The following is a 56,021-nucleotide window of genomic DNA, read 5'->3' as shown; positions in this document are numbered from 1 at the left end:
AATTACAACATATCAAATTAACTTAAAGAGCAAATTAAATATCTAATAGCCATTAGTATCTTAGCAACCTAATGGCTATTACAATCTAATTACTTCACTTCAACTTTAACATCATAATCATATATTCTAACAACTACTGGTTTGCCTTCAGCTTTAACAAATTTCAAACGTAACTTTGTTGCTGTTTTAGCTGGTAATGTAACATCCGTTTGAGGTGAATCTAGGTAAGCCACAAAGTCATCAGCATCTAGCATATAAAGATTGCTTTGCTGGTGAAGATTAGTTAGTCGAATCACTGTATCAGATGTATTTTTTACTGCTAAAGTTACGGCAAAAGTGCTGCTATCAACTTCCTCAACAGAAAGTACTTTAATTGCACTATATTTTGCTAGATTTTCTTTATCGTAAATAATCAAGGCGCCATCTACACTCGTGCCTGACTTTCGTCCCTCATCAATTCCTTCACTCGCGCCGGCTAAAGCGTCTTTTCCTGCGGCAGTCACGCTAGAGGTAAAGCTTTTTACGGTATCTCGTATCGAGCTTTTTTCCTCATCCGCAGCTAGCACATTAGATGCGGCCAATATAAGAGCACAAGCAAGTACTGTTTTTTTCATAATAAAGAATTCCATGAGAGTTGTTTCCTTCACACCATAACCAATGCATAAAAAAATACTAGGCATTTATATCAACTTTTCAAATCGCTGTTTTTCCTTTAATAGTAGTAGTAAGTTATGAAGCTTAGGTGTAGTCCAATTGCACATACTTATATCTGACAACAAAGCATCTACAAGACTCTCGATGCTATCCTAGGGCGCTATTGTTTTAGACAACAGGAACACCCTATTTTACCCTTAAATACACTTCAGATTTAAATAATTTTCTTTTGATTTTGCGCGCTAATTAGCAGTCTCTCTTCTATTAAGACAGCTCTTCCTATGTTGTTTTCTGTCCTATAGGGCGTAGGGTTGAGCGGCCTCGTCATTCTGCTTAGGCTTCAACGTTGTAGCAACGTTTAGCCTGATGATTGAGGCATCAAAGCTAAGTTCAGCCTATACTAGATTGCACCACCTTGCCCAATTGATTGGATATTGCATTTAGCGTTTTAACGCACCTTTATTTAAACGCATCTAACGCAACAGATAACGCTTTAGCATCAGAAAATAGTTTTTCTTGCACAACTACGCCCTGCTGCAGTTCTAACCAGTAGATAACGGTTGCATCTGATCGCGTATATTGCGAAACAATAGCACCATCGAGGTCCAGCATAACGCGGTAGTTATATTTGCGCATGGCAGGCAAAGCAAAGATTTTGCTAATCATTTTTGGCATACGTGAAACATCGGCTACAAAAATAGCATTTTTTTGCTCAAGGTAATGCTTAGGTTTATCGGCCAAGGCTTGCTGAACCAGTTTCGCTTGATCCATATTACGCGCTATTAAAAGCAGTTGAGTTTTAGCATTTAATCTATAACCATGATCAAATTGGTCTTTTAACAACCAAGGCGTTAAACGCTCCCCGACTTCAACAGCCTGAGCCAAGATTGGCAGAAATAATGCGCATAAAATAACTATTTTTCTCATTGGATATTCCTTAAAAATTAAGGGCTAAGTTAGCCCTTAATTTATACTTTATGCAAAGTTTGCATGATTATCCCACAGTCCTGCTGGTAACTCTAAAACTCGCATCTGAGGCTTAGCTTGAGTGCAATCATAAGTGCGGCAGCGCCCCACTCCTGAGGTTGCAACAAAGCCTTTTTCAGTAGCTGCAATGCCCGCGCAGTCTAGCATTTTGGCATTCAAACGGGTTTCACCTGAGTCTAAATCCCAAATAAAGAAGCGATTACCTCGTGGTGCTGACATGGCCACCAAGCGTAAATCACTATGAATAGCAACACTTGCAGCATACTGGTTCATGACACTGCGTTGTTCTTCTGTTATAGGGAAAGGCACAAAAGGCTGACTTGGTCGTTTGATCGCCACCAAAGGCACCTTGTCACGCTTATCGCCCTCGTATTGTTGCACAGCAATGATAGTACCGTCTTTGGCAATAGCTAGGTGACGAATACTGTTCATCTGGTCTGCTAAAAACTCTTTGCTAATGAGTTCGCCGGAGCGCTTCATCAGCACAAGACTAGGTTCCATGTTATTTAAATTTAACATCTCACGGCTGTCTGCTTCAGTGCGAATACCGCCATTGGCAATGACAATGCTTTCACCGTCAGGCATCCATAATAATTGATGAACACCAATACCATGGGTAGAGAGTTCCTTAACTCTCACAAACTGACGTTCTTGCCATTGCCAAACCCCCAAAACACCTCGACCAGGATCGCTAGTGTCATTTTCCGTGGTATAGGCTAGCTGCCCTTCTTTATGAATAATGGCGTGTCCTTGAAAGTGTCGCTGCTTGGGAGTACGCAGCGTTTGTAACACTTGCCCTGTCTGCAAATCAACCAAATAGCTTTCAGTTGATGGACGGCGTCCCACATATAGCGCAACGCTATCATGTGGATGAGAAATAACATCGTGACAACGTTCTGCCACTTGCGTTTCAAAGCGCTTAGAACCATCTAAATGATAAGCAACGACATAGTGATTGCCTTGCCTGTCATCTCTGGCTGACAACAATAGTGGCTGTTTTTTACCCTTATGCCATACCCAAGCACTCGTACTTACTGCACCTAACGCCGCTAACCCTGCAGTTAGCGTGAGGAAACTACGTCGCTTCATTAATCAATCGCCATCATTTGCATTAAAACCTAACTGCACACCTAGCACTTGAGCCACTTCACGCTCATGTAAACGGTGCAGTGCATCAAAACTTTTATAGAGCTTTTCAAGATCAGCTGCCTGTGATTTATCGACAACCAGCTCAGTCAGTGGTTTATCGAATCCAGCAAGATTTGCCAATGCATCCGCATAAGCCTTATCAATGGTCTCAGCTACTTTAGGATCTTGCTCGGCTACTAGTTTTCGAATACCTGTGTCATTAACGCCCTGCCAAACTTTCTGAGCGCTTTCAATTGTAGATTGCATATTCTTTAAGGATAAGCCACTGCGCCAGCCTTCAGCTTGAAAAGGTACGGGCGTAGGTTGCTTTAGTTGCCGCCCCATAGGCGCACCTAGTTTTTTCTTCAATGTATCAATAGCTGTAACCTGAGCTTGTAACATGATGGTTATAGCTTCTAATGGCTCAGCAAACTGCTCATTGGGATAGTGGCTTAAATCCGTTAGGATGCCACCTTGAGTGCTCCAGGTATCGTAAACTTTTTTCGACAATATTTCTTGATGCGTACCAATTGTAGTTAATAAACGGCAGTATTTAGTTTTTTCTGCAGCATTATTAAAGTCGATATCCTTGTCATACAGTAAGTACTCGTAAGCCGATAACCCTTGTACAACCACACTGGCTTTTTCTAAGTCCGCCTGTGTTAGTTCTGGTTTACGATTCATTAATTGCTTAACTTGACGCGCAACGAGGTTTTTCTTATCTGGCCAGAATTGCACTTGCCAGGCACGATTATTTTCAGCAATAGCGCCAATCATTAAAGGCTGAATAGCCTCCCAAGACTGTTGTGCACCTTCATATACCTGACGTGCCATTGCGAGGTCTTGCTTACCATCACAGAACGCTTGCGCACTGGCGGCCAAATTACGGTTGTTATGCCACCATTGCATATAGCTGGCTTGGTATACCTTTTCCCCTAAAGCTTGCGTTACTTGTTGTTGAGGATCCACTTTCTCTGCTTCTGAACAGGCTACAAGTGCTAGACAAGCAACCGCTAATAGCGATGGTTTTAACATACCACGGCTCCCTATAATGAATTTAAAAACGCAAGCAATGCTTCACGCTGTTCTTGATTAAAACCTAATACACGTTGCTTGGCTGTTTCAGCTTCACCGCCATGCCACAGCACCGCCTCAAGTAAATTACGCGCACGGCCATCATGCAAAAATTCGGTATGACCATGCACTATTTCAGTTAGCCCTATGCCCCATAACGGTGGTGTACGCCATTCGCTGCCAGTAGCTAAAAATTCTGGACGATTATCCGCCAAGCCTTCGCCCATGTCATGTAGCAACAAATCGGTATACGGATAGATTTTTTGCCCCGCCAACTCTGGCTCAGCTGCATCTTGGCGTGTTGTAAAACTAGGCGTATGACAATTAACGCACCCTGTTCGGCGAAAAAGTATAGCACCTTGAACGACCTTCTCATCCGTAAGATTTCTACGTGCTGGCACAGCTAAAGTTCGAGTAAAAAATAAAAGTTTCTGCTCGATATTGGCAATAATTTCTGGCTCCCCACCATTAGGCGCACTCGCACATTCAGTTTGCTTAGGCATACAGTTTGATTTTGGACGCAGCTCACTGGTTAGACCAAGATCTTGAATAAATGCATCTGCATTTTGTTCTCGCAAACTTGCTTTGCCCGCTTTCCAACCAAAACGCCCTAGCTGAACGGTTTGCGTTTCCTGATCCCAAACCCTATTGGCACGCCCAGTTATACCATCACCACGCTGATCATCAGGATTTTCTTGCGCGAGAATATCCGCCTCGGCAATAGCTTCTAACAATCCCAAACCAATCATTGGCCGCGCAAGACGCAACGAAAACTGAGTATCCGGATGCAGCGCGCCATAATTCAAAGCTTGTAGCTGAATATTAGGCTTACGTAGCTCAACAACAGTACCATCGTCAAAGCTCACGTTCTCATAACTATAATCAACACGAACCTTCCCTTCAGGAAGCACGCCTGGAATAGCCATATCTTGAAATTGAGTGCCGTAATTTGGCTCAGGTACAACACCTAAGTACTGCACTAACTCTTGATGTGCTGGCGTAGTTGCAGGAATTGATAAACGCAATAATGCCGATACGGCTGTTTTATTACCAATATCTGGCGCTTTTCCTCGGCCATTATTGACATGGCAACTACGACATGAGGTGGCATTATATAAAGGCCCTAAGCCATCGCGCGCAGTAGTGCTTGAAGGCGCAATAACCCAAGGGCTTTTAAAGAAATTATTACCAACGCTAAACTCTACTCGACGCTCAATGCTCATGTTTTTGGCCGGCTGAGTAAAAGCATGGCGCCCATCGACAAATGCGGTAGTTTTACCACCCGAATGATAATTGTCTGAATCTGCCTGCATGTGAGATGCAGCTTGGCTAGCTCCCGTGAGACTAACAAGAACTAAAAGCAGTTTTGATGATTGCTTAAACATGCATGCCTCAAAACGCAAAACAGCGTGCAAGCTCTAGGCTTGCACGCCGATATGAAACGAGCTGAGCTTAGAATTCGTGATCAGCTGTATCTGGATTTAACTCATTAATATTTAATGCAGCCGCCACTGACTCAATGCTACTGGTTTGATCAACTAGCGCTTTGATAGCTGTACGTACAATTTCATGACCCTTGGTATTTTCTGGATCAATCAACATATCGAACATCACATTATCTTTTTCAGCGCTGTCTACGATAGCCTGTAGAGCAGCTTGGGTTACCTCAAATTTCTCTTTCATAGCTTTGTCAGCTGCTGGATCCATGCTGTTAACTAGCTCAGATAAGCTTGGACCACTGACCAAGGTGCCATCAATACGCTTGTATTGTCCTAAATAGACATTTTTAATGCCTAAGCCATTGTAGAAATGTGAGTTATGTGTGTTATCACTAAAGCAGTCATGCTCATCTTCTGGAGAGAAGGCCTCAAGTGCTACTTTCATGCGCTCACCAGCGAGCTCTCCTAAGCTTAGGCTACCCATGCCAAAGAGCATTTTACGGATACCTGCCTCGCCTGATTCTTTGGTTAATTCAGCACGATAGTTATCAATAACTCCGGCTTTCCATTGCGCTGTCATTTCTTCTAAGTCAGTCACCAATAAATCAGTTACTGCTTTTAAGTACTGAACTCGACGATCACAGTTACCATTAGTACAGGCATCACCTTGCAGGTAATCCGTATAGCTACGTTCACCAGCACCTGGTCCCGTGCCATTTAAATCTTGTCCCCATAACAGGAACTCAATAGCGTGATAGCCTGTAGTGACGTTAGCTTCAATACCTGCTAACTCGTTTAGATCGGCTAAAAGCTCTGGTGTTAAGTTGCTAACATCAATGCTGTCTTCGCCTACTTGAATGGTTTTATTAGCAATAATGTTTGCTGTAGCGGCAGGGTTACCTGTTTCGCCTTCGTAATCATCTGCTACGTAGTCAATTAAGCCCTCATCTAACGGCCAAGCGTTTACCTGTCCTTCCCAATCATCAACAATGGTATTACCAAAGCGGAATACTTCTGTTTGCATGTAAGGAACACGTGCATCAACCCAAGCCTGCTTAGCGGCTGCTTGTGTTTCAGCTGTTGGGTTAGCCATAAACGCATCTATTGCTTTTTGCAGTTTTTTGGCACTGATAGTGGCATCTTCAAAAGTCGCATGGGCAATATCAGCATAATGATTGACCACAGCTTTAGCCTGTGCCTCAGTATAAGCTGAGATAACTTCTGGTGAGCTCTCTGCTTTAACTACAGCCGGTGCTGCCGGTGCACTTTGAGTTGGCGTATTTGAAGCAGAAACTGCTGTGTTATCTTTGTCATCTGAACATGCAGTCAAAGCGACTGCCATTGCCAAAATACTGGCACTTGCTAATTTAAAACCTGGCATCATTGAATCCTTTAGATGTAAATCAAACGGTGCAAATAGAGCTCTGCCAATAATGCGAAAGATTTTCATTTATTGCAAAGAAAATTTAGTAAATATTCTCATTACCAATAAAAAACGCCCTTTTTAGGGCGTTTTTACTCCAGTCACTATGCTTAAACTGCTTTAAACTCATTATCAGCTGCATCAAAGCGCTGCTGCATACTTTGACTAGGTTGCTTATCTAGCAAGCTGGCTATAACAATAGCGATAACAGCAAAGATAAAGCCCGGAATAATATTATAAATTGCAATTAATGTTTCCAACCATGGCATAGGAAAAAGTACATTAAGACGCGGTAAGCCTTCCTGCCAAAGCACTACCGTAATAGCCCCTACAACCATACCTGCTAAAGCACCATTACGCGTCATGCGCTTCCAAGTTACAGAGAGTAAAACAACGGGGCCAAAAGCAGCGCCAAAGCCAGCCCATGCATAAGAAACTAAAGACAGTACCTTGTTTTTAGGATCAGACGCCATATACAAGGCCAGCAAGGCAATCAGCAACACCATAATACGACCTACCCAGACCAGCTCTTTTTGCGAGGCTTTTTTACGTAAAAAAGCCTTATAAAAATCCTCTGTTATGGCGCTAGAGCAAACTAATAGCTGGCAACTTAAGGTACTCATCACGGCAGCTAATACAGCAGCCAAAATAATACCTGCAACCCAAGGATTAAAAAGTATTTTAGCCAGTTCAATAAATACGCGCTCATGGTCTTCGTTTACAGGCGCTGCCAATTCAGGATGCTCAACGAAATACGGATAACCTAAAAAGCCAACAGCAACTGCGCCACCTAAGCATAAAATCATCCAGGCCATTCCAATACGGCGTGCGGCTGGAATCGTTTTAACTGAGTCTGCCGCCATAAAACGCACCAGAATATGTGGCTGACCTAAATAGCCAAGCCCCCACCCTAGAAGCGACACAATGCCAAGAAAAGTCATTCCTTCAAACATATCTAAATGTGTAGGGGAATGTACTTTGATGGTTGCAAGTGTTGTACTGGCATCACCTAAGGCTAAAATAATGAAAATCGGTGTAATTAATAGTGCAAAAATCATTAGGGTAGCCTGTACTGTATCCGTCCAGCTAACTGCTAAAAAACCACCAATAAATACATAGAAAATGGTTGCCAATGTGCCAAGCCAAAGCGCTGTGGCATATTCAAAACCAAAGGTGCTTTCAAATAATAAAGCAGCTGCTTTAGCACCAGAGGCACAATAGAGCGCAAAGAAAAATAAAATAACCGTAGCTGAAACTATGCGTAGAATTTTCTGTTTATCTTCAAAACGATGCGTAAAATAGTCAGGTAACGTCAGTGCATTATTGCAATGTTCAGTATGAACGCGCAGACGTCCTGCCACAAACAGCCAGTTAAGCCAGGCACCTATGATTAAACCAATCGCAATCCACGCCTTAGAAAGACCTGCAAGATAAATAGCCCCAGGCAACCCCATTAGTAGCCAGCCACTCATATCTGAAGCACCCGCTGACAATGCCGTAACCACACTGCCTAAACTGCGGCCGCCTAAAATGTAATCAGAAAAGTTTTTGGTTGACCGCCAAGCCCAGAAGCCAATAAAAATCATCGCGGCTATATACACCAAGAATGTCACTAACATAGGTGTAGACATATTCATACCTGTCCTCATTTTTGTCATGCACTGACAAAAGCGTTTAACTCACGCCTTCATAGACTGCAAAAGCCGTACAGATTAACGCGAAATGAGGTTTTTTTATAGTGCTGATTCACCTCAAGCAATCTCAAAAACAAGCAAACGCGGTGCTTAATAAGGCTATTATTTATCACCATCATTAATTACAAACCATGATTGATCTATTATTAGAATATATAAGTAATTTTATTAGGCTCTATAAAGTTATACTTTTAGTGATTATCCCAAAGTAGAATAACCTACTAATAACCTTAAATAAAGTAAGCGTAATTGAGTGTAAAAAATACCTGCAAAGCCTTTAAACAAAAGGGTTAATACTTAAGTACGAAACTCTACAGTCATTTATAGATTGACTATCAATATTATTATATTTAAGTTTCCTTCGTGGCTGGTAAGACAACTTTAAAAACAAGTGTTAATGCCACTCAAAATTATTCTAAAAACAACAACGGAGTAAACCAAGTGGAGTTTTCTGCTAAAGAACTATTATCGCAAAAAAATATTGTGATGAATCCTCGCACTGCTGATGAAACAGAGTCTCGCTGGACTGCTATTAAGCAAATGCGCAAAGAAGTGCAAAGCCAAAAATTGGCTGATGCCGATATTAGCCTAACCAATACCGCAGGAGGTGATCATGTCTAATCAAGATTTATTATCGCTACCTGTTAGTGAACTAGCTGAGCTAATTAAAAGCCGCAAAGTAAGCTCCTTGGAGTTAACGAAATTAGTGTTAGCACAAGCGCAGCGCTTAAACCCTAGCATTAATGCTTATGTTTCCTTTCGAGAAGAAAAAGCTTTAGCTGAAGCTAAAGCCATGGATGCAGAAATAGCTGCGGGTAACTACCGCGGGCCGCTACATGGTATTCCTATGGGTATCAAAGACAATATTTACGTTGGCAGTGAAGTAACCACAATGGCCTCTAAGTTTCATAAGGACTTTGTATCTCAAGACGATGCCAGTGTTATTGCTAAACTTAAAGAAGCCGGTGCAGTACTCATTGGTAAACTAAACATGCACGAATATGCATGGGGTATTACCAATAACAGCCCACATTTTGGTGCGGTTAAAAACCCTTGGAATCTGGAAAAAATCCCTGGGGGATCAAGCGGCGGCTCAGGTGCTGCAGTAGCCGCTGGTATGTCTCCTATTACATTAGGCACAGATACCGCTGGCTCTATCCGTATTCCCTCTTCTGCTTGCGGCTTAGTGGGTTTAAAACCAACCCATGGTTTAGTGGCTAAATATGGTTGTTTTCCTTTAGCATGGAGCCTTGATCATATTGGTCCTATGGCACGTACGGTAAAAGATGCCGCTATTATGCTACAAGCCATTGCTGGCCATGATCCACGTGATCCTACCTCCAAAAAAGTGGCTAGCGTTGATTATGTTGCTAATTTAAGCGCGGATATCAAGGGTAAAGTCATTGGTATTGAAGAAGACTACTTCTTTAAAGATGTCGACGCGCCTATTGAAAAACTTGTACGCGCACAGATTGCTGAATTAGAAGCCAATGGCGCTATTATCAAAAAAGTTTCTATTCCAGCGCTAAAAAACGCAGAATACATTGAACTTATCACCAGCTTAAGTGAAGCATCAACCATTCACCATGAGCAAATGAAGAAAGACCCTAACGGCTTTGGTGATGATATTCGTATGCTGTTTGAATTAGGTGAACTACCAACCGCCGTTGATTACCTACAAGCGCAGCAATTACGTCGTGAACTCAAGCAGCAATTTAGTGCTATTTTTGACGAAGTAGATGTGCTTATTGCGCCAACCTTACCTGTCTTACCCAACGACATTGGCAGCCCAACAGCCCAGTTAAATGGTAAAGAGGTTGATCTACTCAATCACATTATTCGCTTTACAGGTCCGAACAACCTAACAGGCTTACCTTCTTTAACTATTCCTGTAGGCTTAGTAAAGGGTCTGCCTGTTGGCATGCAAATTGTTGGCCCTGCTTTCAACGAAAGCAAAGTTTTCAATATTGCAGCCGCTGTAGAAAAACAAACTCAGTTTGACTACACAGCACCTGTTGCTATGAACGCCTAAACGAAAAAGCCCTTCTTGACAAGAGAAGGGCTTTTATAAGAATCAAGCTTAGCCTGCATAAATCATAAATAACTAGTTTAAGGGAGAAGGTCACCTAGAACAGGGGAAGAGTATGATGCAATGGTATCCTGATTATTTCGATAGCTTAGTGTAGTAATGAATTTACACGGTGTTAGAGTTATTTTCTTAAGATGACGTTGGGATCGATGAAAAACCTGTGCTTCACTATATCTATAACAATATTTTTAATTAATCAGAAACTTTTTTAAACATCCCTCATCAGAAAATAAAGTCTCTTCAGCAAAACATAATTGAATCCCCGAAAAATTATTTTCAATAGTCGCGTTCCAATGCCCTCTAGAATACGCTTCCCAAAACCGAAAACGATCAAAACCAATTCGTAATTCATCTAATGTACCATCATAAAACTCCCAGCTATTTTCATTGATAAGAATTTCTCCATCTCGCAGGCAAAAAAATCCCGCTCTATAAAGAAGCGGGATAAAGAGAAGGAACTAAGTTATTAGGCGATTTTTCAATACTCCATTAGAAATTATAGTTAAATACTAACTGCCCTAAGCTATTACGGAATTTATCGCTACCTTGTTGCACGCCAATATGAGCAGAAATACTTGAATGCTCTGTAATGTTGCCTTTAGCACCTAGTTTTAACTCACCCACGTTGCGCCCAATCTTGCTGTCTTTACGGGTGTTATTAACATACACGCCGTTGTCGACACCATTATGTAGCCAGTTCAACTCAACAAAAGGCAAGACGCCTACTTGGTTTTCTTTATAGCCATAGAAACGCGCACCTACACGAGTAGTAAAACCATTGCTTTTATTGTTTTTAAAGCGTGTTTCGTTTTTGTCAGTAAAGTCATCCATTTTTAGGTAGTTATAGGTGGCTTGTGCGTGAGGCTCTAATATCCAGGTATTATACTCGGTACGTCCTACTTCAAAGCCATAGCCCCCTTCGATAGACAGCGCTAGACCGTTACCTTTGTATTTTTTAGAGCTATTGGCTTGAGCAGCACCACTGAGTTCATTACTAAAGTGAGCGTAATGCCCCCAGATATCAACAAAAGCACCTTTGTTATCATCTTGTGGCATCCAACTATAATAACCGCCTAACTGTATGCCTTTAACGCTACCTTTTACTTCTGAACCAGTAAGCTTAGAGCGGTTTTTAACATCGCTATCGCCATAACCAAAGAACACGCCTGCTACTTTACCTTCTTGTTCATCGCGGTATAAATCAGCACCTACCTGAACTAATGAGGTGTCTACTTTTAGTTTTTGTGTGCCTTTAAGCTGTTCAGTATTCATGTGGTTATATTGAACGCGGGCCCATACAGTTTCATCAGGCGCACGAGCATTGTCACGGCGATCTAAGATATTTTGGTTAAACATGTTAGCCGCTGCATATTGGTTACCTAGATAACCACCAATATTAGGGTTAGGTAGATACACTTTGGTATCTGTGTCTTTTAAGAAATTACGCAAATAGAAGCCATCCGCATCGCCATGAGCGTTTTCACCAAAGAGTAAGTACTCATACTCACCAAAAGTAACAGGACCCGCTAAGGTAAAGGCGGTTTTATCTTGAGTACCTAAGGTTTTGATGATTTGGATGCCATCATCAACGGTTTTGCCGCCTGTGCTGGCTTGGGCTATAGAAATGGCCACTTTAGTGCTATCAGTACCTTTAATAATGTTGTCAGCTACCAACATATCACTACGACTATTAGCACCGCCTTCATTTAGGGTAGTAGCTACTTTTAATACGCCGCCACTGGTAGTGAAGTTACCATTGCCATTGTTGCCTGCTGTCGTTTTATCGCCTGTAATAACAAAAACATTGCCTGATAAACCTGAACCGCGAATATCTAACACACCACTGTGATTAAAGTCTTTAACGCCCAATAATTGGCCATGTTGAATACCTTCTTCGCCACTACTTAGCGCACCTGTAGGTGTATATTCACCTGTTGTATCGTTGTTTGCTACGCCATTAACAGCCATTAACTCAATGCTGCCAGTGTTGTTAATGGTTCCGTCATTGAAGTTAGAGATAGCGACATGTTTGCCACCATTATCTTGCTTGCGAACTGAAAATAATCCTGCATTATCTATATTTAAAGCAGTTTCATTATTCGCTGTAATATAACCTTGCATTGTACCTATGTTGGTTAAAGTAACATCACTTGCTACTGTTGAACCTGATATATTTATTGCATGGTCATTTAGAGAGCCAATAAATCCAGCATTATTAATGCTATATTTACTATTACCACCCTGTTCAATCTCAAGCTTCTCAGTATTGGCTTTTTATATATACAGGAGCCTAGCGGCTTAGATAATACCACCATGAAAATTTTTCTGGATCGACTGTAAATGAAGCTGTATTACCCACTAAAACGACAATCAGTTGAATCGCTTGAAAAGCTATTAGTGAGTCATTTTTATTACAACAGGAGCAGGCAAAACTCAAACTAAAAGGCCTGAGTCCGATACTGTATCGAGCTCAGGCCCTAATCCCCAATAAATAAGGTGAGTCAAAAAGCAGGTTTTATTCTAGCTATAGTAAATCAACTATTTTTTGCAGCATGGGCTTGTTGATCAGCATGATAAGAGGAACGCACTAATGGGCCTGCAGCCACATTTTTAAAACCCATTTTATAGCCTTCTTCTTCAAACATTTTAAATACATCTGGATGTACAAAACGTTGTACTGGCAAATGGCTACGTGAAGGCTGCAAATACTGACCAAGCGTTAGCATATCAATATCATGGGCTCGCATGTCGCGCATAACGTCCAATACTTCCTCGTCTGTTTCACCCAAACCAAGCATCAAACCAGATTTAGTAGGAACATGAGGCACACGACGCTTAAATTCCTGTAATAGTTTTAAGGACCAATGATAGTCAGAACCTGGACGTGATGATTTATACAGCCTAGGCACTGTCTCTAAATTATGATTAAACACATCTGGAGGTGTTTGCTCTGTAATATCCAGCGCAATATCCATACGTCCACGGTAATCAGGCACTAGCGTTTCTAGCTTAACTTCAGGCGATAACGCACGAATTTCACGTAAACAATCGGCAAAATGTTGAGCACCACCATCACGTAAATCATCACGGTCAACAGAAGTAATTACAATATACTTCAGCTTCATATCAGCAATGGCTTTAGCTAAGTTTTTTGGTTCGTTTTCATCTAGGGCTTTTGGACGGCCATGGCCCACATCACAGAACGGGCAACGTCGCGTACAAATATCGCCCATAATCATAAAGGTAGCGGTGCCACTTGAGAAGCACTCACCGAGATTGGGACATGATGCTTCCTCACAAACGCTGTGTAAGCTATGTGAGCGGAGCATTTTCTTAATGCGATCAACTTCTGGCGATACTGGAATACGAACGCGGATCCAATCAGGTTTTGGTGGAAGTTCGTCAGTCGGGATCACCTTAACAGGGATACGCGCTACTTTATCAGCACCACGTAACTTCACACCGGCTTCTACTTTTTGTGGCGTGGCTTTGCTTTGTTCGTTGTTCATGACCATTCAATCTCACCCGATAGGGTTTTATATTGGCTGTAATGCAACTGTTGTAACAGGCATTCTTGCAACCTTGCAACCACCTCGTCAAATACTACGGGGTGATCGGTTTCATCTTTTAATTGGGTCATGCGAAGTCCTGCATAACCACAAGGGTTGATACGTTGAAACGGCTGTAAATCCATATCTAAATTTAAGGCCAAGCCATGGAACGAGCGTCCATTACGAATGCGTAAGCCTAAAGATGCTATTTTAGCATCATTCACATAAACACCAGGAGCATCTTTTTTGGCTACGGCTGTTACAGCATAACTAGCAAGGAGTTGAATAATAGATTGCTCAATACAGGTGACTAACTCTCGTACACCTATGCCTAGACGTCGCACATCTATCATCAGATAAACCACTAGCTGCCCTGGTCCGTGATAGGTTACTTGACCACCACGATCCACTTGCACTATAGGAATCTCACCTGCGGCTAACACATGCTCTGCTTTTCCCGCTTGTCCTTGGGTAAACACAGGCTCATGCTGTAGAAACCATAGTTCATCTAAGGTTTCTGCTTGCCTAGAATCAGTAAAAGCCTGCATAGCATGCCATGCAGGTTCATAAGGAAGAATGCCTAAATGACGAACACCTATTGGTAAATCGCTCATTACAATACCATGCGCACTACGCCAGTATCTCTAAGGTCTTCATTAAGCTTTTGTAGTTGCTCTGGCCCTGTAGCTGTTATATGTACTTGTACAGAGACAAAGCGACCATTACTGCTGTCTCGCACACTAATACGTTGTTCATCCACTTCGGGAGCGTGGCGCTTTACCACTTCCATGATCTTAGTAATGAACTGATCGTGACTATCTCCAATAATTTTTACTGGATAGTTTGTGCAAGGAAACTCAATTTTAGGTGCCTGAGGTTCTTGATCGGCCATCTTTACCTCCGTAGCCTAATGCTACTTAATTAACTAAATAAGCCAACAAAGAAAAGTTTAATGCTATCCCATAGACGACCAAAGAAACCGGCTTCTTCAACTGCCTCAAGTGCAATCAAATCTGTCGTTTTGATTACTTGATCACCTAAGCGTACTTCTACTTTACCAACTATATCACCAGCAGATATGGGGGCGATAAGCTGCTCATTCAAGAGCATTTGGGCTTCTAAGTTTTTACTTTGACCACGTGGTAAGGTTAGCGCGAGATTATTGGCCAAACCTACTTTGATGTGTTCTGTTTGCCCTTTCCATACACGGGCTTTATCTAACTCAGCCCCTGCTTGGTAAAAGGTTTTGCTCTCATAAAAACGAAAGCCATAGGTTAACAATTTCTGTGTTTCTGCAGCACGCGCTGCTTCACTGCTAGTACCAAATACGGAGGCGATTAAGCGCATATCTTCACGCACAGCTGAAGCAACTAAGCAATAACCTGCTTCTGCGGTATGACCGGTTTTTAAGCCATCTACCGTTTTGTCACGCCATAATAATAAATTGCGGTTGGGCTGTTTGATATTGTTCCAAGTAAATTCTTTTTGCTTGTAAATATCATAGTGCGCGGCATCTTCAAAAATAATAGCACGCGCTAGTTTTGCCATGTCATTCGCACTGGAGTAATGCGTTGGTGAAGGTAATCCTGTTGCATTCTCAAAATGCGTATTGGCTAAACCCAGTTTTTGGGCTGTGCTGTTCATCACATCGGCAAAGGCTTCTTCGCTGCCTGCCATGTATTCAGCAATAGCTACACTGGCATCATTTCCTGACTGAATAATTACGCCATGTAATAAATCACTCACAGAAACCTGTGAGTTGACTTTAATAAACATGCGAGAACCTTCCATGCGCCAAGCTTTTTCACTAATAGTGACTAAATCTTGCTCACCTATACGGCCTTCTTTGATGCCTTTAGTCGCAACATAAGCAGTCATTAGTTTAGTTAAACTTGCTGGTGGTAAACGCTCATCGCCATTATGCTCAACTAGAATCTGGCCTGTTGCCGCATCCATCAATACATAGGATTTAGCCGCCAGTTCCGGCATTGCAGGAATTACTGTGGGAGCAGCCGCTGGCGCAGGAAGGGGTGTTGGCGTTGGATTAGCCAATGCAACAGAAGCACCAACAAGAGTGGCTGAAAAAATAAACGCTTGAAAACTACGGGTGAAATTCATGATGTACTCAATAAAAGGTCAGCAGGTCAATGGCTGATAGACCATTAATTCATTGATTTGTTTAGTCAAATTTTACTAATGCAGCTTGCCCTAGATTAGCGCGTGCTATTTGCTCTTGCAATTGTTCCGCTGCTGATAAACTTGCAATAGGCCCTAAGCGTACACGATGTAAGACAAGTTTGTCTTTTACTGTTGAGCTAATTTCTACAGGTGCATTACTAATAAGACTTAGTTTATCGCGTAATAGTTGTGCAGCGTCCGGGTTGGCGAAGGCACCAACTTGGAGATAAAGGCCATCGGCTGGAAATGTAGCGTTTTTTTTTGAGTCAATTTCCTCAGGAACAGTGGCACTGGCATGCTGTGTTGCTGGCGGAACATAGGTTTCCTGGGCTGGCTCTAGTTTAGGCCATGCCAATGGTTTTCCTTGCGCAGGCGCTGCGGCATATTTACCATCAGCTAGTACTAAAGGTACCGGCTGTCCACGCTGAGCCCACCATTTAGCTGGGTCAATACCTTCTACTTTAACTCGAGCTACACCTTTGTCGGCATAACCTAGCTTTTTGGCTGCGGCAAAAGAAAGGTCAATAATACGATCTGAGTAAAAAGGTCCGCGGTCATTTACTCGCAAGGTTACGCTAAGACCGTTTTCTAAGTTAGTTACTTTTACATAGCTAGGCAGTGGTAGGGTTTTATGGGCAGCGGTCATACCATAAAGATCATACTGTTCACCATTGGCTGTGTTCTGCCCATGAAACTTAGTACCATACCATGAGGCTGTGCCTACTTCTGAATAATTATGCGCGCTTTGTATTGGATAATACCTTGTACCCATTACTGTATAAGGGGCAGCTTTATAGCGGCCATTATGCGGCATTGGTACTGCATCAGGAATATGTGACACGTCGATATCCCACCAAGGTGCTCCATCGCTACCTGGTCGGTTATAAATACTAGGACCACTAATAGCTCCGCCAGGTTTAACTACAGGCTGTGGTTTTACAGCTTTGCGTGTACCACAGCTAGTTAAGGCAAGAGTAACAGCTAGCATTAGGCTAATAGAAACAATTTTACGCATGCTTTATCCCTTACGAGCTTGCTTCATGAGCTGCGCTAAGTCATGCACGGCCATGGCATACATTACACTGCGATTGTAACGTGTAATGGTTTGAAAATTGTTGAGCCCTAACCAGTATTCATCACCCTGTTCTGCTTCTAATTTAAAGGTTGTTACTTTTAAATTATCTGGCAAAGCGGTTATAGGTGCCCATCCTAAGTTTTTAAGTTGTTTAACTGTAAATTTGTCGTCGATTTTTACAGATAAGCCTTTAGCTACATTTTGCCCAGCTACCTTGGCTTGTACAGTGACTAATTCTCCAGCTTGCCATTTATGCTTGGCAAAATAGTTGGCAACACTGCCAATAGCATCTGTTGGATTGGTCCAAATATTAATATGCCCATCACCATCAAAGTCGACAGCATAGGCTCTAAAGCTGCTTGGCATAAACTGTGGTAAGCCCATTGCGCCAGCATAAGAACCCGTTAGCTCTAACGGATTAACCTGCTCTTCACGTGCCAGAATTAAAAACTCTTTGAGCTCTTTACGAAAAAAAGGCGCCCGTGGAGGATAATCAAAGGCTAAGGTTGATAGCGCATCAATAACACGGTGCTTTCCGGTATTGCCACCATACATGGTTTCCACACCAATAATAGCTACAATATACTCTGCTGGAACGCCATATTCTTGTTCTGCACGCATTAGCGCTGCTTCATTTTTACTCCAAAACGCTAAGCCTTGGTCAAGGCGCTGTTGTGTAATAAAAATAGGTCGATATTCTTTCCAAGGCTTAACACGCTCTGCAGGGCGAGAAATGGCATCCAAAATATATTGTTGGCGCTGGGCATTTGCAAAAACGGTGTGCAATGTCTCTGGAATAAAGCCATGCTCTGCTTCCATTTCTTGAATAAACGCAGCAGCAGCGGCAGATTGCTCGTAATTTTGGGCAATAACAGGGAAGGCTAAACAGCTAGAAAGGATAACAGAGAAAACAAGCTTTTTGAAAAACATTAAGCAACCCGCATGACAGTAAATTCTTAACGTACAACATAGCAAAAATTACTCGTAAAATCACTTAAACTACTGATTTTATATAGTTACTCTTGGTTAAATCACATTTCATCATCTTTTCATAAAGTTTCTGCTCATGCAGAGGATGCCAAATTTAGGCAAATGATGAGCAACTTACATTATATTGATGAGTATTATGCAAAAACATTAGCCCCATTCTAAAGGATAATAACGCTAAAACGCACCTAAAAAGGTGCGCTTTGTTAAGGTAGCTAGTCGTTTTTAATCGAAATTTTGCAGTTAGATAAATCAGTGATGGTGGCTAACGCTTCTACACGCACACCGCGCTCTTCTAGCACTTTACGTCCATCTTGAAAGCCTTTTTCAATAATAAAGCCCATGCCCACGAGGTTAGCGCCCGCTTGCTCAACCAAGTCAAGAATACCTAGAGCAGCGTTACCATAAGCTAAGAAGTCATCAACAAATAAGACATTATCATCAGGGGTTAGGAAGTCTTTACTGATCACTACATCATAGGTGCGGTTTTTGGTAAACGAATGTACTTGAGTATGCAGGATATTTTGCATGGTACTCGGTGTCTTTTTCTTGGCGAAAACAACAGGTAAATTCAGCAAATAGCCCGTCATAATCGCTGGGGCAATACCGCTAGCCTCAATTGTCATGATTTTATTAACATTGGAGCCTGCAAAGCGACGCACAAACTCAACGCCAATACCCTTCATTAAGGTTGGATCCATTTGATGGTTAATGAAGCTATCAACCTTTAAAATACCGCCTTCATAACAGCGCCCATCCTGTAGAATGCGTTCTTTTAATAATTTCATGTAAAGCTAATCCAGTATTTGCAAAAAGTAATTATACCCATAAGGCTAATAACTTGCGATTTGCAGCATGACTTTTTTGCAAAATAATCTATTTTTCTCTGCATTAAGTCGGCACAATCCATTTTCGGTGTGTATGAATTGACATCAAAATACCAAATCCAGCTAACAAGGTGACAATTGAAGTACCACCATAGCTAATAAAGGGTAAAGGTACACCTACAATAGGTAAAATTCCGCTGACCATGCCTATATTTACAAAAACATAAACAAAGAAAGTAAGGGTTAGTGAACCTGCTAAAAGCTTTCCAAAAACACTTTGCGCCTGTGCAGCTATTACTAAGCCACGCATAATGAGTAAGGTGTAAAGTATTAATAATAGCCCCACACCCACCATTCCAAACTCTTCTGCTAATACTGCAACAATAAAATCAGTATGGCTTTCTGGTAAAAAGTCTAAATGGGATTGAGTGCCTAATAGATAACCCTTGCCAAAGATACCACCTGAGCCAATGGCTATTTGTGACTGGTTAATATTCCAACCGGCACCTAAAGGGTCAAGACTAGGGTCAAATAAGGTAAGTACACGACGCTTTTGGTAGTCATGCATATAGAAATACCATAAGCCTACAGCGGCTGGGATAGCAGCTGCAACCGCACCTGCAATCCATCCCCAACGCAAACCACCTAGAAACAATGCAAAAACCCCAGAGGCTAAAACTAGCAACGCTGTTCCTAAGTCTGGCTGACGTGCAATCAAAACAAAAGGTAATAGCAGCGCCACAGCACTAATAGATAAATGCTTTAGTGTTGGCGGCAAACTATATTTGGCGATATACCATGCAATGGTACAAGGCATGGCGATTTTCATAAATTCAGCCGGCTGGAAGCGAATAACCCCTGGAATATTAATCCAACGTGTAGCCCCCATGGCATTATGCCCTACAACATCTACCACAATGAGTAGAATCAGACCTAGAAAGTAACCAAGCCATGTCCAGCGGGCAATAAATCGAGGTTCAATTTGTGCGATAAAAATCATCACTAATAGGCCAACACCAAAGGAGCTGGCCTGTTTAGTCACCATATCTATGCTTTTACTACTGGCAGAATAAAGTACTACCAAGCCAATACCAGCAATCATTAATAAAAATAACAGCAACCAACCATCAATATGCAAACGATGCAAGAGACTGGCACGTCGTTGGACTAAATCACCTTTTGGTAAGCTGGAGTCAAAATTCATTGATGAACGCCCTTTTCAGTACCATCACGATACTCCTCTTTGACCACCCCATTTTCATCCAGCAACCAAGCATCTAAAACGGCTTTAGCCACAGGTGATGCCACCCTTGCCCCTGCCTCACCATTTTCTACCATAACAGCCACTGCAATTTCAGGCTTTTTGGCTGGCGCATAGGCCACAAAAAGGGCATGGTCGCGTAAACGCTCATTTAATTTATCTCGATTATAACGCTCACCTTGTGGGATAGACTTAACCTGGGCCGTACCACTTTTACCAGCCATGCGATACATAGCTGAATTGCCTGTGCCACGAGCAGTACCTCGGGCACCATGCATGACGTCTTCCATACCTTCGCGAGCTATCTCCCAAAATTTAGGATTAGAAACCTCAATGTCCGGCATAGGATCAGGGTCAATAGGCTTCTCACCACCAATAGTTTTTGCTAAGTGCGGGCGAATCCACTTACCATTAGTTGCCATGAGCACAGTCGCTTGTGCCATTTGAATAGGCGTGGTTTGCATATAGCCTTGACCAATACCTAACATTACCGTTTCACCAGGAAACCATACTTGCTTAAAGCGGCGCTGTTTCCATTCAGGCGAAGGCATTAAGCCGGCCGTTTCTCCGTCCACATCTAAACCAACTCGCTGGCCAAAACCAAACTGTGACATATGCTTATGCAACAGTTTAACGCCCATTTCATTGGCCATTTCATAGAAAAAAGTGTCATTTGAGCGCGCCAGCGACAGTCTAATATCTACCCAGCCATCGCCATAACGATTCCAATTTCGAAATTTATGCGTGCTATTTTTTAGCTGAAAATAACCTGGATCAAATACTTTGGTATTTAAATTAATTTTTCCCGATTCTAGACCTGAGACAATTCCCATTGGCTTAATTACAGAGCCTGGTGGATATAAGCCACGGGCAAAACGGTTAAATAACGGCGCGTCAATAGAATCACGTAAGTCAGCATACGCTTTAAAACCAATGCCTAATACAAACTGGTTAGGATCAAAACTAGGCTGACTGACCATCGCCAGTATTTCACCTGTATTGACTTGGATAGCAACGATAGCGCCTCTTCGGCCGCCTAATGCCTGTTCAGCAGCAGCTTGCAACTTGGTATCTAAGGTTAGGTAAATATCTTTACCAGCAATAGGCTCAGTACGGCTAAGTACACGTAGTACACGACCGCGTGCATTAGTTTCGACCTCTTCAACACCTACTTGGCCTAGAAGCTGTTCTTCATAAAAGCGTTCAATACCTGTCTTGCCAATAAAGTTAGTACCACCATATAACACTGGGTCTAGCTTTTTCAGTTCTTCACTATTAATACGCCCTACATAACCAACGGTATGAGTGAAATGTTCGCCTTGTGGGTAATGACGTACAAACTGCACATCTTCTTCAATTCCAGGCAATAAATGTTGGTTAATCGCAAAGAGCGCTCGCTGCTCTTCAGTCAAGCCGCTCATAATTAATGCTGGTTCAAAAGGACGCCGGCTTTGTAATGCACGCCTCTCAAAGGTTTCTCGCTCTTCTGGGCTAAGCTGTAAAACCTCAACCAACTTATCAAGCACTTCACGCCAGTTTTTATTTTTACCTACTCGTTCAAGGGTGAACATTAAACTAAAACTAACGCGATTTTCAGCTAAGAGTACGCCATTACGGTCATAAATTAAGCCACGAGGAGGGGGTAATGCCCGCGTATGAATGCGGTTATTTTCAGCACGCGTGGTATAAACATCAAAGTTAACCACTTGCAAAATATAGAGCTGAACCAATAAACCTATAAACGCTAACAGCACCAGCCCTGCACTGACCAAAACACGGCTGCGCGCTATTCTTGCATCACGCTGATAACTATTTAGGTGAATAGGATCGCTCATATCAATCAACTACTTATGATAAGGGTGCCCAGACAATACCGTCCATGCGCGATAAATTTGCTCGCCAAGCAGTACTCTTACTAATGGGTGCGGTAGTGTTAGGGGCGAAAGCGACCAACGTTGCTCACTTCTAGCGCATACCTCAGGCGCAAGCCCTTCAGGCCCACCCACCATTAGGTTTATATTACGTGCATCTAAGCGCCAGCGCTCTAGTTCTTGCGCAAGTTGTTCAGTACTCCACGGTTTTCCAGTTACTTCTAAGGTAACTATCTTTTCACCTGGTTGAACTTTAGCCAACATAGCTTCACCTTCCTGGCGAATCAGTCGTTGAATATCAGCGTTTTTACCACGGGTCGTAAGCGGAATTTCTACCAGCTCTAGCGGTAAATCAGATGGCAAGCGTTTTACATACTCTTGCCACCCCATTTCCACCCAACGCGGCATTTTACTACCTACCGCAATTAGGCGTATACGCATTACTCTTGCCCTTCTTCGTGGTTCGCGCGGCTTTGTTCTGCTCCCTGCCATAAACGCTCAAGATCATAAAACTCGCGTGTTGCTGGTTGCATCACATGCACTACTACGGCGTTAAGGTCAATTAAAGCCCACTCACCTGAGTCCATACCTTCATTACCTAGTGGTTTAACACCTTGTTCTTTTACTTTCTCAATCACATTTTGCGCCATAGCTTTAACTTGGCGGTTAGATGCTCCCGAGGCAACTACCATATAATCAGTAATGCTGGTTTTACCGCGTACATCAATAGTAACAATATCCTTACCTTTCAATTCTTCTAAGGCATCAATTACTACTTTTACTAAATTTTCACTCTGCATAAATCTGTATTTACCTATGACTAGGACTGATAGAGTCCTTGTGTTTGAATATAGTTCAAAACCGTATCTGGCACTAAAAAACGCACCGATAGATTTTGGGCTAAACGCTGGCGTATTTGGGTTGCCGATACCGCCAGCGGTGTTTGCCAAACAAAACTAATCTGCCCTGCTGGACCTTGCAAAGCTTGCGGGCTCGCCACCGCACGAGCTGCAATCAAATCACGTAATGTTTGTGGTGCTTCAACATCAAAATCTGGTCGTTGAAGTACCAAAAGATGGCAATGCTGGAGTATTTCTTGCCAGCGATGCCATGTAGGTAGTCCACAAAACGCGTCCCAACCTAAGATCAAGAGCAGCTGATCATCTGTGCTCAATTGCTGGCGCAATACCAGCAAAGTGTCAATTGTCCATGACGGGGTATCACGTTGTAACTCTAGATCATCAACCGATAGGCCTTGTACATCTTGTACGGCTAATTGCACCATAGTTAAACGCTGCAGTGCATTCGCTGCGGGTTTGGCTCTGTGTGGTGGCAATGCATTAGGCATGAGGCGTAGCTCATCTAAGTGGTAGCTCTCCATCACTTCTAAGGCACTACGCAAATGCCCTATATGAATAGGGTTAAAAGTGCCTCCAAAAATGCCAATGCGTTTAGCCACGAATGTGTCCATCACCAAAAACTATATATTTTTCACTTGTTAGCCCTAACAAGCCAACAGGGCCGCGAGCATGCAGTTTATCGGTTGAAATACCAATTTCAGCGCCTAAACCATACTCAAAACCATCAGCAAAACGTGTTGAAGCGTTCACAATAACGGAGCTTGAATCAACTGCAGTTAGGAATTGGCGCGCATCTGTATAGTTTTCCGTGATAATGCCATCCGTATGGTGTGAACCATACTGATTAATATGCTCAATCGCCTGTTCCATGCTATCAAGAATCTTAATCGCTAAGACTGGTGCATTATACTCAGCGTACCAGTCTTCTTCACTCGCTAGTTTTACAAAATTTCCTAAAGCGGCTTGTGTACGCATACAACCACGTAATTCTACGTTTTTAGCTTGCAGTATCTTAGCTAAAGGTTTGAGCACATCCTCAATACGATTGCTATGTACTAATAAGGTTTCCATCGCATTACAGGGTGAGTAACGCTGAGTTTTCGCATTATCAGCCACACGAATTGCCATTTGCGCATTAGCGGCTTGATCAATATACAGATGGCAAACACCATCTAGATGTTTAATCACTGGTACTTTTGCATCACGACTAATGCGTTCAATTAATCCCTTACCACCACGTGGCACAATCACATCAACAAACTCAGGCATGCTAATTAATGCGCCAACCGCTTCTCTATCTGTAGTATTAACTACTTGCACGCTAGTATTCGGCAAGCCTGCAGCTTCCAATCCTGCGACTATGCACTTAGCTAAGGCTTGGTTAGAGTGGATCGCCTCTGAGCCGCCACGCAAGATTGTTGCATTGCCTGACTTTAAACATAAACTAGCAGCTTCTATGGTGACATTGGGGCGTGACTCATAAATAATCCCAACAACCCCTAACGGCACACGCATTTTACCTACTTGAATACCACTGGGCACATAGTGCATGTCACGAATTTCGCCAACAGGATCTGCCAGATTAGCGACTTGCCGCAAGCCTGTAATCATCTCGTCAATACGCTCAGGTGTAAGTGCTAAGCGATCTAACATAGCTTCTGTTAAGCCATTATCGCGCCCTGCTGTTAAATCTAGTTGATTCGCAGCCAGTAGCTCAACACGCGAGGCGTCAAGCGCATTGGCCATAGCTAGTAAGGCTTGATTCTTCTGTGCCGTGCTCGCGCGCGCTAATACTCTGGAAGCTTGGCGCGCGGCCTGGCCGAGACGCTGCATATATTCAAGTACGGACTCGGTCATTATTCATAAACCAATTATTCTATTAAACTGTGGATTATAGCTGCACCTTTATATAAAGCGCACAAGAACTCATTAATTTATCTTTTATTTACTGATAATGCACTGTTTAAAGTGCTACTTATTTGATTATGACACTTACGACCTCACTTCCATGGCAGACAGCCACCCCCTTAGCTACTGATTTTTTTAATCAAGATGCGTTAACACTGGCTAAAGCCTTGCTCGGCAAAGTGATTCGTCATCGTTTTAATGGGCATTGGCTGAGTGTGCGCATTATTGAAACTGAAGCCTATTTACTTTCCGACAAAGGTAGCCATGCATCACTAGGCTATACTGAAAAGCGCAAAGCTTTATTTATGGATGGCGGCATTATTTACATGTATTACGCGCGTGGAGGCGACTCGTTAAATTTTAGTGCTAAAGGCGCAGGCAATGCAGTGCTGATCAAATCCGCCTTTCCTTATTTTGATGCAATCTCGCCTGAATCTAGCCTGTCTATCTTGCAAGAAAACAATCCAAATAGAGATGGTAGTCAACGTAGTATTGGACGTTTATGCGCAGGTCAAACATTATTATGTCGCAGTCTTGGCTTAAAAGTGCCTGACTGGGACGCTCAACCCTTTGATACACAACGTTTATTTGTTGATGATTGCGCGCTCAAACCTGCAACCATTTTGCAAACCAAGCGTCTAGGTATTCCACAAGGGCGCGATGAAGACTTGCCTTATCGTTTCGTTGATAGCGATTTTGCACCTTATTGCACAAAAAACCCGCTGCGCCGCGGGCAAATTGAAAACCAAGACTACCGAGTATTAGTGAATCTCTAATGGAATTTTTTAATCAGTTTTTAGTATTTCTTGAAGCCAATAGCAATTGGCTAGGCCTGAGTATCTTTCTTATTGCCTTGCTGGAGTGCTTAGCTCTTGTTGGTCTTATTATGCCAGGTGTAGTCATGATGTTTGCTGTAACTGCATTGGCTGGGAAAATTAACATGCCACTTTGGCAAGTGATTTTATGGGCATGGGCGGGTGGCTTGCTTGGTGATTTCTTATCTTATTTCTTAGGTTTTAAGTTAAAAAACAATGTGCAAAAACTACCGCTTTTACGCAGCCACCCTCAATGGTTAAATCAAGCCGAGGTTTATTTCAATCGTTTCGGGGTTATTGGTCTATTTATTGGCCGATTTATCGGTCCATTACGCCCACTATTACCTATGACGGCTGGCATGCTAAAAATGAATAGTCTAACCTTTAGCATGGTGAGCCTCTTAGCGGCACTGGGCTGGGCCATTGCTTATAGTGCACCGGCTTGGCTGGTAGGTGCCGCTATAGATACCACTGTTCCTGAGCATTTTTGGTGGGAATTTGCTTGGATAGCCAGTGGTATTCTTCTAGTGTTAGCCGTAGCTTTGGTTGGTACAACACGCCAGCGCACATGGACTCATTTTGCAGTTATGTGCAGCGCTGCACTATTATTGATCAGTATTCTTTTTGGCTGGCGTTATCTTAATAGCTTTGACTTGCATATTCAGCATCTAACACAGCTTGCTCGTTCTGTTGATCTTGATAGGTTGATGGTAATTATTACCCGTATTGCTGACGTTAAAACTCAATTGATTGTCATAGCTACACTCTGTGCTTTCTTACTATTTTATAAACATTATCGTGCACTGATTTTTTCCTTAGGCACCATTGGCATCGCAGTTACCACCAATACCATTTTAAAGTTTATTTTTCAGCGCCCACGTCCAGAGTTACTCCTTGAACCCTACTCTGGATACAGTCTACCTAGCGGACATACTTCTGCCAGTTTTGCATTTTTTCTAGTATTAGGCGTTTTAATTAGCCGCGGGCAAATTCCACGAGGACGCATACTATGCCTGATGCTTGCTGTAGTACCCGCCATTGCTGTAGGTATCTCTCGTATTTATTTAGGTGCGCACTGGCCAAGTGATGTGATAGCAGGCGCTATGGTGGGCAGTTTAAGCTGTGCGTTCATGTTACAACTAGCACAGCGTTATCCTTTTAATCCTATCCCTGCTCGCCAACTGGCAATTATGGGTGCTGTCTGCCTCTGTGTCTTTATCGCACTTATTAGCTGGAAGTTAGGCACAGCACTAGCTGTATACCATTATTAACTATCTAAAATATAAGTCCGCAAACCACTTTATAGGGTGCGGACTTATTGTGATGTTACATAGTTTCTCTAGAAGTTTTCAGGATTTTCTAAACGATCTACTTCTTTTTGTACGGCTTGATATTCTTCTTGCGCTTGAACATGAGCATCATTACGTGTTGTTTCGCTCTCGCCAGCCACCGTTTCTTTAACAATCTGCTCAGAAACCACTTCGGTGTTATATACCTGTACTGACTCGCCCAAGGGGGTATCAACAATATGGTATTTAACACCACTACGGTTAAACTTATGGCAGAAACGTTGGTAGTATCCTTTAAAGCCTTTAGTGTCTTCATTTTCATTATGGTAAAAGGCGTTAATAACTTGCGGCAACCCCAAACCACAGACCAAGCCTGAGAACAGCACACTAAAGAACACATAGCCTAATAAAATTTCACTGTACTCTTTCAAAACAGGCAGATTAGCTACAGCAAGAATCAGCGCCAACGAGATGGCACCACGTACCCCAGCCCAAGATAGAATAAATAAACTACCGTTGTAACTGTTACGATGCACACTGGTAAAACGAAATGACATATAGTTAGCTAAAAAGCGCGCTATAAACAAGACAATAAAGGCAACTGCACCGCCAATTAATAATTTGCTGGTTAAATTGATAACGAAAAGCTCTAAACCAATCAGCGTAAATAAGAAAGAGTTAATAATTCCTTCAATGGTATGCCAAAAATGGTTCACATCATCAATTTCTTTTTTCTCAAGAATTTCTTGCCAGCGATTACCTACAATTAAGCCTGCAACCACACAAGCAATAGGCGCAGAAGCATGCACATAGAGTGATAGCAAATAAGAGCCAGCAGCCACTAAAGCTGTGGTTAAAATTAAGGACTCAGGCTCATGCTTGCCTTTCATCATTTTTAAACCAACAATGCCAAACCCAAAACCAATGAGACCTGCAATCAAGATTTCGGACAGTAAATCACCAAAAACAGCACCAATGGATAGACTTTGTCCACCTATCAGCCCTAATACTGTCATAAAGACGGCAATACACATGGCATCGTTAAATAAAGATTCACCTTCTAATTTAACCATCAAATGGTGAGGTGCTTTAATTGAACTTAGTACGCCTTTAATACCTATGGGGTCTGTTGCGCCCAAAGCAGCACCTAGCAATAATAGCACTAAGAAAGGCACTTCTGTTTGCATTACAAATTTTTGGAAAACCCACATAATGCCGGTGAAGATAAAGGCACAAATCACCAATGAAATAGTGGCTAGAATACCAATCGGCTTCCAATAGGCTTTAAGGTCTGAGACTTTAAATTTTAAGGCAGATGCCATCAAGATAAAGCAAATAGCGCCATTGATCAGAAAGTCATAAAAGTTAATGCTTTGAACAGCTTCTTTAATACCATTTAAGTTAATTTGAATAATGCTGTTATTGTGTAAGAGGTTATTTGCCAAAAACTGTAATGCCAATACCGCAACAGCAGAAACAATAGGAACGCCAATCGCACCTGGCAGCCCTAAGACGCGTTTATTAAATAACGTAGTTGCAATAGCCAATGAAAATACGACTACCATAACCTCCAATAAAGCTGTACTTCCCATAAAAAGTCCTTAGTTTTGGGTATAAAACACAACATAAAACAGCACTTTATGCTCTGCATTGTTGCAAAGATAGTAAGAATAAAACCAGAATCCGACCGTTTTTTCTGCGCAAGACAAAAGGCCAAGCAAGATCAGAAGAAAGGGAAAAACATCTAAGAAAGATGCTAATTACAGCCGATTAGGTTCTATTTCTAATGATACCTGAAATTTATCCCTAATAGTCTGCTGAATTTTTTGCGCCAGTTGCAAAATATCTTTGCCACTGGCATTTCCATAATTAACCAGTACTAACGCCTGCTTAGCATGTACTCCTGCATCACCTTGCCGATACCCTTTCCAGCCCGCTTTTTCAATTAACCAACCAGCAGCTAACTTGGCTTGCTCATTGCTTAGATTGTAAGAAATCAAGTCTGGGTAAGCCTGCTTTAAACGCTGTACTTGAGCTGTAGACACTAGTGGGTTTTTAAAAAAACTGCCGGTATTTGCCAGCTCAGCGGGATTAGGCAGCTTGCTTTGACGAATAGTACAAACAACAGCCGCTACTTGTTGTGGGGTTGGCTCGGCTATGCCTTCCTCGGCTAGCTGCTGACGAATAGGGCCATATTCTAAGTGCAGCTTTGCCTGTTTATTTAGCCTAAAACGCACACTTAAAATTAGATAACGTCCTAAATGTTGCTTAAAATAGCTTTCACGGTAAGAAAATTGGCATTTCGCATTGCTAAAATCTAAAACTTCACCAGTTTGTGTGTCCAGTGCTGTAAGACTATCTAGGTAGTCTTTTACTTCTACACCATAAGCTCCAATATTCTGTACAGGCGCAGCACCTACAGTACCAGGGATAAGGCTAAGATTTTCTAATCCAGACCACCCTTGGGCAAGGCTCCACTGTACAAATGCATGCCAATTTTCGCCTGCTTGGACTTCTAATGTTACGTGCTGCTGATCTTCGCTAAGTACCTGAATACCTTTAGTTGCAATATGCAAAACCAGATAAGGTATATCTTGGGTTAGCACCAGATTACTGCCACCACCTAATAAAAAAAACGGGATACCCTGCGCTTGAGCAAAGGCTAAGGCTTGTTGTATTTGGATCAAACTTTGTGCGCTAACAAAATATTTAGCTTTTACATCAATAGCTAAGGTGTTATAGGGCTTTAAGCTGACATCGTACTGCAATGCGTCCATTACAAACTCTCACGAACTTCGTCTAATAAATGACTACCCGCTTGTTCCAATAAGTTAAGCACTAACTCAAAGCCTTCCTCACCACCATAGTAAGGATCTGGCACCTCGCTATAAGCCAAGCTATAGCGCTGCAAGTATAGCGACAACTGCGCTTTAGCCTCTTTAGGCGCTATTGCTTTGAGATCATCTAAGTTGGATTTATCCATTGCCAAGATCAGATCAAAATGCAAAAAGTCTTCGGGTTGAACCTGTCTCGCTTTTAGATTAGAAATATCATAACCACGCTTAAGTGCTGCTTGTTGTGAGCGTTTGTCTGGAGGATTGCCGATATGCCAGGCAGCTGTTCCTGCTGAATCAACTGTGACCTGACTACTTAAGCCAGCACTTTTAAGCTGTTGACGGAAAAGCCCCTCAGCACTGGGAGAGCGGCAAATATTACCCAAGCATACAAACAGCACTTTCACCTTACTTCTCCAAAATAGCTTTAACTCGGATTAAGTCTTCTTCCGTATCCACACCTGCTGGCGGTGCTTCCACTGCATCTGCCACATGAATACGCACGCCATGCCACATGGCGCGGAGTTGCTCTAAGCGTTCCGTATTTTCTAACCAACACGAACCCCAGCGTACAAAATCTGCTAAGAATCCAGCGCGGTAAGCATAAATGCCAATATGGCGGCGATAAGGTACATCAGCTGGTAATTGTTCTGGCTGATTTGCAAAACTATCACGTGCCCAAGGAAAAGGAGCGCGGGAAAAACTAAGCGCTAAACCATTTTTATCGCTACAGACTTTAACGACATTTGGATTAAACAAGCTCTGTGCATCTAAAATAGGCTCAGCTAAGGTAGCAATAGCAGCTTCAGTAGTTTTAGCCAAGTTTTCTGCCACTTGATTGATCACACTCGGCGGAATTAAAGGCTCATCGCCTTGCACATTAACTACAATAGCGTCATCTGGCAGATTTAATTGCTGTGCGACTTCAGCTAAACGATCTGTGCCTGACTCATGGTCTGCACGTGTCATTACCACCAGAGCCCCAAAACGCTCACAAGCTTGGGCGATGCGCTCATCATCCGTGGCAATAACAACCTGTTCTGCGGCGCTCTTCATCGCTTGCTGCCATACATGCTGCAGCATAGGCTTGCCGGCTATTTCTTTTAGCGGCTTGCCCGGAAAACGGCTTGAAGCATAACGGGCGGGGATGACTACAATAAAAGGCTGGCTCATTTATTTCTCTAAACGCTCATCATTAGTGAGTGAACGGGCTTGTGATTCAAGCATAACTGGAATGTCGTCACGAATAGGAAAAGCTAAGGCATCTGCCTTACAAATAAGTTCGCTTTTATCTTCTGATAAATGCACTGGGCTTTTGCATAAAGGGCAAGCCAGCATATCGATTAATTTGCTATCCATTACAGTACTCCTAATGTGAAGCCTTGATTAATTGTGTCAAACGTTCATCCCACCACGCAATAAAAGCTGAGGTTGGTTTTGCATCCACCGCTAAATACCACCAATTAGACTGTGCAAATGAGCGGCATTTTACGGCATCTTTTTCTGTCATTAACACTGTATCTTTACCGACAAAGGAAAAGTCGGCTTGAGTAAAGCTAACATGATCGGCAAAAGCATGTGTCTGTGCAGTGATGTTAAGCTGTTCTATGGTATTAAAAAAACGCTGAGGATTACCAATACCAGCCACTGCATGAACGTTACCCTGCACTTTAAAAGCTTCTACAGTACAGCGTTCATTAGTTATTAGGTTAATCCAACTACTAGGCTGTAACTGAAAAGCAAAACCTTGCTCGCTATCTTCTAAGGCACCATTAAAAAGTACAGCATCTACTGTCGCTAGGCGTTCTAAAGGCTCACGCAAAGGCCCAGCTGGCAAGCAATGCGCATTCCCAAAACCACGTGCGGCATCGACTAAAACAATTTCAACATCACGTTCTAGTGCATAATGCTGCATGCCATCATCAGATAAAATAATATCAAATGATTCTTCTGCTAATAGCGCCTGCACTGCTTCATTACGTTTTGGCGAAGTCACTAAAGCAACGCCTGTGCGCTGTACCAGCAATAAAGGCTCATCACCTGCTACTTGTGGCGTGTCTGTTGCACGTACACGCCAAGGAAACTGAGGTGGTTTAGCACCATAGCCACGACTCACCACTCCGACCTTTAAGCCGCGCGCTCGACAATGCGCTATTAACCATAAAATCATGGGCGTTTTACCTGTTCCTCCAACTGTAATATTACCTACTACAACCACAGGCACAGGAGCACGATAGCTTGTCATCAAGCCTTGCTGATAACGTGCAAACTTATTTTTTACAATGCACTTAAACAAATACTCCAGCGGCCGCAAGAAAAGCGGAGCTGGAGTATTTTTTTGATACCATCGTTGTTGCAATTTATGAGCTAGACTCACTAATTTTCTTCTGCCTCAACTGTACTTATACGCAAACGAGAAAAACCTAATTTAGAGGCGGCATCCATCGCTGTTACTACAGCCTGATGTGGTGCCTTACCATCTGCGCTAATAGTCACTGGATAATCTTGGTTTCCACCAGAGGCTTCTACTAGTTTATCCATCAAGTGTTTTAAATCATTTACTGCTAATGGTTGATTATTCACGGAATAACTGCCATCAACGCCAATCAATACTTCCAGTGTTTGTGGCTCTGCTGCTTGTTGTGCTTCACCGCTCACTGCCTCAGGTAAATCAACCTTTAAGCGAGTTTCACGTGTAAATGTCGTAGTAACAACGAAGAACAATAGCAGAATAAACACCACGTCAATCAATGGAGCTAAGTTTATATCAACCTGCTCTCTGGGTTTTCGTGGGAATTTCACTATTTGTCCTCTATTTCGACATCACGATCGCCTTGCATTACGTCAACTAGCTTGATGGCTTCTTGCTCCATATGAACAACCAGCTCATCTACACGACGCACCAAATAGCGATGAAAAAATACCGCTGGAATAGCAACAAACAAGCCAGCTGCCGTGGTTATTAATGCTTTACCAATACCACTGGCTAACTGACCACCATTAGCCATACCAGAGCTAGTGTAAGCACTAAATATCTCAATCATACCTAAGACCGTACCCAACAACCCTAATAGAGGTGCAATAGAAGCAATAGTACCCAGCGCCGTTAAAAAACGCTCAAGCTCACTCACCACTTTAGCGCCAGACTCTTGAATAGCTTCTTTCATTTGCTCTCGACCGTAACGGGCGTTAGCTAATCCGGCTGCTAAAATTTGGCCTAGAGGTGAATTAGCGCGAATTTCTTTCAGTTTTTTACTATCCAACTGTTTGCCCTGCACCCATTTCCACACTTGACCTAACAAGTACGGTGGGCTAATTTTTGCAGCTCTTAATGTCCAAAGACGTTCAATAATGATTGCAGCGGCTACTACCGAGCACATAATGATGGGTAGCATTAACCAGCCACCTGCTTTTACCAGTTCCCACACAGTAAAAATACTCCAATCTGCAACTTACGCTTAGCAGCGTAAAATTAAAATAAGGGCTGCACCTTAAACGGATTAGCACATAAAGCAAATAGTTTAAGAATCAATTACTTAATTAAAAGGTAAAGTTTACTGATTCATGACAAAAGATCATATAGTGCCTAGTACAATAAATTGCCGACCTAAGTCACTTGTTTAAAAATTTATTGCGTTTTTCTACACAGCTACCCCAGCAGTTTGGTTTTAGGCTGCCTAGTTTTTCCTGTGATTAATCTGTAATACAGGCTAAACAATGCGACCGCCAAAGCAAAGGCCAGCAAACCAAGCACTGTGCTGCTGTAGCCGATATTAGCTAAACCAACAAAGCTGATAACCTGGCTTCCCATTAGTGCCCCTGCTCCTATCCCAATGTTAACAATGCCTGAGTAAATAGACATGGCTAAATCTGTCGCCTCAGGCGATAAATCTAATACTTTGATTTGCAACCCCAGGCCTACACAAGTAATAGCCACTCCCCAAAAGAAGGCGATACCAATAAAGCTCCATAACGAATCACTGAGAAAACCTAGAGAAAGCAAGCTAGCTGTCACCACCAATAATGCGCCTTGTAATAACTTAGCCGGATAAACAGTGTTATAGCGACTAAATACAAAGCTGCCAAAGATGCCAGCTACACCAAAGACTAGTAACAGCCAAGTGGTAGCTTGCTCTGACATACCTACTATTTGTTTGGCGAAAGGCTCAATATACGTATAAGTGGCAAAATGAGCAGTAAAAATCAGCGCTGTAAGCAGAAACAGGCCCAATAATGCCGGTTTAGTCAGCATCTGTGGTAAATTTTTTAAGCGACCTGAGTTAATACTAGGCAGGCTCGGCAAATAATAGGCAACCGCCACCATGGCTATAGCTGCTAATAAGCCTATGCTTAAAAAAGTTTGCTGCCAACCTAGCCACTGGCCTATTAGGCGCCCAAGGGGTAAGCCTAACACTGTAGCAATAGAGGTGCCTGTGGCTAATAGGCCTAAGGCTAAGCTTTTCTTGCCCTCTGGCGCCAAGCGAACAGCCAACGTAGCTGTGATAGTCCAAAATACTGCGTGGGCAAAAGCAATCATAATACGCCCGCCAAGCAGTACTTCAAAGCTAGGGGAGAAAGCAACAATAATGTGCCCTGTAATAAACAAAAAGAATACTGCGACTAATAGCCTGCGTCGTTCGACTGTTCCTGTAAGTAGCATCAGTGGGACAGATACCAATGCGACTACCCAAGCATACACAGTAACCATCAAACCTGTTGTTTCTTCAGTTAAAGAAAAGCTATGTCCAATATCGCTTAATAAAGCAATAGGAATAAACTCTGTTGTATTAAAAATAAACCCTGAAATTGCCAAGATAATCACGCGGGTCCAAGCGAGATTTTGTGTTTCTTGCGCGTTTTTTGTGCTCATGATCCATCCTAAGCGTTAATCATTCACTAATGAATTTCGCCAGAAAACATTAGCCTGCCGTGCATACTTAAGTTGTACTTGCCAACCTAGTTTAACAGTGATTGCCCCCTGTTGTGCAGTATCAAATATTGCAATATTTTTGTCCATTAAGCGTTTAATAACCAAGGGATGTGGATGCTGATACATATTAAAACGCCCTCGCGAAATCAATACAGTATGAGGCTTAATCTGTGCTAGTAACTCAGGATGAGTACTAGTATAGCTACCATGATGCCCAGCAATTAACCAATCAGCTTGCCAGCTAGGGTTAGCTTTTAAAAAGGCCATTTCACCTGGTCGTTCTAAGTCCCCCATCAACAACATACTGCTGCTATTCGTTTTAATATATAGAACACAGGACTTATCATTCGAGCTTACTGCCTTGTTCCAGCGCCACTGTGAGAACTCTACACCGTTCCAAACCCAGCTGCGAGTGACACAAGCCATAGAAGGTTTAATTAACGCTGGCTCGCCGCTAACTAATTGATCAACAGAAAACTTTTTCAGCACGCTAGGCAGTCCACCTGAGTGATCAAGGTGAGCATGTGAAATAATAATTTTATCTAAATGGCGCACTCCTTGTTTTTGTAAATACGGAACAACAACACTAGCGCCCATATCCATTTGCTTAAAGCGATTACCTGTGTCGTATAACAGGGTTTTATCTTTAGTTCGCACAACAATGGCCAACCCCTGACCAACATCGAGTACATTAATAAGGGCTTCTCCTTCAGCAACTTGACCTGTTGCCTGAAACAGACTGGGGAGCAAAAGAAAAACAGCCACTGCACGGCTAAAAACACCTCTTGGTATTAACCACAATAAGACGGCCAGCAGCAGAAACAACAAGCTGAGCGTCGATTGCGCAGGCAGTTGCCAAGCCGGTTGCCAGCTAGCAAACCACGCTAGTAAGCTAAATAATAATTCCATTGCTTGATGTGCCAACCCTAATAATAACTGTGCCAGCCAAGGAATTGGGAGAGAAACAGCACCTATTAAAGCTAAAGGCAAGACAATAAAACTAAGATAAGGGATAGCTATGATATTGGCTAAAGGCGCTATTGGGCTTACACCTAGCCCAAGTGCAATTAGCACTGGAAATAAACCAATAAAAGCTACCCATTGCGCTTGCCATAAAAACTGACGCGCTGTTGGCCTAGTTAAGCGCCCTGAAAAAACTAAAAGCAACACACCAACCACTGCAAAAGACAACCAAAAGCCATTGAGCAAAACAACCAATGGATTGATTAGGAGCACCAGAGCTAATGCCAAACAAAAAGGTAGCCACGCACTGAGGTAGCTATACCGCCAACGCCATAACAGCACGACCGTAAGCATTAATAAAGCACGCTGCACAGGTACAGTAAAACCTGCTAACCAGGCATAGGTCAAAGCTACTAGCCATGCACTTAAACACGCACAGGTTAACCATGAATAGCTCATTGGCCAAAAGCGCTGACGTCCTAACCACGCCACACAGGCATAAATCAAGCCTGCTATAATGCCTATATGTTGCCCTGATATAACAAACAGATGAACTGTGCCTGTATCATTGAGTAACTGCCAACGCTCCTGTGTGAGCTGGCTAGCATCACCTACAATAAGGGCAGCTAAACCTTTATCTTCAGGTAATTGTGCAAAAAGTCGTTGGCGCACTGCATCACGCCAGGCATAAACACCTTGGGCTTCCGTTTGTTTTTCAGCCGCCTTGACTGTTGCTGTCGCGCCAATCCCCTGTGCCAATGCCCAAGCTTCAAAGTCAAACAAGTGAGGATTAGTTAGCCCTTGGGTATCTTTCAACTGCAAAGCTAGACGCCAACGTTCACCCGCTCGAACTTCCTTAGCGTTGTACCAACTGACATTAATTAATTTAGGCAGCGAAGTACGCCTAGAATACGCTTCTGCAAGTTGAAAGCGAGCTATTATTTCATTATTGCTCTTGTCAATATTGGGCAGCCCTACAACCACTCCCTCAACCCAAAGCACGCGCCCTGCCCAGTGGCTATCTAATTTGTCATCCAATGCCCATTGCGCATTTATACAAGCCCAAGCAAAAGCTAGGAGAAAAGTACCTAACCAGTAAACTCGTCTAAATAATAAAAGTAACAGGCCTAGCACCAGGACAACCAATAGTAGCTTATTATTAGGTAGTTGAGACAAACCTAAAATGGCCAAATTACCTGCAATAATTGAAAGTAAGATTCGATACATGCAGCCCTCCCTTTATTTAGCAAAATAGAGGACTTAAAAGACTTTTCCAGTGCATAAAGATTAAGTATGCTTATTTTCTTTAAGGACAGCTTTATGCATTTATCTCATCTTGATCATTTGGTTCTAACCGTTAACGATATTGCTACGAGTGTGAATTTCTATCAGCGCGTACTAAATATGCAGAAAGTTAACTTTGGCCAAGACCGTATAGCACTGAGTTTTGGACAGCAAAAAATTAATTTGCACGAAAAGGGTAAAGAGTTTGAGCCAAAAGCCTATCGCCCTACAACAGGCTCTGCTGATTTATGCTTTATTAGCGCCACCCCAATGGAAAAAATAGTAGACCATTTACACAACTGTAATATCACTATTTTAGAGGGTCCTATAGTACGCACTGGAGCAACAGGCTCCATTCTATCTGTGTACATTCGTGATCCTGACCAAAACCTAATTGAGATTGCTAACTTACAATAGATTTTGCTTAAGGTTCGATTTACTTTTTTAATCTAGACTACTAGCCTTGTTTTAGTTTTTTACCTAAAGGACAAGTATGTCGCGTAAGTTTTTTAAACGCTTTATGCCAAGCCCCGAAAAAATCCAGTCTAACCGTTGGCTGCGTTTTTTAGGCGGTATCATTCATGATCCCAATCTATGGCATTTTAATCGTCACTCCATTTCTCGTGCAGTGGCTATTGGCCTATTCTGGGCAATGATTCCTATGCCACTACAAATGCTCGCAGCGGCTTTAAGCGCTTTTTTCTGGCGAGCAAATTTACCGCTTTCAATTGGCTTAGTTTGGTTAACAAACCCTGTCACCATTCCGCCTGTATTTTATGCCTGTTATAAGTTTGGTTCTTGGATTCTAGGCATTCCTCCCATGGAGGCACCTGAACACATTAGTTTAGAATGGATAATGGCGTTATTTAAGCACAGCTGGCTACCACTGTATTTAGGCTCTCTTATTCTTGCTCTAGTATTTAGTGTTTGTGGTTATTTTTTCACGCTCTGGTATTGGCGATGGTCTGTTGGCAGAACCTGGAAAGCACGCCAAAAAAGCCGGCGCTTAAAGCTATTAGCCTTGCTTAATCAGCAAGCCATTAAAGAGCAAAATTAAGTTAAAAAAATAGCTGCTTGGATAGGCAGCTATTTTTGTGGCATTTAATGTCAGTGTTAAAGATCACTCAACTCTATTTGTACTAGCTTGCCATTTTCCAGCTTCAAAGTACGATCCATCTGTTTAGCCAGCTCCTGATCATGAGTAACAACCAAGAAAGCGGTGCCTAATGAACGTGATAATTCAAGCATTAGTTGCTGAATACCTTGAGCTGTGCTCTTATCCAGATTACCTGTTGGCTCATCTAAGAGTACTAATTTAGGCTGTGTAACTAAAGCACGGGCAATAGCAACGCGCTGACGCTCGCCACCTGATAACTCAGAAGGTTTGTGCGCTACACGCTTTTCTAAGCCTACACTGGCTAGTATTTTACGGGCTGTTGCTTCTATTTCTGCGATTGGTTTTTTACCAATAAGCAACGGCATGCAGACATTTTCTAGTGCTGTAAACTCAGCTAGCAAATGGTGGAACTGATAAACAAAACCAAGGGTTTTGTTGCGCAGTAATCCACGTTGTTTTTCATTTAATGCACTAAAGTCTTGCCCTGCAATAGATACACTGCCTGTGCTGGCAAGATCTAAACCGCCTAGCATATTTAATAAGGTTGTTTTACCTGAGCCTGAACTACCCACAATGGCTACACGTTCGCCTGCTTTTAGTTGCAAGTCCACTTTATCAAGCACAGTTACTTTTTGTGGTCCTTGATCATAAAACTTGCTGAGTTCACGGCACTCTAAAACATAATCATTCATAACGTAGCGCCTCTGCAGGTTGCGTGCGCGATGCACGCCAAGCGGGATACAAGGTTGCCAAGAAGCTTAGAGACATGGCAGATGAACAAATAATCACAATATCTTCAAGCCGTAATTCAGAAGGCAAATAACTAATAAAGTAAACATCTGAACTTAGAAATTTCAGCCCTAAAGCGCTTTCAAACCACGCAATAAAGTCCGTTACATTGAGGGCTGCTAAAATACCTAAAACACCGCCTATAAAGGTACCAATAAAGCCAATAAGCGTACCTTGCACCATAAAAATCATCATGATTTGTTTAGGTGTAGCACCTAATGTGCGCAAAATAGCAATATCGGCTTTTTTATCTGTCACCACCATAATTAAGGTAGAAACAATATTAAAAGCTGCCACAGCAACAATAAGAATGAGCAGCAAACCAATCATGGTTTTTTCCATTTTAATGGCTTGGAAAAGATTGCCATGGGTACGCGTCCAATCACTGGCATACACGCCATAATTGTCTAACTTGCTGGCTAAGCGTTGAGATAACACTGGCGCCATAAAAAGGTCATCCATTTTCAAGCGAATGGATTGCACAGTTTGCGTATTCATACGCGATAAACGAGCAGCGTCTTCTAGATTAATAAGGGCCAATGAGCTATCTAACTCTGCACCAACACTAAATACGCCGGTCACAGTAAAGCGTTTTAAGCGAGGGAATACACCAGCTGGGGTCATGGCTGCTTCAGGTAAAACCAAAGTGAGTTTGTCACCCACACCAACACCAAAACGACGCGCAGCAAGCTGACCGATGATAATGCCAAACTCGCCTGACTTCAGTGCGTCTAAATCACCTTGAACCATATGCTCGCTAATAATGGATACATTTTTTTCGTACTGCGGATCAACGCCCGTTACCAAAATGGGTAATACTGCCCCATTATGAGTCAGCATACCTTGTAATTGTGTATAAGGCGCCGCGGCCGCTACGCCTGGGTAATCTTCTAATTCTTTAATGATTGTTTGCCAATCACTAATTGGCTCAACTGAGTTAATAGTAGCGTGAGGTACCATACCTAAAATACGTGTTCGTAACTCTCGATCAAAACCATTCATCACAGACAAGACCAGAATCATCACTAGCACCCCTAGCGCTAATCCAATCATTGAGGTTAATGAAATAAAAGAAATGAAATGATTACGTCGCTTGGCACCCGTATATCGCATACCAATAAAAAGGGGTAAAGGTCTAAACATATAGCATTAACTCTCAAACACCTTAAAAGTGCTCATTCAGACTACAGCTTTAGTTAGCAGTTCACATAGCTGAATGAAGGAAAAGCAGCATACTAGCTGATTCCCCCATAAAGCGCATTAAGATCAATATGCCAATGCCACAGTTTCGTTAAATTATTTTTATTTGGAGCTTAATTATGTTAATTCTACGCTGTTTATTCCTGACTTTATTGTTTCTAAGCACAGCTAGTATTGCACAAACCATTGTTATTCCTTTGTCTGAACAAGGCCAACAACAGATATCCGTGCCTAAACGTGGTATGCATCTAAATGCGGTGGTGCGCCACTTTGGTGAGCCTAAAAAACGCCATCCTGCTGTAGGCCAACCTGCTATTACACGCTGGGACTATGCTGACTTTTCAGTTTACTTTCAAGGCGAGCAGGTAGTACACAGCGTAAAAAATCATACGCCAACACAAACACCTTAAATTTGATTTATTTTTAAAGCCTATTGCTATTTTTATAAAGCAGGTTAAATCTAATAGAGGTTTTCCTTATTTTGAGTCTTATTATGCCCTTGATCTATGGTCATCGCGGCGCACGTGGTAAAGCGCCTGAAAATACGCTGGCAAGTTTTCAATACTGTTTAAACGCAGGCGTTAAGCGCTGCGAGCTAGATCTTCATTTGTCCAAAGACAATCAATTAATGGTTATTCATGACACCACATTAAAGCGCACCACAGGACGCAGTGGACGGGTAAATCATTACACAAAAGAGGAGCTTGTTCAGTTTGATGCACGCCGTAATACACCTAGCTGGAATAGCCCTTGCCCCATTCCTAGCCTTGAAGAACTTTTGCAAAAATGCCCTTTTGAGCATTGGCAGTTAGAAGTAAAAAGCGCATCAAAAAAGCGCGCAGAAAGCACGGTGAAAGCCTTAATTGAGTTAATTTCGCGCCATCAAATGCAGACAAAGGTGACCATCACCACAAGTTCACGCGCTATCTTAAAAGCACTCAATAAATTGGCGCCTACTTATAGTAAAGGCTTTGTTGCAGAATGGGCTTGGCTAGATCCTATCAAAGTAGCCAAAAGTTATAACTGTCAATTTTTAGTTTTAAACTGGACGCTATGTACCGAGGCGCGCTTGAGAAAAGCGCAAGAACAAGGATTACATGTTTCTGTATGGACAGTTAACGAGCCGAACTTAATGTTACGACTCGCTAACATGCAGGTGGACAGCCTGATTACAGACTTTCCCGATTTGGCCAAGACCACGCTCGAGAATTGCTAAAGCGCTCTTCTAGCGCTGCCCCAACCGACTCAGGCAACCGGCCGGAGCCGCTTAAAAAAGACGGTTTAAACCATCATAAGCGGCTACGCGGTAGGCCTCAGCCATGGTTGGGTAGTTAAAGGTAGTGTTAATAAAATAACGAATGGTATTTAACTCACCAGGTTGATTCATAATAGCTTGGCCAATATGAACAATCTCAGAGGCTTGATAACCAAAGCAATGTACACCCAATAGTGCTAAGGTTTCACGGTGGAATAGGATTTTCAACATGCCCACTGGCTCGTTGGAAATCTGCGCCCGTGCCATTCCTTTAAAGAACGCCTTGCCTACCTCATACGGAATTTTTGCTTGGGTTAGCTCACGCTCTGTCTTACCTAATGAGCTAATCTCAGGAATAGTGTAAATGCCTGTTGGAACATCATCTACAAAGTGCCATGAGTTATTATCTAGAATATTGCCTGCTGCAGAACGACCTTGATCATAAGCAGCACTGGCTAAACTTGGCCAACCAATGACATCACCAGCAGCATAAATATTAGGCACAGCCGTTTGATAATGCTCATTCACTTCAACTTGGCCGCGGCTGTTAGCGCTTAAGCCAACATTTTCAAGGCCTAGTTGGTCGGTATTACCTGTTCGACCATTGCACCACAATAAGGCATCCCCTCTTAATTTTTTGCCTGATTTCAAGTGCAGCACAACGCCATTCTCAGTACCTTCAATGCGCTCATATTCTTCGTTATGGCGAATCAAGACATTGCTATTTCGGAGGTGATAGCTTAAAGCATCGGAAATTTCATCATCTAGGAAGTTAAGTAGCTGATCACGCGTATCTACTAAGTCAACCAATACGCCTAAACCGCTAAAAATAGAGGCATACTCACAACCAATAACACCAGCTCCGTAGATAATCATGCGACGTGGTGTATGGCTTAAGTTTAAAATAGTATCGCTGTCATATACTCGAGGATGGCTAAAATCAACATCCGCAGGGCGGTATGGGCGTGAGCCTGTAGCGATAATAATTTGATTCGCTACAAGTTTTTCAACACGGCTAGGGCCAACAACATCAATACTGTGTTCATCAGAAAAACTGGCGGTACCAAAATACACATCAATACGGTTGCGCGCATAGTAGCTTGTACGTGAAGCTACTTGCTTACGTATTACATTTTCAGCACTTTTTAAGACATCTGGAAAAGAGAACCAGCGTGGCTCACCAATTTGACGAAACATAGAGCCTGTATTAAAGCGTAAAATTTGACGCACACTATGACGTAAAGCTTTTGATGGAATAGTTCCTAAATGAGTACTACTACCCCCTACTACGCCTCGACTTTCCACTACTGCTACTTTGCGCCCTGATTTTGCAGCATTCATAGCTGCACCTTCACCCGCAGGGCCTGAACCAATAATTACTACATCGTAGTTGTAAACTGCCATTTCGACTCCTTCACAACGGGTTGCAACGCCCTTATAGCATCACACATCATTATTCAATTAACGCTTACTTGCATCATAAGCTAAATCTTGTGTCGTTTTTGTTTCTTCACGATCACGGTTCACTTCTTCACAGATTTCACGTGAACCACCGCAAATAGAGCATTCTTTTTCAATGCCTAAGGCAGCAATACCACCACATGAACCTGCAATAGGCTTACGTCCTGCCATTACTCCTACAGCCATACCTGCTACAACAAGTAACATTACGGCAAATACGACAATAAATAAGGTAAAACTACTCATGGAGTTCTCCTTGCGCGAACATTGCATCGAACGCACGGGTTGTTTGTATAACAAACTCTTGCTGATCACGCACAATAAATAACGCTGCAATGGCGTGTTGCTCAGCAAATTTAAGCCCTTCTTCTTGGCCTAAGATTAATAATAGCGTAGCTTGTGCATCAGCTTGCATTGTAGCATTAGAAACTACTGTAGCGGTATTATGTGTAATAGGGCTTGCGCTACGGGGATCTATAATATGGGAATAACGCCTTCCTTGCAGCGTTTTGTAGTTTCGATAATCACCTGAGGTTGCAACAGCTAAGTTATTGAGCGGTAAGATTTTGGCAATTATCTGCTTTCCTTCTAAGTTTGGCTGCTCTAATGCAACCTGCCATGCTGAGCCATTCGGTTTATAGCCTTTAGCAAAGGTTTCCCCTGTTACTTCAATGAAATAACTACTAATACCTAACTCATCAAACCGCCTAGCAATACGATCAACTGTAAAACCCGCCGCTAAACTATTAAGGTCAATCTCAACAGCGGCATTCGCTTTACAAAGCTGGTTATTGCGCAAAGAAAGATGCGCCCAACCTGTGTTGTGTTTAGCTTTCGCAATATCAACTAAATTAGGCAGTTCTTGCGTGTTAGAGGAAGGTGCAAAACCCCAAGCGCGTAGCAAAGGCAACAAAGTGATATCGTAAGCACCGCCCGATTGCTGCCCTAAAATAAAGGCATAATTGAGCATGCTTGCCATTTCGTCTTTGATTGGCATGCACTGGTTAGAAGCTAAAGCATTGAAATGTTGAATATCTGAATCAGGTCGGTAAGTAGAGACTTGACGATCCACAGTATCCAAAACGTCTTGCACCGCTACTTTTAACTGCTCAGGGCTAGGTGCAGAAGAATGACGAACATACTTAATGTGATAAGTACTGCCTTGAGCGGGCCCTGTCAGCTCCTCAATAGAGCCGACTGATAAACAGCCAGCTACTATTGAAGTCACTACGGATAGTATCAATGCGGGCAAAACTGCTCGCATGCACTAGCCTCCGAAGTCGTCCAGCAGAATGTTATCGTGCTCAACGCCTAAGTTTTCTAGCATTTTAATCACAGCAGCATTCATCATTGGAGGTCCACACATATAGAACTCACAATCTTCAGGTGCCACATGATCTTTTAGGTAGTTTTCATAAAGCACGTTATGAATAAAACCTGTAGGCCCTGTCCAGTTATCTTCAGGTAACGGGTCAGAGAGTGCTAAATGCCAAGTAAAGTTTGGATTTTCTTCCGCTAGCTTATTAAACTCCTCAACGTAGAAAGCTTCTCGCAATGAGCGAGCACCATACCAGAAGCTAATTTTACGCGTGGAGTTCAAACGCTTGAGTTGGTCGAAAATATGCGAACGCATAGGTGCCATACCTGCACCACCACCTACAAACACCATTTCAGCTTCGGTATCTTTTGCGAAGAACTCACCAAATGGGCCATAGACAGTGATTTTGTCGCCCTCTTTCAAACTAAACACGAAAGAAGACATTTGACCAGCGGGCAAATCATCACGTCCTGGAGGCGGTGTTGCAATACGAATATTGAACTTCACAATGCCACGTTCTTCAGGATAGTTCGCCATAGAATAAGCACGAATAACAGGTTCAGTTACCTTAGAGCTGTAACGCCAGATATTGAACTTATCCCAATCGGCATGAAATTCTGGCTGAATATCGAAGTCTTTATAGTGCACTTCATGTGGCGGGCACTCTAACTGTACGTAACCACCTGCACGAAAGTTTACGTTTTCACCTTCAGGTAAACGTAAGGTTAGCTCCTTAATAAAGGTTGCTACGTTTGGGTTAGACTCAACGGTACATTCCCATTTTTTAACACCAAACACACTTTCTTCAACTTCAATTTCCATATCTTGCTTAACAGCAACCTGGCAAGATAAACGCCAGCCATCGCGGGCATCGCGCTTAGTAAAGTGTGATTCTTCAGTAGGTAGCATTTCACCACCACCACTTTCAACCACACACTTACACTGTGCGCAAGTACCACCGCCGCCACAAGCGGATGATAGAAATACGTTGTTGGAAGCTAAGGTTTGCAATAACTTGCCACCGGCTGGAACAGTCAGTTTGCGCTCACCATTAATAGTAATGGTAACATCGCCACTGCTAACTAGCTTCGCGCGCGCTACAAGGATCATCACTACTAACGCCAAAACGATAGCAGTAAACATTCCGATAGCGAGTAATAATTCTGATGTAAACACTCGCTCCTCCTTACAGTTGTACGCCTGAGAATGACATAAAGCCCAGTGACATAAGACCAATAGTGATAAAGGTAATGCCTAAGCCTTGTAAACCTTTTGGTACATCGCTGTATTTTAGTTTTTCACGAATAGCTGCCAGTAACGCAATCGCTAATGCCCAAGAGAAACCCGAGCCAAAACCATACACAACGCTTTCACCAAAGTTGTAGTCACGCTCCACCATGAACAAAGTACCCCCCATGATTGCGCAGTTTACGGTAATCAATGGAAGGAACACGCCCAGTGCGTTATATAGGGAAGGAACGTATTTATCTAAAAGCATTTCTAGAATCTGAACGATAGCGGCAATAACACCGATATAGCTCAAGAAACCTAAAAAGCTCAAATCAACATCAGGCAAACCAGCCCAAGCTAAAGCACCATCTTTTAGTAAATAGGTGTAAAGCAAGTTATTCGCCGGCACCGTAATCGCTTGTACAACAACTACCGCAATACCTAGACCAATTGCTGTTTCTACTTTCTTGGAAATAGCAATGAAAGTACACATGCCTAGGAAGAAGGCTAAGGCCATGTTTTCAACGAAAACAGCTTTAGCCAATAGGCTTAAATAATGTTCCATTAGTAAGCCTCCTTATCTTGCACTTGTGGTGCAATAACAAACTGAGCTTCTTCTTGTTGTTCTTTGCGCCACATACGTAAGCCCCAAATAATCAACCCAATTAAGAAGAAGGCTGAAGGTGGTAATAACAACATACCGTTTGGAATATACCAACCACCATCATTCACGGTTGGCAAAATGGTGTAACCCAGTAACTTGCCTGAACCTAATAGCTCACGAATGACGCCGAGCACAATCAACATAACGCTATAGCCTAAACCATTACCAATACCGTCAAAAAATGACAATACAGGTGGGTTTGACATCGCAAATGCTTCTGCACGACCCATTACAATACAGTTGGTAATAATCAGTCCAACGAATACAGAAAGCTGTTTAGACAGCGAATACGCATAAGCCTTCAAGCATTGGTCAACGACAATTACTAGGGATGCGATGATAACCATTTGCACAATCATACGAATTGAGCTTGGAATCTGTGAGCGCACCATAGAAATAAACATGCTAGAAAATGCAGTTACCAAGGTTAAGGCAATTGACATTACTAACGCAGTTTTTAAGTTAGAGGTAACCGCTAGTGCTGAACAGATACCAAGAATCTGTAAACCAATAGGGTTATTACTAAAAATAGGATCAAAAAGAACCTGTTTGATTGTTGGCTTAGACATGATTAAGCCTCCCCTGCGCGCAGATTTTTAATGAACTTGCCAAAGGCATTTTCACCTAACCAGAAATCAACAAGGTGGCCAACACCATTGCTCGTTAGGGTCGCACCTGCAAGACCATCTACTTGGGTTTGTGCTTTAGCTGGGTCAATACCGCCTTTCACTACTTTCAATGCCACAGCGTTGTTAGCGTCATAAACCGTTTTACCTACCCATTGTGCTTTCCATTTTGGATTATCAACTTCACCACCAAGACCTGGTGTTTCACCTTGTTGATAGAAACCAAAACCAGCCACTGTTTTTAGGTCGCCTTTAAGCGCCATAAAGCCATACATAGTTGACCATAAACCGTAGCCACGTACAGGAATCACAATAGTATCTAGCTGCTCGCCTGTTTTGACTAAGTACACAGTACTGTAGTTTTCACGACGCTTAATAGAGGCAATATCTTCTTGTGAAGTAAGTGCTTTTGACAATTGCGGATCTTTAGCTGCTACCAAAGCATCAAAACTTTGCACATCAAATTTATCATCAACAAACTTGCCAGCATCTAAATCAACAATGCGTGCTTCAATACGTTCAGCGAAGATTTTTTTCACCTCAGCACTACTTACTGAGGCATCGGCTAAACCTGCAATCATTAAGATGCTACGTTGTTTATCAACTAAGCGGTTTTCTGTTTGTACAGGACGCAGCGCAATAGCGGCACCAGCAACGAATACTGAGCACACCAAGCACATGACTAATGCCGTAATGATCGTGCGTGAAGTAGACTCTTTTTGACTAGACATTGCGTGCCAGCCTCCGTTTGATATTTGCTTGCGTTACAAAGTGATCAATCAAAGGTGCGCATAGGTTAGCAAAGAGAATCGCTAACATCATACCTTCTGGGAATGCAGGGTTAACCACGCGGATTAACACAACCATCACGCCAATTAATGCACCAAAGAACCACTTACCTGTATTAGTCATAGCTGCAGACACTGGGTCGGTAGCCATGAAAATCATACCAAACGCAAAACCGCCCATCACCAAATGCCAGTACCAAGGTACAGAGAACATTGGATTGGTTTCTGAGCCAATAAAATTAAACAGAGTGCTTAAGGCAATCATGCCTAGCATTACGCCGGCAACAATACGCCATGACGCAATTTTCATAATCATCAGCACTGCACCACCAATGAAGATAGCAATAGTACTTACTTCACCAATAGAGCCCTGCTTAATGCCAATAAAGGCGCTCAACCATGTTGTGCCTTGGTTCATCACTTCTGTAATACCACCTGCTGCAGCAATGCTTAGATTGGTAGCACCAGCAAAGCCATCCACAGCAGTCCAAACAGCATCACCAGAAATTTGCGCTGGATAAGCGAAGAATAAGAATGCACGACCCACTAAGGCAGGGTTTAAGAAGTTTTTACCTGTGCCACCAAATACTTCTTTACCAATCACTACACCAAAGCTAATGCCTAACGCAACTTGCCATAAAGGAATGCTTGGTGGAACGATAAGAGAGAAAAGTACCGAGGTAACGAAGAAACCTTCGTTGACTTCATGCTTGCGCACCATGGCAAACATCACTTCCCAGAAACCACCAACTACGAAGGTCACCATATAAATGGGAACGTAATAGGTAGCGCCTTGTACTAGGTTATGCCAGATATTACCTGCATCAAAACCTGCTAATAGTGCAGTTAATGCCATACGCCAGCCTGTTGCTGACTGCAATAGCTCTGGGTTAGCTTGGAAAACCAAGTTGGCCTGATAACCTACGTTCCACATACCAAAGAACATAGCAGGGAAAGTACATAACCATACAGTTGTCATCATACGTTTGAGGTCAATGCCGTCACGTACGTGCGCAGTAGTTTTAGTTACGCTACCTGGTTTGTATAGAAAAGTATCAATGGCTTCATAAAGCGCATACCACTTTTCTAACTTACCGCCCTTCTCGAAATGATGGGCGATTTTGTCTAAAAATGCACGAAGACCCATAGCTTAGCCCTCCAACTCAATGCGCGTTAAGTTATCCCGCAGAATCGGGCCGTACTCATACTTACCCGCACAAACAAATGTGCACAATGCTAAGTCTTCTTCATCTAACTCTAAGCAACCTAGCTTTTGTGCCATATCTGTATCTGCTACAGCTAAGGAGCGTAAGAGTTGCGTTGGAAGAATATCTAACGGCATAACACGCTCATAGTTGCCAAATGGCACCATGGCGCGAGGACTTCCGTTAGTGGTTGTCGTGAAGTCAAACTTCTTGCTGCCAAAAAGCTTAGAAATGTACACATTCATGACAGAGAATTTATTTACGCCCAAACGCAAATAGTGCAGCATTTCACGGTGCGTACCTTCTTCTAAGCAAGACACTTGCACATGGTAACGACCTAAGAAATCACAGGAGTTACGCGCTGTACGTCCGCCAAAAACTGAGCCAGAGATAACTCGATTTGTTTTATCGGCATTTAACTCATTGGCGGTCAGATCAGATAAATTGGCGCCCACACGAGTACGCAACAAACGAGGTTTATTAACGACAGGCCCTGCTAATGCAACAACGCGCTCAGTCCAGAGTTGGCCAGTAGTGAACAACTTACCAATGGCGATAACATCTTGATAGCCCACATGCCATACAGTTTTAGAGGCGCTGACAGGATCCAGAAAATGAATATGCGTACCTACCAAGCCAGCTGGGTGCGGGCCTGAGAAGGTTTCAGTTGTAAGATTAGCAATCTGCGTTGTAGGAAGTGTGCTTTCTGGCGCTTTACAAACAAACAACTTACCTAAGCGACTGAGTACAGTAAGACCATGTTCAAAGTCTTGAGCATACTCATTGATAATAACACTAGGATCAGCAGCAAGTGGATTACTATCCATGACGCTAATAAAAATCGAATGAGGTTTTGCATCTACTGCTGGCACTTTGCTGTAAGGACGCGTACGAATGGCCGTCCACAAGCCTGAGTTTTGTAAGTTTTGGCGAATTTTGTCTTCGCTTAAACTGGCTAACTCAGTTGCTGGATATTGAGCAAAGGTAATTTGATCATCACCTTCTAACTCAATCACCACCGATTGAAGCACACGTCTATCGCCACGGTTAACTGCCTTTACTACACCACTTGCAGGTGATGTATATATAACCCCAGGCGTTTTCTTATCAGAGAACAAAGTTTGACCTAGTTTTACTCGGTCGCCCTCTGTCACCTCCATCGTCGGCTTCATACCAATGTAGTCGAAGCCTATGACAGCAACAGAGCGAACTGGATTAGCGGTTTCAATCCGCTGCTCCGGTGCACCTGTTATGGGCAAATCTAGCCCACGTTTGATTTTAATCATAGGGTTGCCTAACCACGATTTGTAAGTCGTTAATTTATTGAAGCACGAAACCGCCATAAAAGGCGGTCCGTAATATGCCAAAGCATCACTTCAACGTGAATAATTTTAATCCCGTCAATTATAGAGACTAGTGACCACTTAGTGCTACCCAAATACTTGAATTACTACGTTTGGCTAATACTTTTTGCCTAAATTAATGACTTCATACCATAAAAAACGAGGGCGTTATGCCCTCGTCTTATAAAAAGGTAGTAGTTTAACTACATCACCTATTTTGGGAATGAAGGTGGGTTTACACCTGCCACATCCTCAGCAACACGAACAACCTGACAGCTATAGCCGTATTCGTTGTCATACCATACGTATAAAATTACGCGATTATCGTTGCAAATAGTTGCCTGTGCATCAACCACACCGGCATGGCGTGAGCCAACAAAGTCAGTTGAAACCACTTCTGGCGAGCACACATAGTCAATTTGTTTTTGCAAATTAGAGTGCATTGCTATTTGACGCAAGTACTCGTTAACTTCTTCACGCGTAGTGCTCTTTTCTAAGTTCAAACTTAGAATAGCCATAGATACGTTCGGTGTAGGCACACGAATAGCGTTACCTGTTAACTTGCCTTTTAAGCTTGGCAGCGCCTTAGCGGCTGCAGTAGCTGCACCTGTTTCAGTTAATACCATGTTGAGTGTGGCGGCACGACCACGACGACTGCCTTTATGGAAGTTATCAATCAGGTTTTGGTCATTGGTAAAGGAGTGCACTGTTTCAACGTGACCATTAACAATGCCAAACTTATCACCAATAGCTTTAAGCACTGGGACAATAGCGTTAGTGGTGCATGAGGCTGCTGAAATGATCTTGTCATCCGCACTGATAATGTCATGGTTAACACCATGTACAATATTTTTCAGATCACCTTTGCCAGGTGCAGTCAAAATCACACGACCAATGCCGGCGCATTGTAAATGTTGGCTTAAGCCAGCCTCATCACGCCATTTGCCTGTATTGTCAATTAACAATGCATCATGAATGCCATACTTAGTGTAATCAACCGTGGTCGGATCATTAGAGTAGATTACCTGAATCAGGTTACCATTCACGTCTAATGTGTTGTTTTCTTCGTCAGCAATAATGGTGCCATCAAAGGTGCCGTGCACAGAGTCACGACGCAATAAGCTAGCACGCTTAGCCAGGTCATCATCAGAACCTTTACGCACGACAATCGCACGCAAACGTAAACCTTCACCACCGCCGGTTTTACTAATAAGAATACGTGCCAATAAGCGTCCAATACGACCAAAACCATAAAGCACAACGTCTTTACCTGGTTTTTTCTCGCTTGATTTTTGCCCCACAACATCAGCCAACTGCGCTTTAACAAAGTCTTCTAAGCTTTGGCCATTACCTTCTTTTTTAAACTTAACCGCTAACTTACCGATATCAACAGAAGCTGGGCCTAGATTTAGCTCGGACATTGCCTTTAATACAGGGTAAGTATCCTGCACAGACAAACCACTGCCTTCACCTACACGGTGACGCGCAAAACGGTGAGCTTTTAAAATGGCAATAACTGAACGGTTAATTAAACCGCGACCATAAATAGAAGTAATCACATTGTTGTTGCGATACAGCTGGCCAACTAGAGGAATCATCGCCTCTGCTAAGGCTTCGCGCTCGATCCAATCGCCGAGGCACTGGTCAGTTTGTTGAGTCACAAGCAATACCTATTTTCTGTAGGGTAGTTAAAAAGTCACTACATTATCGACTGAGTTCAAAGAAGCATCAAGCAATAATGCAAATACTTGCAAGTATACATCATACTAGCGGGCAAAAGATCAGCTGGTTACAATCACCCTTTCATTTATCAACGCAAAGAATTTCTCGTGTCTGTATTAGTACTACCTAAAATACCCAACACCGCTGGCAAACAAGCGTGGGGCAGCCTATATGGTGCTGCGCGTGGTCTTGCTATTGCACAAGCAGCAAGCGCAAGCCAACGCTTAACATTACTCTTAACCGACACCAGCCAAAACGCTGAACGATTAAAGGAAGAGCTTACTTTCTTTGCTCCTGATCTACCTGTACTGCATTTTCCCGACTGGGAAACCTTACCTTATGATGTGTTTTCACCACATCAAGATATTATTTCCCAACGTATCTCAGCACTCTATCAACTGCCAAGCTTAACCCATGGTGTACTCATTGTTCCTATCAATACTGCCTTACACCGCCTAGCTCCGAAAAGCTTTATTCTAGGTTCTAGCTTGGTGCTTGATATAGGACAGAAAATCAATGTTGAGCAAATGCGCATTCAGTTGCAGTCCGCTGGTTATAACTGCGTAGAAACAGTTTATGAGCATGGTGAGTTTGCTATCCGCGGTGCGTTGATTGACCTGTTTCCTATGGGCAGTGATCTTCCCTATCGCATCGATCTATTTGACGATGAAATTGAAACACTGCGTACCTTTGACCCAGAAACACAACGCTCAATTGATAAAGTAGCCTCTATTCGTTTACTGCCTGCCCGCGAATTCCCTCTTACCAAAGAAGCTATTGCAGGTTTTAGGGCACGTTTTCGTGAGCATTTTGATGTTGATTTTCGTCGCTGCCCTATCTATCAAGACTTATCTACAGGCATTACACCGGCGGGCATCGAATCTTACTTACCGCTGTTCTTTGAAGAAACGGCGACGCTATTTGATTATCTACCTGATAACACACAGGTATTCGCCTTACCGGCTATTGAGCAATCAGCTGAGCAGTTTTGGTTAGATGCTAGAACACGCTATGAAGATCGTCGTTATGACAATGAACGCCCCATTGTAGCGCCTGCGGATATTTTTGTTCCTGTTGAAGAGTTTTTTGCCAAGCTGAAAAGCTGGCTGCGCATCACCTTAGTACAAGATGCGCTAGAAACTGGGGCAGGAAAAAACACCTTAGCGGCCTACTCTTTGCCTAGCTTGATGATTGAAGCGCGTGCTGCAGAGCCTATGTCAGCCGTACGCCAATTTATCGAACAGTTTTCTGGACGTATTTTATTCACAGCTGAAACCGCAGGGCGCCGTGAAGTTCTATTGGAGCTTTTAGCTCGAATTAAATTAAAACCCATTGAAGTTAGCGATTGGCAAAGCTTCTTAAATGAACCGTCGCGCATTGCAATTAGCCTAGCGCCACTCTCTGATGGCATGCAATTAGATAACATAGCGGTTATTCCGGAAAGCAGCCTGCTTGGACAGCGCATGACACAACGACGTAAACGCAACAGCAAAGCTAATGAGAATTATCATAACGACCAGGTCGTTCGCAATTTAACCGAGCTACACGAAGGCTCTCCTGTTGTGCACATTGACCACGGTGTAGGCCGTTATTTAGGATTAACTACGCTAGAGATTGAAGAGCAAAAAACAGAGTTTCTCTTATTAGAATATGCTGATCAGGCCAAGCTCTATGTTCCCGTATCCAACCTGCATTTAATTGCACGCTACAGCGGTAGTGATGATAACAACGCCCCCCTTCATCGCTTAGGTTCTGAGCAGTGGCAAAAAGCCAAACGCAAAGCCGCCGAACAAGTACGCGATGTTGCTGCTGAATTACTAGATATTTACGCCCGTCGTGCGGCTCGCGAAGGCTTTGCCTTTAGCGATCCTGGTGCCGATTATGCAACCTTTAGCGCCGCCTTTCCTTATGAAGAAACTACTGACCAGCTAACCGCTATTGACGCTGTGCGCCATGACATGCTAGCTGGCAAACCTATGGATCGCTTAATTTGTGGTGATGTTGGTTTTGGCAAAACTGAAGTAGCCATGCGTGCAGCCTTTATTGCAGTACAAAGCGGCAAACAAGTTGCTGTATTGGTGCCTACAACACTGCTAGCACAACAGCACTACAACAGTTTTCGTGACCGTTTTGCCGACTGGCCAGTAAAAGTTGAAGTTATGAGTCGCTTTAAAACAGCCAAAGAAATTAAGCAGGCTACTGACGACTTAGCTGAAGGCAAAGTCGATATATTGATTGGCACACACAAATTACTGCAAGGGGATGTGAAATTCAGCAACCTTGGCTTGGTTATTATTGATGAGGAACATCGTTTTGGTGTTCGCCAGAAAGAACAACTAAAAGCGCTACGTAGTGAAGTTGATATTCTCACGCTAACTGCCACCCCAATTCCACGCACATTGAATATGGCATTTGCAGGCATGCGTGACCTCTCAATTATTGCCACCCCTCCTGCTCGTCGTTTATCAGTACGCACCTTTGTAATGCAACGCCAAGATGCCATCGTAAAAGAGGCTCTACTTCGCGAGCTACTACGTGGAGGCCAAGTTTACTTCCTCCACAATGATGTAAAAACCATTGAAAAATGCGCCCAAGAGTTGGCCGAGTTAGTGCCAGAAGCGCGTATTGGTATAGGTCACGGCCAAATGCGCGAGCGCGAACTAGAACAAGTGATGAACGACTTTTATCACAAACGTTTCAATGTGTTAGTAGCCACCACCATTATTGAAACAGGCATTGATGTGCCAAGCGCCAATACTATTATTATTGATCGCGCAGACAAGTTCGGCTTAGCTCAGTTGCACCAATTACGCGGACGTGTTGGTCGCAGCCACCACCAAGCCTATGCTTATCTTCTAACACCTCCACCTAAACAAATGACTGAGGACGCGCAAAAACGCCTAGAAGCCATTGCGAACGCACAAGATCTAGGTGCAGGCTTTGTATTGGCCACACATGACCTAGAAATTCGTGGCGCAGGCGAGCTTTTAGGTGATGACCAAAGTGGTGAAATTCAAGCGATTGGCTTCACCCTTTATATGGAAATGCTAGAACAAGCAGTCAAAGCGATTCAAAGCGGCAAACAACCTGACCTTGATAAGCCATTAAGTACAGGCACCGAAGTTAACCTTAATATGCCATGTTTAATCCCTGATGAGTATCTACCTGACGTTCACGCTCGCCTTGTTTTGTACAAACGTATTGCTTCTGCTAAAAACGAAGAAGAACTGAAAGATTTACAAGTAGAAATGATTGACCGTTTTGGGTTACTTCCTGATTCAACCAAAGCGCTTATCCGCCAAACTGAAATTAAACTTGCCGCCGAAAAACTAGGTATTTTAAAAGTAGATGCGAATAATTTTGGTGGAAAATTAGAGTTTGCAGCAGATACCCCTGTAGACCCAATGAAACTTATTAAACTTATCCAAACTCAACCGAAAAAATATAAATTTGAAGGCGCCACAGTCTTTAAATTCCAAGCACCAATGGATGACAGCAAAGCACGCTTAAATACTGTAGAAGCCTTACTTGAGCAACTGGCTAAATAAATGTGGGCTAAGCAACTTATCAACTTGGGCCGAATTCCTAACCAAAACTTGGAGGAGGACGGCCCTGAAATACAGAGCCTAGCTCAAACCTATCAGAAAATTATAGATAGCTTGCCAGAGCCATTACCCATAGCCCTAGGTTGGCTTCTAATGAATAACATACCTAGTGTAAAGTTTTATGATATAGAGTGAATTATTTGCTTTAAAATTGAATCTATTGAACTAACTAACAAACGCATCATTGAAGAGTATACTAAACTTATTAATAGCTGCCCTAATAATGAAATAAAAGAATTTCTTATTGCGGGTTTTGAAAACTGGATAGAACAAAAAAGCAGTAAATAAAAACTCAGATGGCATATAAAATTCAACATGTATTGAAATGCCCTGCATTACTTTAAAAGCAGGGCAGATAGCTCAAAAAAATCTCTATATCCATGGCGAAAACATATACTCTATATTAGTAAAGATTTTATAAAAAGCAGAAACTAAATACAGAAGAGGCTTTCTCTTGCAGTATATACAGCCAAATAATTTAATTTAAGATACTCATCACTTTATTAAACGAAGATAGCACTCAAAAAGCTATACAATTAATTAATAAATTAAAAATCATGATTACCATCATTACAAT

Annotated in this window: 52 protein-coding genes; 9 read left to right on the top strand and 43 right to left on the bottom strand. The window is 42.7% G+C overall.

Going from position 1 to position 56,021, the window contains the following annotated elements; all coding sequences use genetic code 11:
• Positions 1–89: 89 nt before the first annotated feature.
• From VQ643_RS11930 to putP, 7 genes are all read right to left on the bottom strand, one after another.
• The gene (locus VQ643_RS11930) at positions 90–629 is read right to left on the bottom strand and encodes a hypothetical protein (protein WP_414200018.1); all 540 of its coding nucleotides are present in this window, start codon (positions 627–629) and stop codon (positions 90–92) included.
• Positions 630–1,113: 484 nt separating this feature from the next.
• Entirely contained in the window at positions 1,114–1,581 is a 468-nt protein-coding gene (locus tag VQ643_RS11925) for an FAD/FMN-containing dehydrogenase (protein ID WP_414200017.1), read from the bottom strand.
• Between the two features lie 48 nt (positions 1,582–1,629).
• Positions 1,630–2,730, bottom strand: coding sequence for a DUF1513 domain-containing protein (locus VQ643_RS11920; protein ID WP_414200016.1), 1,101 nt, complete (start codon positions 2,728–2,730; stop codon positions 1,630–1,632).
• A 3-nt stretch (positions 2,731–2,733) separates the two neighbouring features.
• Positions 2,734–3,804, bottom strand: a complete 1,071-nt coding sequence (locus VQ643_RS11915) for an imelysin family protein (protein ID WP_414200015.1) — start codon at positions 3,802–3,804, stop codon at positions 2,734–2,736.
• Between the two features lie 11 nt (positions 3,805–3,815).
• Complete coding sequence (locus tag VQ643_RS11910) at positions 3,816–5,228, bottom strand: di-heme oxidoredictase family protein (protein ID WP_414200014.1); 1,413 nt, start codon at positions 5,226–5,228, stop codon at positions 3,816–3,818.
• A gap of 67 nt (positions 5,229–5,295) precedes the next feature.
• Positions 5,296–6,663 carry an imelysin family protein gene (locus tag VQ643_RS11905; RefSeq protein ID WP_414200013.1) on the bottom strand — a complete coding sequence of 456 codons (1,368 nt, stop codon included), beginning with the start codon at positions 6,661–6,663 and terminating at the stop codon, positions 5,296–5,298.
• A gap of 152 nt (positions 6,664–6,815) precedes the next feature.
• The gene (gene putP / locus VQ643_RS11900; RefSeq protein ID WP_414200012.1) at positions 6,816–8,342 is read right to left on the bottom strand and encodes a sodium/proline symporter PutP; all 1,527 of its coding nucleotides are present in this window, start codon (positions 8,340–8,342) and stop codon (positions 6,816–6,818) included.
• Between the two features lie 498 nt (positions 8,343–8,840).
• On the opposite strand from putP, the gene VQ643_RS11895 reads away from it, so the two are divergent.
• The gene (locus tag VQ643_RS11895) at positions 8,841–9,020 is read left to right on the top strand and encodes a hypothetical protein (protein WP_414200011.1); all 180 of its coding nucleotides are present in this window, start codon (positions 8,841–8,843) and stop codon (positions 9,018–9,020) included.
• A complete protein-coding gene (locus tag VQ643_RS11890; protein WP_414200010.1) occupies positions 9,013–10,431 on the top strand; it encodes an amidase in 1,419 nt (472 codons plus the stop codon). The genes VQ643_RS11895 and VQ643_RS11890 overlap by 8 nt, the downstream gene beginning before the upstream one ends.
• A gap of 546 nt (positions 10,432–10,977) precedes the next feature.
• Here VQ643_RS11890 and VQ643_RS11885 read toward each other — a convergent pair.
• From VQ643_RS11885 to VQ643_RS11820, 14 genes are all read right to left on the bottom strand, one after another.
• Positions 10,978–12,609, bottom strand: a complete 1,632-nt coding sequence (locus tag VQ643_RS11885) for an autotransporter outer membrane beta-barrel domain-containing protein (RefSeq protein WP_414200009.1) — start codon at positions 12,607–12,609, stop codon at positions 10,978–10,980.
• 413 nt (positions 12,610–13,022) lie between these two features.
• Positions 13,023–14,003, bottom strand: a complete 981-nt coding sequence (gene lipA / locus VQ643_RS11880) for a lipoyl synthase (protein WP_414200008.1) — start codon at positions 14,001–14,003, stop codon at positions 13,023–13,025.
• Complete coding sequence (gene lipB, locus VQ643_RS11875) at positions 13,994–14,653, bottom strand: lipoyl(octanoyl) transferase LipB (RefSeq protein ID WP_414200007.1); 660 nt, start codon at positions 14,651–14,653, stop codon at positions 13,994–13,996. Before lipB ends, lipA begins: the two co-directional genes overlap by 10 nt.
• Positions 14,653–14,931: a DUF493 domain-containing protein gene (locus VQ643_RS11870; protein ID WP_414200006.1), complete on the bottom strand. Its 279-nt coding sequence runs from the start codon at positions 14,929–14,931 to the stop codon at positions 14,653–14,655. The genes lipB and VQ643_RS11870 overlap by 1 nt, the downstream gene beginning before the upstream one ends.
• A 29-nt stretch (positions 14,932–14,960) precedes the next feature.
• Entirely contained in the window at positions 14,961–16,157 is a 1,197-nt protein-coding gene (locus VQ643_RS11865; protein ID WP_414200005.1) for a D-alanyl-D-alanine carboxypeptidase family protein, read from the bottom strand.
• Positions 16,158–16,218: 61 nt separating this feature from the next.
• Positions 16,219–17,232, bottom strand: coding sequence for a septal ring lytic transglycosylase RlpA family protein (locus tag VQ643_RS11860; protein ID WP_414200004.1), 1,014 nt, complete (start codon positions 17,230–17,232; stop codon positions 16,219–16,221).
• A gap of 3 nt (positions 17,233–17,235) precedes the next feature.
• On the bottom strand, positions 17,236–18,222 hold the full coding sequence (gene mltB / locus VQ643_RS11855; RefSeq protein WP_414200003.1) for a lytic murein transglycosylase B: 987 nt from the start codon (positions 18,220–18,222) through the stop codon (positions 17,236–17,238).
• Positions 18,223–18,494: 272 nt separating this feature from the next.
• Positions 18,495–19,067, bottom strand: coding sequence for a xanthine phosphoribosyltransferase (gene xpt / locus VQ643_RS11850; RefSeq protein ID WP_414200002.1), 573 nt, complete (start codon positions 19,065–19,067; stop codon positions 18,495–18,497).
• A gap of 103 nt (positions 19,068–19,170) precedes the next feature.
• Positions 19,171–20,310 carry a rod shape-determining protein RodA gene (rodA, locus tag VQ643_RS11845; RefSeq protein ID WP_414200001.1) on the bottom strand — a complete coding sequence of 380 codons (1,140 nt, stop codon included), beginning with the start codon at positions 20,308–20,310 and terminating at the stop codon, positions 19,171–19,173.
• Positions 20,307–22,202: a penicillin-binding protein 2 gene (gene mrdA / locus VQ643_RS11840; RefSeq protein WP_414200000.1), complete on the bottom strand. Its 1,896-nt coding sequence runs from the start codon at positions 22,200–22,202 to the stop codon at positions 20,307–20,309. The genes rodA and mrdA overlap by 4 nt, the downstream gene beginning before the upstream one ends.
• A 9-nt stretch (positions 22,203–22,211) precedes the next feature.
• Entirely contained in the window at positions 22,212–22,679 is a 468-nt protein-coding gene (gene rlmH / locus VQ643_RS11835) for a 23S rRNA (pseudouridine(1915)-N(3))-methyltransferase RlmH (RefSeq protein ID WP_414199999.1), read from the bottom strand.
• Positions 22,679–23,038, bottom strand: a complete 360-nt coding sequence (gene rsfS, locus VQ643_RS11830; protein WP_414199998.1) for a ribosome silencing factor — start codon at positions 23,036–23,038, stop codon at positions 22,679–22,681. The genes rlmH and rsfS overlap by 1 nt, the downstream gene beginning before the upstream one ends.
• Before the next feature lie 20 nt (positions 23,039–23,058).
• Entirely contained in the window at positions 23,059–23,697 is a 639-nt protein-coding gene (gene nadD, locus VQ643_RS11825; protein ID WP_414199997.1) for a nicotinate-nucleotide adenylyltransferase, read from the bottom strand.
• Positions 23,690–24,955, bottom strand: coding sequence for a glutamate-5-semialdehyde dehydrogenase (locus tag VQ643_RS11820; protein ID WP_414199996.1), 1,266 nt, complete (start codon positions 24,953–24,955; stop codon positions 23,690–23,692). The genes nadD and VQ643_RS11820 overlap by 8 nt, the downstream gene beginning before the upstream one ends.
• 128 nt (positions 24,956–25,083) lie before the next feature.
• Between VQ643_RS11820 and VQ643_RS11815 the strand changes: the two genes are divergently transcribed.
• Complete coding sequence (locus VQ643_RS11815) at positions 25,084–25,782, top strand: DNA-3-methyladenine glycosylase (protein WP_414199995.1); 699 nt, start codon at positions 25,084–25,086, stop codon at positions 25,780–25,782.
• The gene (locus VQ643_RS11810) at positions 25,782–27,092 is read left to right on the top strand and encodes a bifunctional DedA family/phosphatase PAP2 family protein (protein ID WP_414199993.1); all 1,311 of its coding nucleotides are present in this window, start codon (positions 25,782–25,784) and stop codon (positions 27,090–27,092) included. The genes VQ643_RS11815 and VQ643_RS11810 overlap by 1 nt, the downstream gene beginning before the upstream one ends.
• A gap of 68 nt (positions 27,093–27,160) precedes the next feature.
• Here the strand turns inward: VQ643_RS11810 and VQ643_RS11805 are convergent, their stop codons facing one another.
• The 10 genes from VQ643_RS11805 to VQ643_RS11760 form a co-directional block, all read right to left on the bottom strand.
• Positions 27,161–28,702 carry a cation:proton antiporter gene (locus VQ643_RS11805; RefSeq protein ID WP_414199992.1) on the bottom strand — a complete coding sequence of 514 codons (1,542 nt, stop codon included), beginning with the start codon at positions 28,700–28,702 and terminating at the stop codon, positions 27,161–27,163.
• Between the two features lie 168 nt (positions 28,703–28,870).
• Positions 28,871–29,887, bottom strand: coding sequence for a UDP-N-acetylmuramate dehydrogenase (murB, locus tag VQ643_RS11800; RefSeq protein WP_414199991.1), 1,017 nt, complete (start codon positions 29,885–29,887; stop codon positions 28,871–28,873).
• Positions 29,887–30,351: a low molecular weight protein-tyrosine-phosphatase gene (locus VQ643_RS11795; RefSeq protein WP_414199990.1), complete on the bottom strand. Its 465-nt coding sequence runs from the start codon at positions 30,349–30,351 to the stop codon at positions 29,887–29,889. The genes murB and VQ643_RS11795 overlap by 1 nt, the downstream gene beginning before the upstream one ends.
• A 1-nt stretch (position 30,352) precedes the next feature.
• A complete protein-coding gene (kdsB, locus tag VQ643_RS11790; RefSeq protein WP_414199989.1) occupies positions 30,353–31,117 on the bottom strand; it encodes a 3-deoxy-manno-octulosonate cytidylyltransferase in 765 nt (254 codons plus the stop codon).
• Complete coding sequence (locus tag VQ643_RS11785; RefSeq protein WP_414199988.1) at positions 31,118–31,303, bottom strand: Trm112 family protein; 186 nt, start codon at positions 31,301–31,303, stop codon at positions 31,118–31,120. It lies immediately after the preceding gene.
• A gap of 10 nt (positions 31,304–31,313) precedes the next feature.
• Positions 31,314–32,321 (bottom strand): tetraacyldisaccharide 4'-kinase, encoded by a 1,008-nt coding sequence (gene lpxK / locus VQ643_RS11780; protein ID WP_414199987.1) that lies wholly within the window; start codon positions 32,319–32,321, stop codon positions 31,314–31,316.
• Positions 32,321–32,746, bottom strand: coding sequence for an ExbD/TolR family protein (locus tag VQ643_RS11775; protein WP_414199986.1), 426 nt, complete (start codon positions 32,744–32,746; stop codon positions 32,321–32,323). Before VQ643_RS11775 ends, lpxK begins: the two co-directional genes overlap by 1 nt.
• The gene (locus VQ643_RS11770) at positions 32,746–33,372 is read right to left on the bottom strand and encodes a MotA/TolQ/ExbB proton channel family protein (protein WP_414199984.1); all 627 of its coding nucleotides are present in this window, start codon (positions 33,370–33,372) and stop codon (positions 32,746–32,748) included. Before VQ643_RS11770 ends, VQ643_RS11775 begins: the two co-directional genes overlap by 1 nt.
• A gap of 221 nt (positions 33,373–33,593) precedes the next feature.
• Entirely contained in the window at positions 33,594–34,814 is a 1,221-nt protein-coding gene (locus VQ643_RS11765) for a sugar transporter (protein WP_414199982.1), read from the bottom strand.
• A 15-nt stretch (positions 34,815–34,829) separates the two neighbouring features.
• A complete protein-coding gene (locus VQ643_RS11760; protein ID WP_414199981.1) occupies positions 34,830–37,064 on the bottom strand; it encodes a DNA internalization-related competence protein ComEC/Rec2 in 2,235 nt (744 codons plus the stop codon).
• Positions 37,065–37,157: 93 nt separating this feature from the next.
• Here VQ643_RS11760 and VQ643_RS11755 point away from each other — a divergent pair, with 93 nt between their 5' ends.
• Together VQ643_RS11755 and VQ643_RS11750 are read left to right on the top strand one after the other, a co-directional pair.
• Entirely contained in the window at positions 37,158–37,538 is a 381-nt protein-coding gene (locus tag VQ643_RS11755; protein ID WP_414199980.1) for a VOC family protein, read from the top strand.
• Positions 37,539–37,614: 76 nt separating this feature from the next.
• Positions 37,615–38,178 (top strand): DUF2062 domain-containing protein, encoded by a 564-nt coding sequence (locus tag VQ643_RS11750; RefSeq protein WP_414199979.1) that lies wholly within the window; start codon positions 37,615–37,617, stop codon positions 38,176–38,178.
• Positions 38,179–38,234: 56 nt separating this feature from the next.
• On the opposite strand, the gene lolD is transcribed toward VQ643_RS11750, so the two are convergent.
• A complete protein-coding gene (gene lolD, locus VQ643_RS11745; RefSeq protein ID WP_414199978.1) occupies positions 38,235–38,930 on the bottom strand; it encodes a lipoprotein-releasing ABC transporter ATP-binding protein LolD in 696 nt (231 codons plus the stop codon).
• Positions 38,923–40,170, bottom strand: coding sequence for a lipoprotein-releasing ABC transporter permease subunit (locus VQ643_RS11740; RefSeq protein ID WP_414199977.1), 1,248 nt, complete (start codon positions 40,168–40,170; stop codon positions 38,923–38,925). Before VQ643_RS11740 ends, lolD begins: the two co-directional genes overlap by 8 nt.
• A gap of 176 nt (positions 40,171–40,346) precedes the next feature.
• On the opposite strand from VQ643_RS11740, the gene VQ643_RS11735 reads away from it, so the two are divergent.
• The gene (locus VQ643_RS11735) at positions 40,347–40,637 is read left to right on the top strand and encodes a phosphodiesterase (RefSeq protein ID WP_414199976.1); all 291 of its coding nucleotides are present in this window, start codon (positions 40,347–40,349) and stop codon (positions 40,635–40,637) included.
• 83 nt (positions 40,638–40,720) lie between these two features.
• Positions 40,721–41,443, top strand: coding sequence for a glycerophosphodiester phosphodiesterase (locus VQ643_RS11730; protein WP_414199975.1), 723 nt, complete (start codon positions 40,721–40,723; stop codon positions 41,441–41,443).
• Positions 41,444–41,494: 51 nt separating this feature from the next.
• On the opposite strand, the gene sthA is transcribed toward VQ643_RS11730, so the two are convergent.
• The 10 genes from sthA to VQ643_RS11680 all read right to left on the bottom strand — a co-directional run bounded on the left by sthA (position 41,495) and on the right by VQ643_RS11680 (position 51,778).
• A complete protein-coding gene (sthA, locus tag VQ643_RS11725) occupies positions 41,495–42,886 on the bottom strand; it encodes a Si-specific NAD(P)(+) transhydrogenase (RefSeq protein ID WP_414199974.1) in 1,392 nt (463 codons plus the stop codon).
• A gap of 57 nt (positions 42,887–42,943) precedes the next feature.
• The gene (gene nqrM / locus VQ643_RS11720) at positions 42,944–43,189 is read right to left on the bottom strand and encodes a (Na+)-NQR maturation NqrM (protein ID WP_414199973.1); all 246 of its coding nucleotides are present in this window, start codon (positions 43,187–43,189) and stop codon (positions 42,944–42,946) included.
• A complete protein-coding gene (locus VQ643_RS11715) occupies positions 43,182–44,207 on the bottom strand; it encodes an FAD:protein FMN transferase (RefSeq protein ID WP_414199972.1) in 1,026 nt (341 codons plus the stop codon). Before VQ643_RS11715 ends, nqrM begins: the two co-directional genes overlap by 8 nt.
• Before the next feature lie 3 nt (positions 44,208–44,210).
• Positions 44,211–45,437: an NADH:ubiquinone reductase (Na(+)-transporting) subunit F gene (nqrF, locus tag VQ643_RS11710; protein WP_414199971.1), complete on the bottom strand. Its 1,227-nt coding sequence runs from the start codon at positions 45,435–45,437 to the stop codon at positions 44,211–44,213.
• A 10-nt stretch (positions 45,438–45,447) separates the two neighbouring features.
• On the bottom strand, positions 45,448–46,056 hold the full coding sequence (gene nqrE, locus VQ643_RS11705) for an NADH:ubiquinone reductase (Na(+)-transporting) subunit E (protein WP_414199970.1): 609 nt from the start codon (positions 46,054–46,056) through the stop codon (positions 45,448–45,450).
• Complete coding sequence (locus VQ643_RS11700) at positions 46,056–46,724, bottom strand: NADH:ubiquinone reductase (Na(+)-transporting) subunit D (RefSeq protein ID WP_414199969.1); 669 nt, start codon at positions 46,722–46,724, stop codon at positions 46,056–46,058. Before VQ643_RS11700 ends, nqrE begins: the two co-directional genes overlap by 1 nt.
• A 2-nt stretch (positions 46,725–46,726) precedes the next feature.
• On the bottom strand, positions 46,727–47,512 hold the full coding sequence (locus VQ643_RS11695; RefSeq protein WP_414199968.1) for a Na(+)-translocating NADH-quinone reductase subunit C: 786 nt from the start codon (positions 47,510–47,512) through the stop codon (positions 46,727–46,729).
• Positions 47,505–48,716: an NADH:ubiquinone reductase (Na(+)-transporting) subunit B gene (locus tag VQ643_RS11690; protein WP_414199967.1), complete on the bottom strand. Its 1,212-nt coding sequence runs from the start codon at positions 48,714–48,716 to the stop codon at positions 47,505–47,507. Before VQ643_RS11690 ends, VQ643_RS11695 begins: the two co-directional genes overlap by 8 nt.
• Before the next feature lie 3 nt (positions 48,717–48,719).
• A complete protein-coding gene (locus tag VQ643_RS11685) occupies positions 48,720–50,060 on the bottom strand; it encodes a Na(+)-translocating NADH-quinone reductase subunit A (protein ID WP_414199966.1) in 1,341 nt (446 codons plus the stop codon).
• Positions 50,061–50,329: 269 nt separating this feature from the next.
• Positions 50,330–51,778 carry a glyceraldehyde-3-phosphate dehydrogenase gene (locus VQ643_RS11680; protein WP_414199965.1) on the bottom strand — a complete coding sequence of 483 codons (1,449 nt, stop codon included), beginning with the start codon at positions 51,776–51,778 and terminating at the stop codon, positions 50,330–50,332.
• 168 nt (positions 51,779–51,946) lie between these two features.
• Between VQ643_RS11680 and mfd the strand changes: the two genes are divergently transcribed.
• On the top strand, positions 51,947–55,387 hold the full coding sequence (gene mfd, locus VQ643_RS11675; protein WP_414199964.1) for a transcription-repair coupling factor: 3,441 nt from the start codon (positions 51,947–51,949) through the stop codon (positions 55,385–55,387).
• Positions 55,388–56,021: the final 634 nt, after the last annotated feature.

It is taken from the genome of Pseudomonas sp. F1_0610 (assembly GCF_047470865.1).
Taxonomy (GTDB): domain Bacteria; phylum Pseudomonadota; class Gammaproteobacteria; order Pseudomonadales; family Pseudomonadaceae; genus JAZDRH01.
The sequence above is the reverse complement of the archived record's forward strand: the minus strand, read 5'-3'. Positions and strand labels throughout refer to the sequence as shown.

Coding starts and splice junctions, on each gene's coding strand:
- VQ643_RS11750 (WP_414199979.1), top strand. CDS start 37,615: ATGTCGCGTAAGTTTTTTAAACGCTTTATGCCAAGCCCCGAAAAAATC.
- VQ643_RS11870 (WP_414200006.1), bottom strand. CDS start 14,931: ATGGCCGATCAAGAACCTCAGGCACCTAAAATTGAGTTTCCTTGCACA.
- VQ643_RS11785 (WP_414199988.1), bottom strand. CDS start 31,303: ATGGATAGCAAATTAATCGATATGCTGGCTTGCCCTTTATGCAAAAGC.
- VQ643_RS11930 (WP_414200018.1), bottom strand. CDS start 629: ATGGAATTCTTTATTATGAAAAAAACAGTACTTGCTTGTGCTCTTATA.
- VQ643_RS11740 (WP_414199977.1), bottom strand. CDS start 40,170: ATGTTTAGACCTTTACCCCTTTTTATTGGTATGCGATATACGGGTGCC.
- VQ643_RS11805 (WP_414199992.1), bottom strand. CDS start 28,702: ATGGGAAGTACAGCTTTATTGGAGGTTATGGTAGTCGTATTTTCATTG.
- VQ643_RS11905 (WP_414200013.1), bottom strand. CDS start 6,663: ATGCCAGGTTTTAAATTAGCAAGTGCCAGTATTTTGGCAATGGCAGTC.
- VQ643_RS11765 (WP_414199982.1), bottom strand. CDS start 34,814: ATGAGCACAAAAAACGCGCAAGAAACACAAAATCTCGCTTGGACCCGC.
- rodA (WP_414200001.1), bottom strand. CDS start 20,310: ATGAATTTTGACTCCAGCTTACCAAAAGGTGATTTAGTCCAACGACGT.
- lolD (WP_414199978.1), bottom strand. CDS start 38,930: ATGAATGATTATGTTTTAGAGTGCCGTGAACTCAGCAAGTTTTATGAT.
- kdsB (WP_414199989.1), bottom strand. CDS start 31,117: ATGAGCCAGCCTTTTATTGTAGTCATCCCCGCCCGTTATGCTTCAAGC.
- VQ643_RS11695 (WP_414199968.1), bottom strand. CDS start 47,512: ATGTCTAGTCAAAAAGAGTCTACTTCACGCACGATCATTACGGCATTA.
- VQ643_RS11815 (WP_414199995.1), top strand. CDS start 25,084: ATGACACTTACGACCTCACTTCCATGGCAGACAGCCACCCCCTTAGCT.
- VQ643_RS11760 (WP_414199981.1), bottom strand. CDS start 37,064: ATGTATCGAATCTTACTTTCAATTATTGCAGGTAATTTGGCCATTTTA.
- VQ643_RS11735 (WP_414199976.1), top strand. CDS start 40,347: ATGTTAATTCTACGCTGTTTATTCCTGACTTTATTGTTTCTAAGCACA.
- VQ643_RS11915 (WP_414200015.1), bottom strand. CDS start 3,804: ATGTTAAAACCATCGCTATTAGCGGTTGCTTGTCTAGCACTTGTAGCC.
- VQ643_RS11730 (WP_414199975.1), top strand. CDS start 40,721: ATGCCCTTGATCTATGGTCATCGCGGCGCACGTGGTAAAGCGCCTGAA.
- VQ643_RS11910 (WP_414200014.1), bottom strand. CDS start 5,228: ATGTTTAAGCAATCATCAAAACTGCTTTTAGTTCTTGTTAGTCTCACG.
- murB (WP_414199991.1), bottom strand. CDS start 29,887: ATGGACGCATTGCAGTACGATGTCAGCTTAAAGCCCTATAACACCTTA.
- mrdA (WP_414200000.1), bottom strand. CDS start 22,202: ATGAGCGATCCTATTCACCTAAATAGTTATCAGCGTGATGCAAGAATA.
- lipA (WP_414200008.1), bottom strand. CDS start 14,003: ATGGTCATGAACAACGAACAAAGCAAAGCCACGCCACAAAAAGTAGAA.
- VQ643_RS11920 (WP_414200016.1), bottom strand. CDS start 2,730: ATGAAGCGACGTAGTTTCCTCACGCTAACTGCAGGGTTAGCGGCGTTA.
- sthA (WP_414199974.1), bottom strand. CDS start 42,886: ATGGCAGTTTACAACTACGATGTAGTAATTATTGGTTCAGGCCCTGCG.
- VQ643_RS11690 (WP_414199967.1), bottom strand. CDS start 48,716: ATGGGTCTTCGTGCATTTTTAGACAAAATCGCCCATCATTTCGAGAAG.
- VQ643_RS11700 (WP_414199969.1), bottom strand. CDS start 46,724: ATGTCTAAGCCAACAATCAAACAGGTTCTTTTTGATCCTATTTTTAGT.
- VQ643_RS11820 (WP_414199996.1), bottom strand. CDS start 24,955: ATGACCGAGTCCGTACTTGAATATATGCAGCGTCTCGGCCAGGCCGCG.
- VQ643_RS11685 (WP_414199966.1), bottom strand. CDS start 50,060: ATGATTAAAATCAAACGTGGGCTAGATTTGCCCATAACAGGTGCACCG.
- VQ643_RS11755 (WP_414199980.1), top strand. CDS start 37,158: ATGCATTTATCTCATCTTGATCATTTGGTTCTAACCGTTAACGATATT.
- rlmH (WP_414199999.1), bottom strand. CDS start 22,679: ATGCGTATACGCCTAATTGCGGTAGGTAGTAAAATGCCGCGTTGGGTG.
- putP (WP_414200012.1), bottom strand. CDS start 8,342: ATGAATATGTCTACACCTATGTTAGTGACATTCTTGGTGTATATAGCC.
- VQ643_RS11925 (WP_414200017.1), bottom strand. CDS start 1,581: ATGAGAAAAATAGTTATTTTATGCGCATTATTTCTGCCAATCTTGGCT.
- VQ643_RS11860 (WP_414200004.1), bottom strand. CDS start 17,232: ATGCGTAAAATTGTTTCTATTAGCCTAATGCTAGCTGTTACTCTTGCC.
- VQ643_RS11885 (WP_414200009.1), bottom strand. CDS start 12,609: ATGCAAGGTTATATTACAGCGAATAATGAAACTGCTTTAAATATAGAT.
- xpt (WP_414200002.1), bottom strand. CDS start 19,067: ATGAAATTATTAAAAGAACGCATTCTACAGGATGGGCGCTGTTATGAA.
- VQ643_RS11715 (WP_414199972.1), bottom strand. CDS start 44,207: ATGCGAGCAGTTTTGCCCGCATTGATACTATCCGTAGTGACTTCAATA.
- VQ643_RS11810 (WP_414199993.1), top strand. CDS start 25,782: ATGGAATTTTTTAATCAGTTTTTAGTATTTCTTGAAGCCAATAGCAAT.
- lipB (WP_414200007.1), bottom strand. CDS start 14,653: ATGAGCGATTTACCAATAGGTGTTCGTCATTTAGGCATTCTTCCTTAT.
- nqrM (WP_414199973.1), bottom strand. CDS start 43,189: ATGAGTAGTTTTACCTTATTTATTGTCGTATTTGCCGTAATGTTACTT.
- nqrE (WP_414199970.1), bottom strand. CDS start 46,056: ATGGAACATTATTTAAGCCTATTGGCTAAAGCTGTTTTCGTTGAAAAC.
- mltB (WP_414200003.1), bottom strand. CDS start 18,222: ATGTTTTTCAAAAAGCTTGTTTTCTCTGTTATCCTTTCTAGCTGTTTA.
- VQ643_RS11865 (WP_414200005.1), bottom strand. CDS start 16,157: ATGAATTTCACCCGTAGTTTTCAAGCGTTTATTTTTTCAGCCACTCTT.
- VQ643_RS11890 (WP_414200010.1), top strand. CDS start 9,013: ATGTCTAATCAAGATTTATTATCGCTACCTGTTAGTGAACTAGCTGAG.
- rsfS (WP_414199998.1), bottom strand. CDS start 23,038: ATGCAGAGTGAAAATTTAGTAAAAGTAGTAATTGATGCCTTAGAAGAA.